The 57,671-nt window shown below is 59.7% G+C and carries 46 protein-coding genes and 1 pseudogene (1 of these 47 running past the window's edge); 21 read left to right on the forward strand and 26 right to left on the reverse strand.

Annotated elements, in window-relative coordinates; translation table 11 throughout:
* The 12 genes and pseudogenes from wecB to IEW63_RS06085 form a co-directional block, all read right to left on the reverse strand.
* Positions 1-966 (reverse strand): non-hydrolyzing UDP-N-acetylglucosamine 2-epimerase (wecB, locus tag IEW63_RS06030; protein ID WP_188635711.1); only part of this gene is annotated, 966 nt, incomplete at its 3' end.
* A 2-nt stretch (positions 967-968) separates the two neighbouring features.
* Positions 969-2,087, reverse strand: coding sequence for a glycosyltransferase family 4 protein (locus IEW63_RS06035; protein ID WP_188635712.1), 1,119 nt, complete (start codon positions 2,085-2,087; stop codon positions 969-971).
* Positions 2,077-3,303, reverse strand: coding sequence for a hypothetical protein (locus tag IEW63_RS06040; protein WP_188635713.1), 1,227 nt, complete (start codon positions 3,301-3,303; stop codon positions 2,077-2,079). The genes IEW63_RS06035 and IEW63_RS06040 overlap by 11 nt, the downstream gene beginning before the upstream one ends.
* Positions 3,304-3,351: 48 nt before the next feature.
* The gene (locus IEW63_RS06045) at positions 3,352-4,935 is read right to left on the reverse strand and encodes an asparagine synthase-related protein (RefSeq protein ID WP_188635714.1); all 1,584 of its coding nucleotides are present in this window, start codon (positions 4,933-4,935) and stop codon (positions 3,352-3,354) included.
* Positions 4,935-6,368 carry a lipopolysaccharide biosynthesis protein gene (locus IEW63_RS06050; protein ID WP_188635715.1) on the reverse strand — a complete coding sequence of 478 codons (1,434 nt, stop codon included), beginning with the start codon at positions 6,366-6,368 and terminating at the stop codon, positions 4,935-4,937. The genes IEW63_RS06045 and IEW63_RS06050 overlap by 1 nt, the downstream gene beginning before the upstream one ends.
* 45 nt (positions 6,369-6,413) lie before the next feature.
* The gene (locus IEW63_RS06055) at positions 6,414-7,526 is read right to left on the reverse strand and encodes a DegT/DnrJ/EryC1/StrS family aminotransferase (protein ID WP_188635716.1); all 1,113 of its coding nucleotides are present in this window, start codon (positions 7,524-7,526) and stop codon (positions 6,414-6,416) included.
* Positions 7,523-8,113, reverse strand: a complete 591-nt coding sequence (gene wbpD / locus IEW63_RS06060) for a UDP-2-acetamido-3-amino-2,3-dideoxy-D-glucuronate N-acetyltransferase (protein ID WP_188635717.1) — start codon at positions 8,111-8,113, stop codon at positions 7,523-7,525. Before wbpD ends, IEW63_RS06055 begins: the two co-directional genes overlap by 4 nt.
* Complete coding sequence (locus IEW63_RS06065; protein WP_188635718.1) at positions 8,106-9,056, reverse strand: Gfo/Idh/MocA family protein; 951 nt, start codon at positions 9,054-9,056, stop codon at positions 8,106-8,108. Before IEW63_RS06065 ends, wbpD begins: the two co-directional genes overlap by 8 nt.
* Before the next feature lie 28 nt (positions 9,057-9,084).
* A pseudogene (gene wbpA / locus IEW63_RS06070) lies at positions 9,085-10,402 on the reverse strand (UDP-N-acetyl-D-glucosamine 6-dehydrogenase).
* A gap of 50 nt (positions 10,403-10,452) precedes the next feature.
* The gene (gene glmS, locus IEW63_RS06075; protein WP_188635719.1) at positions 10,453-12,282 is read right to left on the reverse strand and encodes a glutamine--fructose-6-phosphate transaminase (isomerizing); all 1,830 of its coding nucleotides are present in this window, start codon (positions 12,280-12,282) and stop codon (positions 10,453-10,455) included.
* A 149-nt stretch (positions 12,283-12,431) separates the two neighbouring features.
* Positions 12,432-12,938, reverse strand: a complete 507-nt coding sequence (rfaH, locus tag IEW63_RS06080; protein ID WP_188635720.1) for a transcription/translation regulatory transformer protein RfaH — start codon at positions 12,936-12,938, stop codon at positions 12,432-12,434.
* Positions 12,939-13,096: 158 nt separating this feature from the next.
* Entirely contained in the window at positions 13,097-14,497 is a 1,401-nt protein-coding gene (locus IEW63_RS06085; protein WP_188635721.1) for an MBL fold metallo-hydrolase RNA specificity domain-containing protein, read from the reverse strand.
* A 206-nt stretch (positions 14,498-14,703) separates the two neighbouring features.
* Between IEW63_RS06085 and IEW63_RS06090 the strand changes: the two genes are divergently transcribed.
* The 9 genes from IEW63_RS06090 to IEW63_RS06130 all read left to right on the forward strand — a co-directional run bounded on the left by IEW63_RS06090 (position 14,704) and on the right by IEW63_RS06130 (position 23,591).
* Positions 14,704-15,141 carry a low molecular weight protein-tyrosine-phosphatase gene (locus tag IEW63_RS06090; protein WP_188635722.1) on the forward strand — a complete coding sequence of 146 codons (438 nt, stop codon included), beginning with the start codon at positions 14,704-14,706 and terminating at the stop codon, positions 15,139-15,141.
* 29 nt (positions 15,142-15,170) lie between these two features.
* Positions 15,171-17,375: a polysaccharide biosynthesis tyrosine autokinase gene (locus IEW63_RS06095; RefSeq protein WP_188635723.1), complete on the forward strand. Its 2,205-nt coding sequence runs from the start codon at positions 15,171-15,173 to the stop codon at positions 17,373-17,375.
* Positions 17,376-17,500: 125 nt separating this feature from the next.
* Positions 17,501-17,782: a hypothetical protein gene (locus IEW63_RS06100; protein ID WP_188635724.1), complete on the forward strand. Its 282-nt coding sequence runs from the start codon at positions 17,501-17,503 to the stop codon at positions 17,780-17,782.
* Between the two features lie 88 nt (positions 17,783-17,870).
* Positions 17,871-18,977 carry a polysaccharide biosynthesis/export family protein gene (locus IEW63_RS06105; RefSeq protein ID WP_188635725.1) on the forward strand — a complete coding sequence of 369 codons (1,107 nt, stop codon included), beginning with the start codon at positions 17,871-17,873 and terminating at the stop codon, positions 18,975-18,977.
* A 10-nt stretch (positions 18,978-18,987) separates the two neighbouring features.
* On the forward strand, positions 18,988-19,644 hold the full coding sequence (locus IEW63_RS06110; RefSeq protein ID WP_188635726.1) for a YjbF family lipoprotein: 657 nt from the start codon (positions 18,988-18,990) through the stop codon (positions 19,642-19,644).
* Positions 19,641-20,423, forward strand: a complete 783-nt coding sequence (locus tag IEW63_RS06115) for a capsule biosynthesis GfcC family protein (protein ID WP_188635727.1) — start codon at positions 19,641-19,643, stop codon at positions 20,421-20,423. The genes IEW63_RS06110 and IEW63_RS06115 overlap by 4 nt, the downstream gene beginning before the upstream one ends.
* Positions 20,424-20,484: 61 nt before the next feature.
* Positions 20,485-22,548, forward strand: a complete 2,064-nt coding sequence (locus tag IEW63_RS06120) for a YjbH domain-containing protein (protein ID WP_188636058.1) — start codon at positions 20,485-20,487, stop codon at positions 22,546-22,548.
* A gap of 104 nt (positions 22,549-22,652) precedes the next feature.
* On the forward strand, positions 22,653-23,045 hold the full coding sequence (locus IEW63_RS06125; RefSeq protein WP_188635728.1) for a VanZ family protein: 393 nt from the start codon (positions 22,653-22,655) through the stop codon (positions 23,043-23,045).
* A 129-nt stretch (positions 23,046-23,174) separates the two neighbouring features.
* Complete coding sequence (locus tag IEW63_RS06130; protein ID WP_188635729.1) at positions 23,175-23,591, forward strand: PA2817 family protein; 417 nt, start codon at positions 23,175-23,177, stop codon at positions 23,589-23,591.
* A 62-nt stretch (positions 23,592-23,653) separates the two neighbouring features.
* On the opposite strand, the gene acnA is transcribed toward IEW63_RS06130, so the two are convergent.
* Positions 23,654-26,383 carry an aconitate hydratase AcnA gene (gene acnA, locus IEW63_RS06135; RefSeq protein ID WP_188635730.1) on the reverse strand — a complete coding sequence of 910 codons (2,730 nt, stop codon included), beginning with the start codon at positions 26,381-26,383 and terminating at the stop codon, positions 23,654-23,656.
* A 122-nt stretch (positions 26,384-26,505) separates the two neighbouring features.
* Here acnA and IEW63_RS06140 point away from each other — a divergent pair, with 122 nt between their 5' ends.
* Together IEW63_RS06140 and glmS (IEW63_RS06145) are read left to right on the forward strand one after the other, a co-directional pair.
* Positions 26,506-28,065, forward strand: coding sequence for a methyl-accepting chemotaxis protein (locus tag IEW63_RS06140; RefSeq protein ID WP_188635731.1), 1,560 nt, complete (start codon positions 26,506-26,508; stop codon positions 28,063-28,065).
* Positions 28,066-28,142: 77 nt separating this feature from the next.
* Complete coding sequence (gene glmS / locus IEW63_RS06145; RefSeq protein ID WP_188635732.1) at positions 28,143-29,972, forward strand: glutamine--fructose-6-phosphate transaminase (isomerizing); 1,830 nt, start codon at positions 28,143-28,145, stop codon at positions 29,970-29,972.
* Between the two features lie 214 nt (positions 29,973-30,186).
* Here glmS (IEW63_RS06145) and dsdA read toward each other — a convergent pair whose 3' ends face one another.
* The 3 genes from dsdA to IEW63_RS06160 all read right to left on the reverse strand — a co-directional run bounded on the left by dsdA (position 30,187) and on the right by IEW63_RS06160 (position 34,839).
* Positions 30,187-31,539 carry a D-serine ammonia-lyase gene (dsdA, locus tag IEW63_RS06150; RefSeq protein ID WP_188635733.1) on the reverse strand — a complete coding sequence of 451 codons (1,353 nt, stop codon included), beginning with the start codon at positions 31,537-31,539 and terminating at the stop codon, positions 30,187-30,189.
* Between the two features lie 110 nt (positions 31,540-31,649).
* A complete protein-coding gene (locus IEW63_RS06155; RefSeq protein WP_188635734.1) occupies positions 31,650-33,020 on the reverse strand; it encodes a DUF1329 domain-containing protein in 1,371 nt (456 codons plus the stop codon).
* Between the two features lie 25 nt (positions 33,021-33,045).
* A complete protein-coding gene (locus IEW63_RS06160; RefSeq protein WP_496357473.1) occupies positions 33,046-34,839 on the reverse strand; it encodes a DUF1302 family protein in 1,794 nt (597 codons plus the stop codon).
* Positions 34,840-35,123: 284 nt separating this feature from the next.
* On the opposite strand from IEW63_RS06160, the gene IEW63_RS06165 reads away from it, so the two are divergent.
* The 6 genes from IEW63_RS06165 to IEW63_RS06190 all read left to right on the forward strand — a co-directional run bounded on the left by IEW63_RS06165 (position 35,124) and on the right by IEW63_RS06190 (position 43,259).
* Positions 35,124-36,176, forward strand: a complete 1,053-nt coding sequence (locus tag IEW63_RS06165; RefSeq protein WP_188635736.1) for a helix-turn-helix domain-containing protein — start codon at positions 35,124-35,126, stop codon at positions 36,174-36,176.
* An 89-nt stretch (positions 36,177-36,265) separates the two neighbouring features.
* Positions 36,266-37,603 (forward strand): substrate-binding domain-containing protein, encoded by a 1,338-nt coding sequence (locus tag IEW63_RS06170; RefSeq protein ID WP_229710366.1) that lies wholly within the window; start codon positions 36,266-36,268, stop codon positions 37,601-37,603.
* A gap of 69 nt (positions 37,604-37,672) precedes the next feature.
* Positions 37,673-38,707 carry a dihydroorotase gene (gene pyrC / locus IEW63_RS06175; RefSeq protein WP_188635737.1) on the forward strand — a complete coding sequence of 345 codons (1,035 nt, stop codon included), beginning with the start codon at positions 37,673-37,675 and terminating at the stop codon, positions 38,705-38,707.
* Between the two features lie 94 nt (positions 38,708-38,801).
* On the forward strand, positions 38,802-39,407 hold the full coding sequence (rnt, locus tag IEW63_RS06180) for a ribonuclease T (protein WP_373288216.1): 606 nt from the start codon (positions 38,802-38,804) through the stop codon (positions 39,405-39,407).
* A gap of 285 nt (positions 39,408-39,692) precedes the next feature.
* A complete protein-coding gene (locus IEW63_RS06185; protein WP_188635739.1) occupies positions 39,693-40,667 on the forward strand; it encodes a TAXI family TRAP transporter solute-binding subunit in 975 nt (324 codons plus the stop codon).
* Between the two features lie 6 nt (positions 40,668-40,673).
* Positions 40,674-43,259, forward strand: coding sequence for a TRAP transporter permease (locus tag IEW63_RS06190; protein WP_188635740.1), 2,586 nt, complete (start codon positions 40,674-40,676; stop codon positions 43,257-43,259).
* A 195-nt stretch (positions 43,260-43,454) separates the two neighbouring features.
* On the opposite strand, the gene IEW63_RS06195 is transcribed toward IEW63_RS06190, so the two are convergent.
* Positions 43,455-44,777, reverse strand: coding sequence for a DEAD/DEAH box helicase (locus IEW63_RS06195; RefSeq protein ID WP_188635741.1), 1,323 nt, complete (start codon positions 44,775-44,777; stop codon positions 43,455-43,457).
* A gap of 359 nt (positions 44,778-45,136) precedes the next feature.
* Between IEW63_RS06195 and dusA the strand changes: the two genes are divergently transcribed.
* Complete coding sequence (gene dusA, locus IEW63_RS06200) at positions 45,137-46,159, forward strand: tRNA dihydrouridine(20/20a) synthase DusA (protein WP_188636060.1); 1,023 nt, start codon at positions 45,137-45,139, stop codon at positions 46,157-46,159.
* Positions 46,160-46,369: 210 nt separating this feature from the next.
* A complete protein-coding gene (gene tal / locus IEW63_RS06205) occupies positions 46,370-47,323 on the forward strand; it encodes a transaldolase (protein WP_188635742.1) in 954 nt (317 codons plus the stop codon).
* On the opposite strand, the gene rssC is transcribed toward tal, so the two are convergent.
* The 3 genes from rssC to IEW63_RS06220 all read right to left on the reverse strand — a co-directional run bounded on the left by rssC (position 47,309) and on the right by IEW63_RS06220 (position 49,817).
* Entirely contained in the window at positions 47,309-47,809 is a 501-nt protein-coding gene (gene rssC / locus IEW63_RS06210; protein WP_188636061.1) for an anti-sigma factor antagonist RssC, read from the reverse strand. The genes tal and rssC overlap by 15 nt on opposite strands.
* Positions 47,809-49,005 (reverse strand): PP2C family protein-serine/threonine phosphatase, encoded by a 1,197-nt coding sequence (locus tag IEW63_RS06215; protein ID WP_188635743.1) that lies wholly within the window; start codon positions 49,003-49,005, stop codon positions 47,809-47,811. Before IEW63_RS06215 ends, rssC begins: the two co-directional genes overlap by 1 nt.
* Positions 49,006-49,091: 86 nt before the next feature.
* On the reverse strand, positions 49,092-49,817 hold the full coding sequence (locus IEW63_RS06220) for an MlaA family lipoprotein (protein WP_188635744.1): 726 nt from the start codon (positions 49,815-49,817) through the stop codon (positions 49,092-49,094).
* Between the two features lie 160 nt (positions 49,818-49,977).
* Here IEW63_RS06220 and IEW63_RS06225 point away from each other — a divergent pair, with 160 nt between their 5' ends.
* Positions 49,978-50,256 (forward strand): DUF4404 family protein, encoded by a 279-nt coding sequence (locus IEW63_RS06225; protein WP_188635745.1) that lies wholly within the window; start codon positions 49,978-49,980, stop codon positions 50,254-50,256.
* 147 nt (positions 50,257-50,403) lie between these two features.
* Here the strand turns inward: IEW63_RS06225 and queF are convergent, their stop codons facing one another.
* From queF to IEW63_RS06240, 3 genes are all read right to left on the reverse strand, one after another.
* The gene (queF, locus tag IEW63_RS06230) at positions 50,404-51,237 is read right to left on the reverse strand and encodes an NADPH-dependent 7-cyano-7-deazaguanine reductase QueF (RefSeq protein ID WP_188635746.1); all 834 of its coding nucleotides are present in this window, start codon (positions 51,235-51,237) and stop codon (positions 50,404-50,406) included.
* 64 nt (positions 51,238-51,301) lie between these two features.
* Complete coding sequence (locus tag IEW63_RS06235) at positions 51,302-52,078, reverse strand: ABC transporter permease (protein WP_188635747.1); 777 nt, start codon at positions 52,076-52,078, stop codon at positions 51,302-51,304.
* Positions 52,075-53,013, reverse strand: coding sequence for an ABC transporter ATP-binding protein (locus IEW63_RS06240; RefSeq protein ID WP_188635748.1), 939 nt, complete (start codon positions 53,011-53,013; stop codon positions 52,075-52,077). The genes IEW63_RS06235 and IEW63_RS06240 overlap by 4 nt, the downstream gene beginning before the upstream one ends.
* 185 nt (positions 53,014-53,198) lie before the next feature.
* Between IEW63_RS06240 and IEW63_RS06245 the strand changes: the two genes are divergently transcribed.
* The gene (locus IEW63_RS06245; protein ID WP_188635749.1) at positions 53,199-54,512 is read left to right on the forward strand and encodes a spinster family MFS transporter; all 1,314 of its coding nucleotides are present in this window, start codon (positions 53,199-53,201) and stop codon (positions 54,510-54,512) included.
* A 54-nt stretch (positions 54,513-54,566) separates the two neighbouring features.
* On the opposite strand, the gene IEW63_RS06250 is transcribed toward IEW63_RS06245, so the two are convergent.
* The 3 genes from IEW63_RS06250 to IEW63_RS06260 form a co-directional block, all read right to left on the reverse strand.
* Positions 54,567-55,493 carry a ZIP family metal transporter gene (locus IEW63_RS06250; RefSeq protein WP_188635750.1) on the reverse strand — a complete coding sequence of 309 codons (927 nt, stop codon included), beginning with the start codon at positions 55,491-55,493 and terminating at the stop codon, positions 54,567-54,569.
* A gap of 131 nt (positions 55,494-55,624) precedes the next feature.
* Positions 55,625-56,995: a DUF1329 domain-containing protein gene (locus IEW63_RS06255; protein ID WP_188635751.1), complete on the reverse strand. Its 1,371-nt coding sequence runs from the start codon at positions 56,993-56,995 to the stop codon at positions 55,625-55,627.
* Positions 56,996-57,019: 24 nt separating this feature from the next.
* Positions 57,020-57,671 carry the 3' portion of a DUF1302 domain-containing protein gene (locus IEW63_RS06260; protein WP_188635752.1) on the reverse strand. It continues 1,151 nt past the right edge of the window, so 652 of the gene's 1,803 nt are visible here — the last part of the coding sequence; its start codon lies off the right edge, out of view; the stop codon is at positions 57,020-57,022.

Here is a 57,671-nt window from a genome sequence, read left to right on the forward strand (position 1 = left end):
CTCTTTTATTTTATCCCCATCTGCCCCGATTAAAACGTTTGCGTTAACCTCTATCAACTCCACCCACTCGGTCTCATCACGCATAGTTACGCATGCTTTGTTAAAGAAATATGCCTCCTTCTGAACTCCACCGCTATCTGTCAGCACTAAATCGCAACTTTTAAGTAACCACAACATTTCAAAATAGCCAACCGGTTCAATCAGCGACACTTGGAGGTCCAAGCCCTGAGACTTTAATGCCGCTTTAGTCCTAGGATGAAGCGGCAAAATTACTTCTGCCACTTCTCTATGTAGGTTATTCAGTGCCTCGACGATGCTTCGCAACCTCGAAGGCGAATCGGTGTTCTCTGCCCTATGCAAGGTGGCCAATATAAACCCAGCCCTCTCCCTACCCATGCTTTGAGGAGGCACCGCATACTCAGAAAACATGATAGCTGAGTCTTGCATCACATCCCCAACCTTGTGGACATCAACTGGTTTACGATCAAAGCCTTCCATATTTAGATTTGACACCGCGGCATCTGTCGGGCACAGCAACACATCACTAAGCTGATCAGTTAAAATACGATTTACTTCTTCAGGCATCGCCATATTAAAACTACGAAGCCCAGCTTCCACATGAGCCACCGGAATATTGCACTTTGCAGCTACCAGCGCTCCAGCCAAGGTAGAGTTTGTGTCGCCATAGACCATTACTCGATCAGGATCCTCGCGCAAAATAATTTCTTCAATCGACTCCATCATGCGTCCAGTCATAGCACCATGAGGCCCGCCATTTATATTGAGCTGATAATTTGGCACTGGAATGCCCAGCTGATCGAAAAACACATCAGACATATTCTTGTCAAAATGTTGCCCAGTGTGAACAACGACCTCTTGAAATGAATCTATTTTCTTAATTTCGCGCGAGACAACACCGGCCTTTACAAACTGAGGCCTCGCTCCAATAATTGTGAGAAGCTTCATTCTTAACTCCAAGTCTTCCTATAAAAATCAATCAGTTTTTCTTCCTCAAGTCCCCAATTGTATTTACTGAGAACCGCCTTCCTGCCCTTTTCGCCCATCGCTCTGGCTTCGGTTGGGTTCGAGATAAAAAAGCTAACTGCCTTAGCTATTTCCTCAGGGCTATACGGGTCGACACAGAAACCACACCTTTCTTTCTCAACGATATCAACCCATAAAGGAATATTGGAAGCTATTACCGGCAACCCAGCCCCCATGTACTCAAACATTTTTACGGGCAAGGCCTCTAAATAATTCTGAATAGGATGAAGCGCGACTAATCCAGCAACCGACCTTCTATACACGTCACACACACCGTCTCGATCAAGATACCCCACATATTCGACTTGCTCCCACTCTGGCATCTGAGAAATCTTCAGTTGAAGATCTTTGGATGTACAGCTCCCGGCCAAAATAAGCTTGGTGTCGTCTGGGCAATAATTGAGGGCCTGCATAGCCTCCAATATTCCGCGCTTAATACCAATACCACCAACATAGCAAAAAGACCGTGACACCTCCGCTCTTGCTTTGGTCGAAACAACCTCATCTAAAACCGGGTAATTATTAACCGAGACAGTGTTCCGATTGATACTGCTAAATTTATGGGCAATCGCCGGGGTTGCAGCGACGATACCGTCCAACCTAGAACAAGCATATACTTCAAAGCGTTGCGCAAAGAACGAAAGTAACTTTAGGACCCACTTATTAGCGTAATGCTTATTCAGCAACTGAAGAGGAAAATCCTCATGCGCGTCAAATATCACAATCTTCCCTTCTCGCTTCAGCTTAAGTCCTATAGGTAATAACTCTGGATCGTGTAAATGATAAATGTCGGCGTTAACCTCTAACGCTTTTTTATAAACCTGCCACGGGGAGAGCAGTAGGCGGCTTATGCGACCATGCTGGTTTGGCACCGATGTAATTAGCACACCGTCCTTAAGCTCATCTCCTTTCCCATCTGCCACAACTAACGTTACATTATATTTTGACTTAGCAAGAGACCGACACTCCTTTAACAAAATACGAGCATCGTAACGAGAATGGACACTAGTCAAATGCGCTACGGATGTTTTATTACCTTGCATTTCTCGTCATCCTCTTTCCAGAAACACATAGCCCCCAAGCCAACGCAGTGACCGGCCATAAATGTGATTTTGCAGTTAATAAAAGCAGCCCAACAGAGATCGAGACCAGAAAATAGAATGTTTGATACGAATTAAAATATTTATACTTTACAGACTGCCTAACCGCGTCTGCCGCAGGTATAAGTGCTAATAGCAAAAACAGAACGAAACCAACCAAGCCAAAACTATCCCACACGCTTATGATATTATGTGGGCCGCTACCCGCCCCGCCACTCTCAAAGTGCCCTCCAAATTGGCCTAGGATCGGAGATCGCTCAATCCTCGCCCAAGCTTCTTCCTTAAGATCCTGGCGTGCTGTCCACGAATTATCCGATCCTAAATTTAGTATATTGGCCTGCCTTGACTGCAACATATGGCCAGAAAAATTTGCGATCAAAACTGATAACGCGGCAACAGCCAATCCCACCACAGCCAACTTTTTTGGCTCGCTCTTTGAACGCACCATATAAAGCATCGTCATACTAAATATGACAGCCGCAAACTCGCTCCTTGCGGAAAGCACAAATAAAACAAAAACACTTCCTATAGTCACGAGCACTTGCTGAGTTATTGAAGTACTAATAGCTAATAGGGCGAAGCATAGGATTAACGCACTGCGTGCAAATCCTTGGTAACTGGCTACTCCTTCTTCAGCATCATAAAAGCTGGCAGCATAAAAAAGGAGACTTCCCGTACTAATAACATATGCTATAAGCATGAACACTATCACAACACCAGACACCCATAAACAGCGCCTGAACCAAATTATTTCTAAATCTAAAGTCGAACCCAAGGCCATTAGAGCAACCCAAAGCATTGCTATGTTCAAATATTGCATCAACGCTTCTTGCATATAATACTCTGGGTAAAACCATCTTGTGATCAAAGCTACAGCGGTTGCCCATACCAAAAAAAACAATATGCAACAACTATAAGACGGCATCACGCAAATGGCGCGTTTAACGACTCCTTTATAAAATGGAATATAAGCAATCAAAGCAAGCAAACATACTGGCGAAAAAAAGCCGCCAAGAAATCCAGGGATGTGCCCAGCCGCCACACCTTGGTGGTAAAGGTAAAACCCAGGAAATAGCAGTAATAATATAATAGCAGATAGGACTTCAACTGGAACTGGGCGCCTATGCCCTACATTAACACATGAGGCTGGATTCAACATCTTTATAGCCACGCTCATCTAATTGATATTTAGTTTTGTGTTAAATGTTTATTTATCCATTTCATTCTCGGCCATTTTTAAAAAATCATAAGCGCCTAGCCCCATCACTGTATAGCCTCTCTCCATGAGGACTTTATGCTCCCCCGTGTTATATTGCCCATAAAACGCCATAGGATGACTATATCGTGCAAATCTGGACCTTAGGTAAACGTAAGCTTTTTTAAACAGAAGGCTACTAGATAGATACTGTTTCGCGTACAGAGCTAAATTTTCGCCAGCATTACCGAGCTGTTCACCCGAAATGCTGCCCTCCTTGTTATAACAAGCTTTAACATATGACTTATAGAACGCCCTATTTTCTCTGAGCTTTAATGGTATATTTTTCCAAAACATAGAGAAATCCATATCCCATAAGGGCAACCACCAATCGAAATCGAAATACTCATAAACCCTCACAGAATTACATATATACTTTGCTTGGCGCTCCGACCACCCGAACTCACTGAACATGCTAGCAAACCGATGGCAATCAAGTACTGCATCCGCCGGAAGATGCCTTGTTATATAGCTTGGTTGACCGCTATTGTTCTGGGTCGCTAGGGAGGCAGGTGCAATCTTATAATGGACACGCATCAAACTTTCAGCATATTCCTCAGAGGTTAATCGTTCTTGCTCAAATACGCTTTGAGGAAGAAGGCCGGTAACGCAGCAGTGTCCTGGAGCAAAAACACAGTCCGCTTGAACGATGCTTCGTCGCTTCAATTCACGTACGGCAGGCCAATCTTGGATATGTGCGTAGCTGGCCCAACCTGAGCCCCAGCGTTGATAATCCCAAAACTCTTGAAGCTGCCAAACTTCCTCCCACATTTGGTTGTTATATTCTATAAAATGCCAGTCGATCCCTAATGCAGAGGCTACTTTCTCAGCGTATTTTGCTTCGTTATTGCCATGCACCCCGTACGAGAAACTAAGTATGTTTTCATAGCCTAGCCTTCTCAACGTACTCGCAATTAAACGGGAATCATACCCCCCACTTAGCGGAACCACAATCTGACGACCAGCTGCGTATTCTATCAATCCTTTTACCGCTCTGACGGTAGCAGCATCTAATCCTTGCTCGAGTTCATCTTCATTATATGAATTTGGTTCAACGTGTAAAAAACGAAAGAATCTCTTGGTTAATACTTTTAAGTCGTTACCATCGCTGGTTACTTCAAGGCACTCGCCAGCTTGCAACTGCTTAACCTTTCGAAATAAAGTGCTGGCCCCGGTTACATAACCGATAGCTTGAAACTCCTCCTTAGCAAGAGCGTCCATCTCTCTATCATTTACTTTTCGCCTCACCCAGTCCGCATCGTCCGACAAATAAAAGACATTTCCTTCTTCCCCATAAAATATGGGTATACTCCTAATGTGATCTACTGCAGCCAGCAATTTACCTGACCGGCTTTTAACTAAAGCAAAAAAACCATTCTGAGTCTTCAATGCGCTTGCTAAATCTTCGAGAGACCACGCATCTTCAAACTTTGCATTTACCCTCAATATTGTTCCGCATTGCCACCGCCGCTCATTCAGGGAGCTCACCGTGCTAGACCACTTTGGCGAGCGAAAATATGTCGCTATTTTATCCATTAATATACCTTTCGAAATAATCGCCAGTAATGGGTTAATATAAAACAAGCGCTGAGGGTCAGAGACGCACCCCATACAACTTCGTTATTTTTAAAGGGCAGCGCCAGCCATAAAGGTGACGTGGTTAAAAAAGAGATAATAGCCGCGCGCGCCGCTGGGGTAGTGACCATACGGTAGGTGTGCCCGGTGTTATGTGCGATCCATAATAAGAATCCCGTCCAACATAGCGCACTGGCTAATGAGAAATAGATAACCGCAGCTAGCAGGTTGTCACACCATGCGCCGGCTGCGATCGCGGCCATTCGAGAAATCAACATAACAACTTGAAACAGCATCCCGTGCTGTTGCTTTTCCATCACGGCGAAAAGCGTACTTAACGGCGAGGTGATAAAAACGAGGTATAACCACGGTGTCATCCAACGTGCGACATGCCCTGCCTCGCGCCATTGTTCGCCAAAAATAACAGAGAACACTTCAGGAGCCGTTATCATTAACGCTACAGCAGGAGGCATAGCAATCTGTGCAAGTTTATAATGAATAGAGTGTACCAAAGCACCCAGTTTGCCTTCCCGATGCGCTTCTGCAGCGCTGGAGAAAAAAACGTTTGCCACAGCTTGCCCTAGAATTGAGATCGGCGTGGCAATGACTCGGTGTGCGAGAGCATAGATCCCCGCTGCCCCTGCGCCAAATAATGCTGCAAAGAATAGCGGGGGTAATTGGCTACCCGTGGTGTTAAAGAATCCTTCCCAAGTAGAGAACAAAGGAAATTTTCGGTATCGCACTGCGGCTAACCTGACTTCTTTCCAGCGCCATCGCTTGAACTCCGGGCGGCGTAGAGCCGACCTGGCTAACTTCGCGCTACCGAAGCCTTGCCCTATGGCGTGGCCGGCCAGCAATGAAACTCCTCCTGCCTTGTATCCCAACACTTGTACTAACAGCATAACCACTGATTGAAAAATCTTAGCCCGAGCAATATCAGGATATTGTTTCTCCCTTATTGCCCAATAGTTAAAAACTTTAAACATTCCCTGCAAAAGAATGCCTAAAGGTAACAACCATAATAGGCTAGCTAGCTGTGGCACACCCATTATGTCCGCCATAAGGTCGCTTGCTAACCATACGGCGACCGCCGAAACAGCAGTAGTTCCCAGCACACATATTATAGTAAGTACCAATACACTTACGGCCTCCTGTGCACTTTCAGGCAGCGGAATAGCCAACTCATAGCGCATACCTGAAATTACGGCCGCAATAGATAATAACGCAGCATATATCGCCAGCATCCCAAAATCTTCTGGACTATAAATACGTGTTAGGAGTGGAGAAATGACTACCATTAGCAATTGGGCGATGGTTGTCCCCCCCACCAGCACGCTCACGCCCCGCACAAACTTAGATTTCGGCTTCGCCTTGTTCTTAAGGCCAAGTTTCATTTTTTTTCCTATGCTAGCCATTACGGAACTATAATTTATTGAACCTTAAACCTTAAACCTTAAACCTGCCACTGACAGCCCATCAAAGACACTCACGACTTTACTAACGTCCTCCTGCGTTAGATATGGATGCATAGGTAGGCTTAGAACTTCGTTGCAAACTCTGTCACCTACAGACAATGTGCTATTCTCGTCTCCCACTGCGGGCTGTCGGTTGAGTGGTATGGGATAGTGAACCGCCGTGGGGATTCCTGCATCTTTCATCCTCAACTGCCAAGCGTCACGCCCTGCCACTTTAACAGTATATTGAGCATATACAGAGCTATTATAGCTCTCTATACAAGGAAGCTCGCCGACCTCTCTATTTCTGAAAAACTTATTGTATAGCGAAGCCACTTTTTGTCGTAAATGTATTTCGTCTTCAAAAATATCCAACTTTAACAATAATATAGCCGCTTGAATTGTATCAAGCCTGCTGTTTACACCTACTCGAATATGATGATAGCGCCGATCCTGACCGTGACGTGCAATCTGACGAATAATTTTAGCCAACTCATCATCATTAGTAAAAACTGCCCCGCCGTCACCGTAACAGCCCAGCGGCTTACTCGGAAAGAAGCTCGTACACGCAATGGTCGTTAAGTTACACGACCGCCTGCCTTTATAAGTGGCACCAAAGCTCTGCGCTGCATCCTCAATGACGGGTATCTTATATTTATCAGCAATCGCATTTATCGCATCGTAATCAGCACATTGCCCATATAACGACACCGGAATAATTGCCTTGGTACGGGGTGTAATAGCTTGTTCAAGTAGCGCCGGATCCAGATTGTAGGTCCGCGGGTCAATGTCGACATAGACCGGCTTCGCTCCGAGAAGCGCGACAGTCTCTGCGGTCGCTATATATGTGAAGCCGGGGGTGATGACTTCGTCCCCAGGCCCTATACCAAGAGCCATTTGCGCGATCTGTAGCGCATCCGTACCATTAGCGCAGGTGATGCAATATTTGGCGCCAACGTAGTCCGCCAGCTTTTCTTCCAGCTCTGCCACCTCAGGGCCTAGGATATATTGGCCATGGGCCAAGACACGCTGTATACCAGCATCGATCTTGTCCTTGATACGGGCTTGCTGGGCTTTCAGGTCGATAAACTCAATCATTGCTGCGCTTCCACTTTAGTCAGAAGATCCCCATCCAATACGTAGCTGGCCCCGGTATGGGAACAGATCGCCCGCCCTGCACCCCGCACGGGCAGCTCAAGCTGCTCACCGTATTCACTCATCCAGCCGATCTGCCGTGCGGGCACGCCGACCATCAGTGCATAAGCAGGTACGTCTTTGTTAACTACTGCTCCTGCCCCCACGAAGGCGTACTCACCTATGGTGACTCCGCACACTATCGTGCAGTTAGCGCCCAGGGTTGCACCTCTCTTCACCAACGTGTCGCGGTACTGATCCTTGCGCTCAATCAGAGAGCGAGGGTTATAAACGTTGGTGAATACCATGCTCGGTCCGCAGAACACACCGTCCTCCAGCGTCACGTTGTCGTAGACAGACACGTTGTTCTGAACTTTGCATTGGTCGCCGATGATCACTTTGTTGCCCACGAAAACGTTCTGCCCCAACGAAACGCCCTTTCCGATACGTGCGCCAGCGCATACGTGTACGAAATGCCAGACGCGAGAGCCCTCACCTATCTGCGCTCCTTCATCAACAATCGCGCTGGAATGTTGGTAGAAATCAGCCATGCAGCACCTTCTGAAGCAGAGGATGTGGATTTTCGGGGTTGCGCACGATCTCGGCTTTGCGCATGACATCCACGGTTTCGATGGCCGCACGGTTATCTTCTACGCCGTAGCCCTGGCCCGCGAGGATGCGCTCATAGCTCTGAGTGTGCAGATCAGTGAACCCACCGGAAAACTCAAGCTCTTCGCCTTCGATATCGATGCTGCGGTAGGTGAGCTTTTCTCCCTGGACGGCATTTTCAGGGAGGTGGTTAGCGTCGATGGACAGAAACCAGCGGACATTAGCCCGCTCATATTTCAGGAAGCCTGACGAGGTTTTCTCATCGCGGTAGTGCACTTCGTTGTGCGTAATCTTGCCGAAGATGAAGTGCAACATGTCGTAAAAATGCACACCGATATTGGTCGCAACGCCGCCGGACTTCTCATCAAAACCCTTCCATGATTTCAGGTACCACTTTCCGCGAGAGGTCAGGTACGTCAGGTCTACGTCAAAGACTTTATCTGCCGGAGCGGCCTGCACTTTTTCCCGCAGGGCGATAATGGAAGGATGTAGGCGGAGCTGAAGTATCGAGTTGACTTTTGCCCCGTACTCATTCTCGTAGCGGGTGAGAGCATCCAGATCTGCGGTATTTAGCACCAAAGGTTTTTCGCAGATCACGTCGATGCCGTTTTGCAAAGCGAACTTCATGTGCGGCAAATGGAGGTAGTTCGGAGAACAGATTGCAACGTAATCGAGCTTATGGCCGCTTTGCTTCAGATCTTCGACGAAACCGGAGAACTCCTCGAATTCAGTGAAGAACTCTGCTTCCGGGAAGTGACTGTCCATAATGCCGACGGAGTCATTAACATCCACGGCGACTACAAGATTGTTTCCAGTTTCCTTGATAGCTTTCAGATGGCGCGGCGCGATGTAACCGGCGGCACCAATCAACGCGAAATTCTTCATTTTTGTCCTTAACGTCTACTGTGTGGCTTCAAGCCTTGATGATATTTTCTGCCGGTGCGCGATATTTGCCCCCTGCTGTCCACCAATACCCGTGCGTGCTGTTTGATCAGTTCGTAATCAAACTTGTCATGGTCGGTGGCCAGCACCACTGCATCGAAGCTGGCAATGTTTTCTGCTGTCATCGGCTCACTGCTAAGCTCGAAATGGTGCTCGCGCATTTTGGGGAATACCGGCACGTGCGGGTCGCTGTAAGCGACGACGGCACCTTTGGCCTCAATGAGCTCCATCAACTCTACGGAAGGCGATTCCCGCATATCATCGACGTTTTTCTTGTAAGCGATGCCCAGTACCAAAACGCGGCTACCCTTAAGAGACTTGCCGCTGTCATTGAGACCATCCATCAGCTTGCTGAGTACGTAAGCTGGCATGGCGCGGTTCACTTCGCCGGACAGCTCGATAAAGCGAGTGTGCAAGCCATACTCGCGTGCCTTCCAGGTGAGGTAGAAGGGGTCTATCGGTATGCAATGGCCGCCCAAGCCCGGGCCAGGGTAGTAGGGAGTGAAACCAAACGGCTTGGTGGCGGCGGCATCTACCACTTCGAAAATGTCAATTCCCATGCGGTCCGCCACGACTTTCATCTCGTTGACCAACCCGATATTCACGGCGCGGTGGATGTTCTCCAACAGCTTTGTCATCTCTGCAGCCTTGGTAGAGCTTACCGGCACGACCTGGTCGATGGCTTGCTCGTACAGCGCCTCACCGACTTCCAAACAGGCAGGAGTATGGCCGCCGATCACCTTTGGAATGGTGCGGGTCTCGAAGTCGGGGTTGCCTGGGTCTTCCCGCTCGGGCGAGTACACGAGGAAGATATCCTTGCCCACTACCAGACCACCCTCCTCCACTCGCGGCAGCAGCTCTTCTTCGGTAGTGCCCGGATAGGTAGTACTTTCCAGAGAGACCACCTGCCCCGCCCGCAGATACGGTTTGAGCGCGTCCGTGGTGTTGATCACGAAGCTCATGTCCGGCTCGCGATATTTGTTCAGCGGTGTCGGAACGCAGAGAATCACCGAATCACACTCGCTGATGCGGCTGAAATTGGTCGTTGCTTCGAACCCGCTTTCTCGTGCGGCCGCTATCTTTTCGGCAGGAATATGCTCGATATAGCTTTTCCCCGCATTCAGCTTGCTTACCTTGCTCTCGTCAATATCAATCCCCAGAACGCGAAAGCCGATGGCGTTGTAGCGAAGCATCAACGGAAGTCCTACGTATCCCAGGCCTACGACGCCAATCAGCGCTTCCTTTTGCTTGAGCTTCTGGACGGTTGTTTGTTGCGTATTTGCAGTCATATCGAGACCTGATTTTCAGTTGGGTGGTTGTTGGATGGTGCGTAAAAGCTTTATTCGACGGTGACGGATTTAGCCAGGTTTCTGGGCTTGTCTACGTCGGTGCCTTTTACCAATGCCACGTGATAGCTGAGCAGTTGTAACGGGATGGTGTAGACAATCGGCGAGACGCTTTCATATACCCACGGCATGCTCAGGTGCGTAATACCGTCACCGTTATCCAGCTCTGCCCTCTCACAGACGAAGTTGATCAGCTGGCCACCGCGGGCGCTGACTTCCTGCAGGTTGGACTTGAGCTTTTCCAGCAGGCTGTCGCTGGGGGCGACACTTACTACGGGCATGTTTTCGTCCACCAGGGCCAGCGGGCCGTGCTTGAGCTCACCGGCTGCGTAGGCTTCTGCGTGGATGTAGGAGATTTCCTTGAGTTTGAGCGCCCCTTCCATGGCGATGGGGTAATGGGGGCCGCGGCCCAGGAACAGGGCGTGCTGCTTGTTGGTGAAGGTGGCGGCGAGCGCTTCGATGTGCTGGTCCAGGTGCAGGACCTTTTCCACCAGGCGCGGCAGGCCACGCAGGGCGCGGACGTTGGCGCTGATCATTTCAGGGGCGCGGTGGTTGGCCTGGGCCAGCGCGGTGGTCAACCACAGCAGTGCAACCAGCTGGGTGGTGAAGGCCTTGGTGGAGGCTACGCCGATCTCCGGGCCGGCTTTGGTCAGCAGGCGCCAGTCCGCTTCGCGTACCAGCGAGCTGCCGGCCACGTTGCAGATGGCCAGGCTGGCCAGGTAGCCCTGCTGCTTGGCATGGCGCAGCGCGGCGAGTGTGTCGGCGGTTTCGCCGGACTGGGAGATGGTTATAAGCAGGGTGTTGGGCGGTACGGCTACTGTGCGGTAGCGGTATTCACTGGCTACCTCCACCTGACATGGCAGGCCGGCCTGCTCTTCAATCCAGTACCGGGCAACCAGACCGGCATGGTAGCTGGTGCCGCAGGCAACGATATGGATGTTCCTGATATCCGCCAGGTGGGTTTCCGCTTCCGGGCCCAGGGCGGCGGTCAGAACGTGATCTTCGGCCAGGGTGCCGTCCAGTGTGTTGGCGATGGCGGCGGGCTGTTCGTAGATCTCCTTGAGCATGTAATGGCGGTATTCGCCCTTGTCCATGCTGTGGGCGGCGTGTTCGTAGCGCAGCACGGGGTACTCGACCGATTCGTTGCGCTGGTTCCATATTTCGCGGCTTTCGACGGTCAGGCGGGCGTGGTCGCCTTCTTCCAGATAGATGAACTGATCGGTGACCTGCAACAGGGCCAGTGGGTCGGAGGCGATGAACTGCTCTTCGCTGGCTTCGCCGATGACGAGGGGGCTGCCCATGCGGGCGCAGTAGAGTGTGTTGGGCTCGCCCTGGTGGATCACGCCCAGGGCATAGGCGCCGTGCAGTTCTCTCAGGGTGGAACGGAAGGCGCAGAGCAGGTTGGGCTTTTCCTTGTAGTGGTGGGCCAGCAGGTGGGCGACCACTTCGGTGTCGGTTTCCGAGGTGAAGGTGTAGCCGAGGTCGGTGAGCTTCTTGCGCAGTGCGCTGTGGTTTTCGATGATGCCGTTGTGGACGATGGCCAGGCGTTCGGAGAGATGGGGGTGTGCGTTGCGTTCGGCGGGTTTGCCGTGGGTGGCCCAGCGGGTGTGGGCGATGCCCAGGTGGCCGTGGACGGGCTCCTTTTCCAGGGCGTTTTCCAGTTCGATGACCTTGCCCACGGCGCGGGTACGTTTGATGCCGTTGCCGGAGGCCAGTACGGCGACGCCGGCGGAGTCGTAGCCGCGGTATTCAAGGCGGCGGAGGCCTTCGATGAGGATGGGGGTGATGTTGCGTTTGGAGATGGCGCCTACTATTCCGCACATGGAGGTGTTCCTGCTTGTTTTGTTTTGCGTTCAGGCACGCTACCGCCCCAGGATTTACTGTCTGCTTCCTGAGGACTAGCAATAACGAGTTTATGACGCCAACTTTGTGACGCCTTGGCGGCTATAAGACCGCGGGTTGTCGGAAATGTTCAGCCAGACGCGGAGAGCGCCCTAAGTGGGACGCTTAGTTGCTGTTGGCGGTTAAGCAAATCAAGTAGCACTATTGCCCTTTCTTCACCATCTGCCTTACAGAAAACCGCATTCAGATCCTTGAAGGGGCCTTCGATTAACGTTACCGGCGATCCTGTCTTGAATAATGGCTTGTTGCCTGCCTTGGAAAGCCGGGCCTGCAGGTCGTCGATGATGGCATCGGGTACCGGCAGTGGCTCATTGGCGAAGGTGATGAGGCGCAGCACCCCGCGGGTTGAGCGTATGCTGTGCCAGCTGTCGCTCAGCCGGCACAGGTTGATGAAAAGATACCCCGGGAATAATGGCTGTTGTGTGACAACGCGTTTGCCCTGGCGGATCTTTTCTACGGTGTGCAGGGGGCAATAACAGGAGAAGAACTGGTTGCGCAGGTTCTCTTCGGCCCGGATTTCCTGCCGGGGTTTGCATTGAACCAGATACCATTTCGCAGTTCTTGATGTGTCCAACACGATGAATCCGCATCCTTTTAACTCGCGGCCCTCGCGGGCAACGATATTACTTGGCTATCAGTTAATTCCGATAAGTCCGCTGTATGAGATACGCTCTCATAAACCATACAGCCGAGCTTGAGACTTACCAATAGTCCATTTGTTCTATCGTTGGGCTTTCAGGGAATAAGAATTTCACAAGGGCGCGAACCAGGTTGCATTTTCTGGCGTAATGCCAGTGCCAGGGCTTGCTTTGCCCCCTCCTCTCCGTGTATCAGGCGCACCTCTTCCGGCGGGTGCCGCATGCGTGTGATGAAGTTCACCAAGCCTGCCTGGTCCGCGTGGGCGGAGTAGCCGCCCAGGGTGGTCACGCCGGCGCGGATATCCAGGCGTTGGCCTTCAATATCCACATACCCGCCGGCCGGCCCATATTGCTGGATGGCCCGGCCGGTGGTGCCACGCGCCTGGTAGCCGGTAAAGAGCACGTTGTGGCGCGGGTCCTCCAGCATGGCTTTGAGGTAGTTGACCACCCTGCCCGCCGTGCACATGCCGTTGCCGGTAATGACGATGGCCGGCTGGCGGGTGCTGGCCAGGCGGTTGACCATGGCCAGATGCTGGGCATGGGTGTTGACGGTAAGCAACTGATCAAACCCGAGGGGCCTGCGGCCGCTGGCGACGCGCTTGAGCGCTTCCTTCGCCCAGTAGGGTTTGAGCTGCCGATACAACGCAGTGAAGCGGGTGGCCAGGGGTGCATCCAGAATTACCGGCATCTGCTGCCAGTCGCCCTTGCCCCCGTTGATGATCTCTTCCAGCTCGTAGAGCAGCTCCTGGGTGCGGCCGATACTGAACGCCGGGATCAATACCGTGCCGCCATCCGACAGCGCCTGCTCCAGCGCCGTCTGGAAGCGCCGGCGGCGGGTGCGGCGGTCCTCATGCAGGCGGTCGCCGTAGGTGCTTTCCAGCACCACGACATCCGCCGAATAGGGAATGTCCGGGGGCGGCAGGATGGGTGCGTGGGGTGCGCCCAGGTCACCGGAAAAGATGATGCGGCGGCGCCGGCCCTCTTCGGGATACAGCACATCACACTCCACCCACGCGGAGCCGAGGATATGCCCGGCGCGCTGAAAGCGGATCTTCAGTTGTACCTCCGGCGTGTCGACTACCTTCACCCACTCCCGGTAGGTCTTGCCCTGCAGCATGGGCTCCACCAGCTGGATGAAGCGTTCGGCCTGCTGCTGGTCGCGCTGGATGCCGAGCAGGAAGGCATCTTCCAGCACCGTGGGCAACAGCAGGGCCGACGGCTCGGTGCAATACACCGGGCCCTTGAACCCGGCACCGATCAACCACGGCAGCCGGCCGACGTGATCGATATGCACATGGGTGAGAATGAGCGCCCTGATGGAGCCCAGCGGGAACTCGATGCTCAGGTCCCCGGCGCCCCTGCCCCGGCTGGAGGATTCATCACCCTGAAACAGTCCGCAGTCTATAAGAACGCTCGCTTCCGGCGTCAGGTGCAGCTGGTGGCATGAGCCGGTTACGCCATTGACGGCGCCGTGATGTTCGATGTAGGGATAGTTCATTTCGGCGCCTTGGACGAAAGTTTCCGGTGGGTCTGTTTTGATTGTGCTATGTATTCAAGCGAGGCGCAGTGAACGAGTACGCAATATGAGCGTCAAAGGGGCACACTTACGGGTGGCCAGTTGCACCCACCGTGCCCATACTGCAGCTGGCAGTGGGCAAGAGTGTCGGCCCCGGCCGACTGGCATGACAAAACGCATGGGATGGCATGTTCAAATCTATTCTGGTTGTTTGTGTAGGTAATATCTGTCGCTCACCGACGGGCGAGGCTTTACTGAAAGGCAAGTTGGAAGGACGCGGAATCGAAGTCAGTTCGGCCGGGCTCGGTGCATTGGTGGGCAAGCCCGTTGATGCCACAGCCGCAGAGGTAATGGCCGCCGCCGGTTATCACCTGCCTGATCATCAGGCCCGCCAATTGACCCCCGATATGCTCCGTGCAGCCGATCTGGTGCTGGCGATGGAACAAAAGCATCTGGAATCGATCCATTCAATGGCCCCGGAGGCCCGCGGCAAGACGTTCTTGTTTGGCAAGTGGTCGAACAACCGGGAAGTACCTGACCCGTATCGCCAGCAACTGCCTGCCTTCGAACATGTATTTCGACTTCTCGATGAGGCCGCCACTGCCTGGCTGCCTTATCTCAAGTAAAAACAATCGTGTGAACAGAGAGCAACTTAATGCAGAGTACGCCTGGCGCAGCGCCACCCAGCAATAGTGACGAAATCGATCTTCTGGCGCTGTTGGGTGCCTTGATTGATAACAAGGGCATCATCATTGCCTGTACCTTCCTGTTTGCCGTTGCCGGCGTTGCCTATGCCCTGCTGAGCACGCCCATATATCGCGCCAACGCGATGATCCAGATCGAGGAGAAGTCCTCCGGCGTGGGCAGCCTGCTGGGAGACAGCGAGCTGTTCCCCACCACCTCCGCTGCGGTGACCGAGATCGAACTGCTCAAGTCGCGCCAGGTGATTGGCCAGGCAGTGGACAACCTCAAGCTGACCATTGTTGCTCAGCCGAAGCTGTTTCCGGTTATCGGTGCGTTCATGCACCGCCGCTATCAGCCGGAGCCGGAGAAGCCCGTGGCTGATGCCTTCATGGGCTTTTCCAGTTACGCCTGGGGGGGCGAGAAGCTGGAGATATTCCAGCTGGAAGTCCCCTCCGGCTATCAGGGCGAACCCCTTGTGCTCCGGGCCGAGGAGAGCGGCGGTTTTACTCTGCTGAATGAAGATGGCGTCACGCTCATAACCGGTCGGGTGGGCGAGCCGATAGACAGCCATGGCTTCAAGATTCAGGTGCAGGAGCTGGTCGCCCGGCCCGGCACCGAGTTCAACGTGGTCAAGCGCGGCCGGTTGAGCACCATTCTCGGTTTGCAGCGCAGCATTGGCGCGAGTGAGAAGGGCAAGGACTCGGGCATCGTGACCGTCACCCTTGAACACCCCAAGCCGCCCTTTGCCATGGCTGTGCTGGACGAGGTAAGCCGCCTGTACGTTCGCCAGAACGTGGAGCGCCGCTCGGCCGAGGCCCAGCAGAGCCTGGAGTTTCTCACTGACCAACTGCCGAAGGTACGCCGGGATCTGGAGCAGGCCGAGAATGCGCTCAACGCTTATCAGGCCAGCGCGGGCTCGGTTGATATCACCATCGAGACCCAGTCGGTGCTCAACCAGGTGGTGGAGCTGGAGGCAGCCATTTCCGAGCTGACGCTCAAGCGCGAGGAGCTGCAACGCCGCTTTACCCGGGATCACCCAAGCTATCAGGCGCTGATGAGCCAGCTTGGCCAGCTCGAGAGCCGCCGCAATCGCCTGCTGGATGAGGTGGGTGGCCTGCCGGAGACCCAGCAGGAGCTGCTGCGCCTCACCCGCGATGTTCAGGTCAGCACCGAGATCTACACCCAGATGCTGAACAAGTCCCAGGAGCTGGACGTGATGCGTGCGGGCACTGTGGGCAACGTACGCATCATCGATGAGGCGGCGGTGGATACCAGCGCACCGGTCAAACCCAAGAAGCCGTTGATCGTCGTACTGGCTACCCTGCTGGGCGCCATGCTGGGTGTCGCCATCGCCCTGCTCCGCCATGCGCTGAACCGTGGCGTGGAGAACCCCGAACTGATCGAGCAGATCGGCCTGCCGGTGTATGCTTCCATTCCCTTCAGCAAGGACCAGGAGGTGCTGGAGCGCAAGGGCAAGACCCAGGGCTCGCACCTGCTGGCGGCGACCAACCCGGCGGACCTGTCCATCGAGGCGCTGCGCAGCCTGCGCACCAGCCTGCACTTCGCGATGATGGAAGCGAAGAACAACATCCTGATGATTTCCGGCCCCAGCCCGGCGGTGGGCAAGTCCTTTGTGTCCGCCAACCTGGCGGCCATCATTGCCCAGGCCGGACAGAAGGTGGTGCTGGTGGATGGCGATATGCGCAAGGGCTACCTGCACAAGCTGGTTGACCGCCCCGCCGAGCCGGGGCTGTCCGGTTTGCTGGTGCACACTCACACCCTGGCGGACGTGGTTCACAAAACGGAAGTCGAGCGGCTGCACTTCATCGGCCGCGGTCAGGTGCCGCCGAACCCGTCAGAACTGCTGATGCACGGCAACTTCCAGGCGCTGCTGGACCAGTTGAGCAAGATGTACGACCTTGTAATTGTCGACACACCGCCTATTCTGGCTGTGACCGATGCCGCACTGGTGGGACGCCTTGCCGGCACCAGCCTGATCGTGACCCGCTTCGGCCTGAACCCGATCAAGGAGATAGAGCTCACCCTGCAGCGCTTCCGTCATAACGGGATCGAGATCAAGGGTGCGATCTTCAATGCGGTGGAAAAAAAGGCTGCAGCCTACGGCTATGGCAACTATGGTTACTATCAGTACGAGTACAAGCCGGACGTGAAGTAACCGCCCGGCAACACGACTGCAACAGGGAACCTTTAGACTGTTGCGTGTTCCCATAGACAATCGACCGGTTATAATCCGAGACTACTTACTGTTCTGACTTCATTCAGATCAAGAGGAGACGAGACATGAAGAAACAAACAATCGCCCTGCTGGCAAGTGGTCTGCTGCTCGCCTCCGGCATGACCTTCGCCCAGCAGGATGTGGGTGAGCCCGCCCCTGCCGGCACCCCTGAAACCGCAGCCGGTACCGGCGGTACCGGAGCCGGCGCTGGCGCAGCCGGTGGCCTGAGCGCAGGCGGTGTAGCTCTCGGCGTGGCCGTTGTTGGTCTGGCCGTAGCGGCGGCTTCCGACAGTGATGGCGGCGGCACCAGCACCTCTACTACCACCGCAACGACAACTGGTAACTGATCCCGGTCAGCGGCTGGTCAGAAGCCACCTGAAACCCGCAACTTCAGGTGGCTTTTTTTATGTTCAATCCTGCAAAGAAGAATAATCCATGATCCGATTCCCGCTTCTGGCGCTGGGCGCATCTACCCTCCTCCTTCAGGCATGCATGTTCTCTCCGGGCATGCATATGGATACCGACCGTTTGATCAGCCAGGATTCCGCTGAAAACAGCATGGTGGAGCTGGTCCAGATTACGCCCAAGCTGCTGGCGCAGGATCAGGCGGTGAAGAACGGTGTCGAGATACCCGAGGAGCTGCTGGCCTACACGCCGGAAAATTACCGCATTGGTGCCAACGATGCGCTCTTCATTACCGTGTGGGATCACCCTGAACTGACCATTCCCGGCGGGCAGCAGCAACCCTCAAGCGCCAACGCCCGGGTGGTGCGCGACGACGGCACGCTGTTCTACCCCTTTATCGGTAACGTGCATGTTGCCGGCAAGACCCTTGAAGAACTCCGCGAGATCATTGCCAACCGTCTGGCCCGCTATATCGAGCAGCCCCAGGTGGATGTGAACGTGATCGAGTACAACAGCCAGAAGATCTATTTCAGCGGTGCGTTCGTGAACTCCGGCTTTCAGCCGGTGAATGCCCAGCGCCTGACCCTGCTGGAAGCGGTGGGCCAGGCACAGATCGACCCGGAAACGGCGGACCTGTCCAACCTGCAGCTGATCCGTGATGGCGTGACCTACCGCCTGGATTACGATCGTCTGACCAGCACGCCCAGCCGTATCGGTGACATCTACCTCAAGCCCGGCGACAAGCTGCATATGGGCCTCAACGATGCGCGCAAGATACTGGTCATGGGCGAAGTCCCCCAGCCGGGCGCCATGCCCTACCGCACCAGCCGCATGACACTGAGCGAGGTGCTGGGCACCGTGGGTGGGCCGTCTCCGATCAGCGCCAGCGGTCGTGAGGTATATGTGATCCGCGGCATGGACAACCTAGAGAACGAGAAGGCCACCGTGTTCCAGCTGAACGCGAAGTCTCCCTCGGCCTTTATCCTGGCGAACCGGTTCGAGATGGAGCCACAGGATGTGGTGTTTGTGGGCGCTGCGGGCGTCACCCGCTGGAACCGCTTCATAAGCCAGCTGCTGCCCACCGCTACCATTCTGTACACCGGTGCACGTACTGGGGATGAAGTAGGCGGCAACTGAGGAGCACCCAGTGAAGACCTTTATACAAAGGGTCACACTGGGCGTGGCCATCATTGGCCTGGCCGGGTGTAACTCCTTATCGCGCGATGCGGTTGAAACCATGCGCCTCGCCATCAGCGGGCCGGAGTCTGTCATCAGCGTCGACCGCGTCAATGCGGTTGACGCGCCGGTGCTGCTGGCGGAGCTGGACGGCGCCGAAGCATTGCTGGTGGCCCCGGGGGCCGCAACCGGCCGGGCTGAATGGCACGGTCTGACCGAGATGCTGCTGACCCATCACGGGAGGCTGGTGCAGTCCGCCGGTCTGCCGGTGGATGTGATTGCTCCGCTGGTGGTTAACGACCCCTTTCTCACCGGGCTGAACAGGGTTACCACAGGCACCGAAGTAACCCGCCTGGTGGATTACCCGGCGCAATACCGGACTGGCCTGCGCCAGCATGCGCGCTATCGCGTGGGTCGGATGGAATCCATTACCTATATGGGCGCCAGGCACCAGCTGCTGCGGATCGACGAGATGATCAACATGCCGGAGCTGGGGTTTCGCGCTACAAACCGCTATTGGGTAGAGCCGGACACCGGCCTGGTGCGCCACAGCGTGCAGCATCTTGCCCCTGATATGCCGCCACTGGTGCTTACCCTGGCCAAAACCGAAGGGGGAGCGCGCCCATGATGCCTCTGCGTTCCCTTGGCCTTTCTCTCGTGGGTGCGTTGCTGCTCGGCTTTGGCCAGAGTGCCGCATCCCATACGGTCAGCGTAGCCGGTGCGGTGCTCAAGCCCGGCACCTTCCGATGGCATGCCGATGCGCGGCTGCATGATGCGACCGTGGCCGGTCAGGTGCGTGCGGATGCCTGGTTCCTCGGCGCGGCGCTGCTGCGCAAGAGCGAATTGGAGCCGCAGCAGCGTCTGAAGGCAGGAGTGCTGTTCGATATTCGGGTGAACCGCATCCATGCCCGTGCCACCAATAACGCCCCGCTGCTGGAGCTGATCAAACGGCTGGACACCCAGGTCGCAGCCATGCCGGTCACCGGTCGGGTGCCGGCGCAGCTGGATCCTTTCCAGCTGCTGATCAAGCAGAATAACGCGCTGCTGGAGCCCGGCGACAGGCTGATCTACCCCCAACGCCCCTCCCAGGTGCGAGTGATGGGCGCCGTAGCGGCCGATTGCACCCTGGCCTTTGATGCGGCGCTGGCATTGAAGGATTACCTGGCCCAGTGCCCGGCGCACCCGGCGGCGGATCGCAATCTTGTGCAGGTCATTCAGCCGGACGGTCGGGTTGAGGAAGTGGGCATCGCTCATTGGAATGAACAGAAGGTGAACGTGGCCGTGGGCGCCGTCATCTATCGTCCCCTGAGCCCGGCGCAGATTTCGCCGGACGCAGCGGATCTGAACCGGGATATGGCAGCGCTGCTGGCCACCCAGTACCAGCTGGGAGGCCGCTTCAGTGAGTAAGGGAACCCTGCGCCACGCCGCACTCTTTGCCCCGGCCCTGCTGGCCCTTGCCATTTCGCCGATGCATGCCCAGGCCGACCGCTACCGCACCACCCAGAGTGACTTCGGTGGCGTGGGTCTGCTGCAGACGCCCACGGCGCGCTTTGCCGACGAGGGTGCATTCCACTTCAACGCCAACCGGGTGTCGCCCTACAGCCGTTACAGCATTTCCGTCACGCCGTTGCCGTGGCTGGAAGGCACGCTGCGTTATACCGCGATGACCAACCGTACCTACGGCGGTGAAAACAGTGACTTCGGCGGCGACCAGAGCAACAAGGACAAGGCCGTGGATGCCCGCTTCCGGCTGTGGCAGGAGTCGTATTGGGTACCTCAGATTGCCCTGGGCTTTACTGACCTGGCGGGTACGGGGCTGTTTTCCAGCGAGTATCTGGTCGCCAGCAAGCGCTTCTGGGATCTGGACGTAAGCCTGGGGGTGGGTTGGGGTTACCTTGGCCAGCGCGCGGACTTCAGCAACCCCTTCGGTGGATTGCGGGACAGCGACCGTGCCGGCCGCGAAGAGGGTGACCGCGGCGGTAATTTCAGTACCAATACCTATTTCAGCGGCCCGGCGGCCTTCTTTGGCGGGGTGGAGTACCAGACGCCCTGGGACCGGCTGCGCCTTAAGGTCGAGTTTGACGGCAACGATTACCGTAACGAGCCGGGCGATCCGGACTTCGAGCCGGCTGACTCCCGCATCAACCTGGGTGCGGTGTTCAAGGTAAGCGATGGGATTGATATCAGTGCCGGCTGGGAGCGTGGCAATACCGCCATGATCGGCATCACCTTCCATACCAATCTGATGAACGCCACCGGGCCGACCAAGTTCCTGGACCCGGAGCCGGAGAAGCGCCGCGCCCTGCCCGCCGGTGTTGCCGGTCAGCAGGTGGACTGGACCGATGTCAGCAAGCGCCTGAAGGACAACGCCGGCTTCGAGGTGCAGGATATCGCCGTGCGTGACCGGGAAGTGATCGTGACCGGCGAACAGCGGACCTATCGCAACGAGACGGAGGGCGTGACCCGGGCCTCGCGGGTTCTGGACAACAGCCTGGGTGAAGGCAGCTACGACTGGTACACCCTGGTCAACAAGCCCTTTGGTCTCCCGGTCAGCGAGACCAGCATCAAGGCGCAGACGCTGCGCGATTACGAAGACAACCGCACCGATGCCAGCGGCCTGCGCCGGGATATCGTCAACGCCACGCCCAGTATCGTCGACAAGGACACCCTGCACACGGCGGAGCTGGACAAGTTCGACTGGGGGCTGGGGCTGGGCTACAAGCAGAACATCGGTGGGCCGGACGAGTTCCTGCTGTATCAGGTACTGGCGCGGGTGAGTGCGGAGTATCGCTTCAATCGCAACAGCTGGGTACGCGGCAACATAGGCGTGAACCTGATCAACAACTGGGACAAGTTCGAGCTGCGCGGAGAGAGTCAGCTGCCGCAGGTACGCACACACATCCGCGAGTACCTGGTGACCTCGGACGTGGTGCTGGAGAACCTGCAGTACACCTGGACCAGACAGCTCAACCGCGACACCTACGCGATGGCTTATGCCGGCCTGCTGGAAAGCATGTTCGGCGGGGTGGGCGGTGAGATCCTCTACCGGCCGTTCGACGCCAGCTGGGCGGTCGGGGTGGATGCCAACTGGGTGAAGCAGCGCGGCTTCCGTCAGAACTTCGACTTCCGCGATTACTCCACCTGGACCGGTCATGTGACCACCTACACCGATACGGGCCTGTGGGATGTGCTGGCCAAGACGAGCGTCGGCCGTTACCTGGCCGGCGACTATGGCGCCACCCTGGACCTGTCCCGCCGCTTTGCCAACGGCATTACCGTCGGCGCGTGGGCGACGCGCACCAACGTGTCAGCGGAAGAGTTCGGCGAGGGCAGCTTCGACAAGGGGATCTACTTCACCTTCCCGTTCGACGCCTTCTTCTCCCGCTCCACCACCTCCACCGGCACACTTGCCTGGAGACCGGTGACACGGGACGGCGGCGCCAAGCTGGCCAAGTACTACCAGCTGTATGACATGACTCAGGCCAGGGATATCGGTTGGTTCAATGATGGGTTCGGGCGGATGGTAGAGTGATACTCCCCACCCGCCGCGGATGCTCCGCCGTTACGATGACTCTATCGACGGCGGGCGCCGCGTGAACGGAGCCGTTTTCCTCTGATGTATTTCTGTGGCACTTGATGACCCCTGACCATTTTCAGCGTTTCCGTTGGTTTTACCTGATCCTGTTCTATACCGTGCTCGGGCTCGGCATTTACCTCGGCATCCGCCCCGAGGCCCCGCCGACCCCGATCAGGTTCAGCTCGGTGGATACCGTCTACCACGCAGGCGGCCTGCTGGTATGTACCATCCTCAGCTACCCCGCCCATCCCCGCTGGCGCTGGTGGTGGCGAGGGTTGTTCCTGTTCGGCGTCGGCGTAGTGATCGAATGCATCCAGGGCTACTCCAGCCGAACGCCGGATATGGCGGATATCTACGCCAACACCGGCGGAGTGCTGGCCGGGCTGGCCGTGCTGTGGGCCGGGCGAAAAATACGCTGGTCACGCGGAACACACCCACCACAGAGCCGCTGACGCCCTCTTAATGTAGGACCGGCGCCGGGACACCGGACCGCCCCGCCGCGATTGGCGCGCAAAGCGCGCCCCGGGTCCCACCCCATCCGCATCTGCTACAATCCCGCCCCTCAGCCCCAGGAGTCCGCCATGAATACCAAGCTGCCCTACCACCGCTACCACCTCGCCCTGCTGACCAGCCTGTACGACACGCTGCGCGCGCAATCCGTGTTGATGGCGCAGGTGCCGGAGGAGAGCAACCTCCTGTTTCTGGAGCGGTTCGAGGAACTGATAGCCCAGCTCGAAGCCGGCGACCAGGACGCCCTCTACTCCGGCCAGGAAGTGATCTGCCAGGTCATCACCCGCTACCCACAGGTAGCCCACCTCATCCCGAGGGACCTGCTGTGGTATTTCGGAGGGGACTGCCTGCACTACATGCCGGACGAGGAGATCGCCCAGTACCAGCTGCTGGACGAACACCAGGCCGAAGCGGAGGCGCGGGGTGAGGAGTTTGACTGGGAGCAGGCAAGGCAGTTGTTGATGCAGCAGGCGGTGCGGGGGAGTTGAGGGCGGGCGGGCTCCGCCCGCCAATCGCCCCGGGGTCGGGGCTCCTACAAAATCAGGGGGCGTTACTCAATCATCTCCCTCAACACGTAATGCAATATGCCTCCTGCCTTGAAGTAATCCACTTCGTTCTTCGTATCTATCCGGCACACCACCTCGAACTCTACCTGCTCGCCGTTGCTGCGCTGGGCCGTTACCTTGAGCTTCTGCCCCGGTTGAATATCGTCGCTTATGCCGGCAATGCTCAGCACTTCATGCCCATCGAGCTGCAGGCTCGCTGCGCTCTGGTCGTTGGTGAATTGCAGCGGCAGTACCCCCATGCCGACCAGGTTGGAGCGGTGGATGCGCTCAAAACTCTTGGCAATGACGGCCTTGACCCCGAGCAGGTTGGTGCCCTTGGCGGCCCAGTCGCGGCTGGAGCCGGTGCCGTATTCCTTGCCGGCGAGCACCACCAGCGGCGTGCCTTCGCTCTGGTAGCGCATGGCGGCGTCGTAGATCGACATCCGCTCCCCGCAGGGCACGTGGATGGTTACCCCGCCCTCTTCGCCGCCCATCATCCGGTTGCGGATGCGGATGTTGGCGAAGGTGCCGCGCATCATCACTTCGTGGTTGCCGCGGCGTGAGCCGTAGGAGTTGAAGTCCTCGGGGCTGACGCCCTGCTCCTGCAGATACTGCCCTGCCGGTGAGCTGGCCTTGATGTTGCCTGCTGGCGAGATATGGTCGGTAGTGATGGAGTCGCCGAAGACCGCCAGCACCCGCGCCTGTTCGATGGGTCTGAGGGGCTGGATGGGCTTGTCGATGTCCTCGAAGTACGGCGGATTCTGCACATAGGTGGACTGGCTGTCCCAGGCGTAGGTATCCCCTCCGCTGGTGGCGACCGCCTGCCAGTGTTCGTCGCCGGTGAAGACGTCGGCGTAGCGGCTGCGGAACATGTCGTCCTCGACCAGCGCCACGGCCTCGGCAATCTCGGCATTACTGGGCCAGACGTCGCGCAGATACACCGGCTTGTTATCCGCATCCAGACCGAGCGGCTCTTCCGCCAGATTGAGCAGGCTGTCCCCGGCCAGTGCGTAGGCAACAACAAGCGGCGGGGATGCCAGCCAGTTGGCCTTGACCTGCTGATGGATGCGCCCTTCGAAGTTGCGGTTGCCGGACAGTACCGCGGAGACCACCAGATCGTTCTCGCTGATGGCCTGGCTGACGGGCTCGGGCAGCGGCCCGGAGTTGCCGATACAGGTGGTGCAGCCGTATCCGACCAGATGAAAGCCCAGCTGGTCGAGATATTCGGTGAGACCGGCCTTTTCCAGGTAGTCCGTCACCACCTTGGAGCCAGGCGCCAGGGAGGATTTGACCCATGGCCTGCGCTGCAGGCCCCGCTCGATCGCCTTCTTCGCCAGCAACCCTGCGGCCATCATCACGCTGGGGTTGGAGGTGTTGGTGCAGGAAGTGATCGCGGCGATAACCACCGCGCCGTGCTTGATGGTGTGTTCCTCTCCGTCGATGTTGACGGTCACCTCACCGGTGCTCGCCCCCACGGCAGTGCCGCCTCCCCCTTCGGATTCCAGTCGCCCGACCTCGGTACTGGCGGGGGTGAGTTGCAGGGCGAGCAGCTCCTTGAAAGCGTCGGGCACACCCCCCAGGGGCACGCGGTCCTGGGGGCGGCGCGGGCCGGCCAGGCTGGGCTCGACTTCGCTCATGTCCAGGTGCAGGGTGTCGGAGAACACCGGCTCATGGCCCGGCTCACGCCACAGGCCCTGGGCCTTGCTGTAGGCCTCCACCCGCTCGATCACCTCTGCCGGGCGGCCGGTCAGGCGCAGGTAGTTCAGGGTGACTTCGTCCACAGGGAAGAAGCCGCAGGTGGCGCCGTATTCCGGTGCCATGTTGGCAATGGTGGCCCGGTCGGCCAGGGGCAGATCCGCCAGGCCGTCGCCGTAGAATTCAACGAATTTGCCGACCACACCGCGCTGACGCAGCATCTGGGTAACGGTCAGCACCAGGTCGGTGGCGGTCATGCCTTCGCGCAGCTTGCCGGTGAGCTTGAAGCCGACCACTTCGGGAATGAGCATGGAAACCGGCTGGCCGAGCATGGCCGCTTCCGCCTCGATGCCGCCGACGCCCCAGCCCAGCACACCCAGGCCGTTGACCATGGTGGTGTGGGAGTCGGTGCCGACCAGGGTGTCGGGGTAGGCCCAGTGTTCACCGTCGATCTGCTCCGCCCAGACGCTCTGCGCCAGGTATTCCAGGTTGACCTGGTGACAGATACCGGTACCCGGCGGCACCACACGGAAGTTGTTGAACGCGCTCTGCCCCCAGCGCAGGAAGGCGTAACGCTCGCCGTTGCGCTTGATCTCCATGGCGACGTTGTCATGGAAGGCGTTGTCCTCGCCGAAGTGGTCGACCATGACCGAGTGGTCGATGACCAGGTCCACCGGCGACAGCGGGTTGATGCGCTGCGGATCACCACCGGCGCGGGCCACGGCGTCGCGCATGGCGGCCAGGTCCACCACCGCGGGCACGCCGGTGAAGTCCTGCATCAGCACCCGCGCGGGTCGGAACTGGATTTCACGGGTGGAACGGCGCTCCACAAGCCAGTCGGCCATGGCCTGAATGTCGTCCCGGGTCACGGTAACGCCATCCTCATAGCGCAGCAGGTTCTCCAGCAGCACCTTGAGCGAGACCGGCAACCGGTCGATCTCCCCCAGCAACTCTGCGGCTTTGGGCAGGGAATGGTATCGGTAGCTGATATCGCCGACCTGAAGTGTGGTCAGCGTCTGCAGGCTGTTCCGGGATGACATTGCTCTCCTCCTGCGGGCATTTCGCAAAAATGTAATGTTCGGCTAACGGGATACTGATTCAGGCCGATACACCTGAGCATAGTTCAAACAATGCGTGTTTGAGCTCCGGAGTCGGAGTAACCATGAGAAAGAATCTGCCCATTACGGGCAAGGAGCTGGTGTTCGACGAGCGCCAGCGGTTGATCACCACTACCGATCAGAAAGGCGTTATTACCTACTGCAACGATGACTTCGTTGAGGTTTCGGGCTACTCCCGGGAGGAGCTGATCGGCCAGGCCCATAACCTGATCCGTCATCCAGATGTTCCGTCAGCTGTGTTTGCCCACATGTGGGACTACCTCAAGCGCGGCAATATCTGGATGGGGGTGGTCAAGAACCGGTGCAAGAACGGCGATCATTACTGGGTGAACGCGTTTGTCATGCCGATTCGTGAAGGCGGCAGTGTGGTCGGCTACGAGTCGGTAAGAATCAAGGCCAGCACGGAAGAGATCGCCCGCACCTCCGATTTCTACCGGCGACTGAATGATGGGGGCAGATCGATACCCAGCCGCCTGACAGGCCAGATCGCTGCGCTTGTACCTGCTTTGCTGTGCAGCATGATCGGTGCGTTGGCTGTGCATCATTTCGGGCTGCCGGGGCTGGTTCCGGCTCTTCTCGTCTCAGCGCCGATCGGGCTGTTGCTGCAGCGCCGCCGGGAGCGCCAGCTGACCTCACTGCTTGCCCACAACGACGACGTCATCGACGATCCGCTGTTGGCTCAGATGTATACGGACCAGACCGGCCCGCTCGGCCGGTTGCAGATGACCCTTTACAGCCACGAGGCCCGGCTGCGCACCTGCGTCAGCAGGGTGGCCGACTTTACCGAGCAACTCCGTACCCAGGCGATGCAGGGCAACGAGCGGGCAAATCAGTCCCGAAAGCAGCTGGAAGGCCAGCGCGCAGAGATCAATCTGGTCGCCGCAGCGGTCAGCCAGATGGCGGCCAGCAGCCAGGAAGTGGCCGGCAGCATCAGCCGGACGGCCGATGCGACGCAGACTGCCAATCAGCAAGCAGAGAAAGGTACGCAGATTGCCCGCCAGGCCCGTACCACCATTGAGCAGCTGAGCGCTTCAGTGAGCGCGGCCGCTGGCGATGCGGCGCAGCTGGCCAGCGATGCCGAAGAAATCAGCACTGTTGTGGATGTCATCCGCAGTGTGGCCGAACAGACCAACCTGTTGGCGCTGAACGCGGCCATTGAAGCCGCTCGCGCCGGGGAGCAGGGGCGCGGCTTTGCTGTTGTGGCAGACGAGGTACGGGCTCTGGCAAAACGCACAGCCGAATCCACCGAGCATATCCATCGGCTTATCGAGCAGCTCCAGCAGACGTCGGGACGCACCATTGCCAATATGCAGCAGGAAGTAGAGCTGGCTGACAGGGGCGTCTCCCATGTGATCGAGCTGGATGACGCGCTGGGAAGCATTCGGCAGGCCATCGCTCAGGTCAACTCGATGGGTGAGCAGATTGCCAGCGCGGCGGAGGAGCAGAGCGCGGTCGCTGATGAGATCAGCCGCAACATCAACAGCATTGCGGCGCTTTCGGAGCAAAGCGCCAGCCAGGCGCGTCTGAGCGCCCGCAGCAGCGACGAGCTGGCTGACACGACAGAGAAACAGAATGCGATGGTGGCCCGTTTCAACCGCGTCTGACCGCAAGATTTTTCTCGGGCTGGCTCCGGGGCGGTGATAAAATCCGCCCTCTCGTTCCGATAAAGGAGTATCCCGATATGTGCGGCATTGTCGGCGCTATCGCCCAACGCAATATCACTCCCATCCTGCTTGAAGGCCTGCGTCGTCTGGAGTATCGCGGTTATGACTCCGCCGGGGTGGCCGTCATGCCTTCCGACCACCACATCCTTCGGGTACGGGCCACAGGCAAGGTGGCGGAACTGGAAAGCGCGCTGACAGATAATCCCGCCAATGGCCATCTGGGCATTGCCCATACCCGCTGGGCTACCCATGGCAAACCCGCCGAACATAACGCTCATCCCCATGTCTCGGACCGTCTGGCCATTGTGCATAACGGCATCATCGAGAATCACTCGGCTCTGCGCAGCCGGTTGGTCGAGCAGGGTTTCGTATTCAGCTCGGAAACCGATACCGAGGTGATCGCTCACCTGGTGGCCTGGCATTACCGGCTGACCGGGGATCTGCTGGCGGCCTTCCGTGCGGCATTGAATGAGCTGCATGGCGCCTATGCGCTGGCGCTGGTGCATGAGGATGAACCCGATACGCTTTACTGTGCCCGCATGGGCAGTCCGCTGGTGATCGGTGAGGGCAGCGGTGAGAATTATCTCGCGTCCGACCCGCTGGCTCTGCTGCAGGTGACCGACCGTTTCCGTTATCTGGAGGAAGGTGATCACGCGCGGTTGACGCTCGACGGCTGCGAGATCTGGGATGCCCGGGGTGAGGCGGTGCAGCGGCCCGCCCTGCGTTATGAACATGCGGCGCTGAGCCTGGACAAGGGCGAGTATCGCCATTACATGCTCAAGGAAATCTTCGAGCAACCGGGCGCCATCAACGACACGCTCGCCGGCACGCTGGGGACGGATCATGTACTGACGGCGATTCTGGGACCTGATGCCGAAGCCCGCCTGGGGAATATCGAGCACATTCACATCGTGGCCTGCGGCACCAGCTACCATGCCGGTCTGGTGGCGCGCTACTGGATCGAGGGACAGGTCGGCATTCCCTGCCAGGTCGAGGTAGCGAGCGAATACCGCTATCGCACCGTGGCGGTGCCGGCCAACACCCTGCTGATAACCATTTCCCAGTCCGGCGAAACCGCAGACACCCTGGCGGCGCTGCGCTTTGCAGCCAAGGGTGGTTATCTGGCGACGCTTGCAATCTGCAACGTGGCCGGCAGCTCTCTGGTGCGGGAGGCGGACTGGCGCTTGCTGACCCATGCCGGCCCGGAGATCGGCGTTGCCTCCACCAAGGCCTTCACCACGCAGCTGGTTGCCCTGCTCTGGCTGACCACCGCGCTGCTGCAGAGCCGCAGCGGCAACCAGGCGCAGGTCGCTGCCAACGTGGCGGCGCTCCGGCAGTTGCCGGAGCTGATCAGCCGTGCTCTTGAGCTTGAGCCGCAGATTACCCGGCTGGCGGAGCGCTTCGCCAACAAGCACCACACCCTCTTCCTGGGGCGCGGCCCGCACTACCCCATCGCCATGGAAGGTGCGCTCAAGCTCAAGGAAATCTCGTATATCCACGCCGAAGCCTACGCCGCTGGCGAGCTCAAGCACGGGCCTCTGGCGCTGGTGGATGAGAACATGCCGGTCGTCAGCGTGGCGCCGAGCGACAGCCTGCTGGAGAAGCTCAGGTCCAACCTCGAAGAGGTCCGGGCGCGGGGTGGCGAGCTGATCACCTTTGCCTGTGAGAGCATCGACCAGGAAGGCGCCTCCCCCCAGGACACCCTCAGCCTGCCCGAGGTGGCTGATGTCATCTCCCCTGTTCTCTACACCATCCCCCTGCAGATGCTGAGCTACCACGTGGCGCTGGTCAAGGGCACCGACGTGGATAAACCGCGCAACCTGGCCAAATCCGTGACGGTGGAATAAAGCCCCACCTATCGGGCCCGAGCGCCGCCGCCCCAATGGTACCGGCACCCCCGGGCGCGCGTTGCGCGCCAATCGCGGCGAGGTCGCCGCTCCTACGGGGGGGCAGTGGGTGTCACCAGGCTCGTATTCACGCCTCGATTGTAGGAGCCCCGACCTCGGGGCGATTGGGCTGCGCAGCAGCCCCGGGTGGCGCCCCGACGTCCCGAGATGTGGGTTATTCCGCCAGCAACCCCCGGCCTTTTTCCAGATAACCGTTCATTTCCTCTTCCGGCACCATGCTTCCTCCGGTGACCCAGGCCAGGTGTGTTGCATTGGCAAGTTTTTCGCCCGTCAGGTCCATGCGCTTGTGGTATTCGCTCTGCTCCGGAGCCACTACCCTGGCGATGCCGGGTACGCCGGCCAGCGCGGAGGGTTCCAGGCGCAGGGCTTCTTCCCGCTCTACCAGCGCCAGCAGGGCGTAGAGTTCTTCGTCGGTTATCGTGTAGTAACCATCGATCAAGCGCTGCATCGCCTTGCCGACAAAACCGGATGGCCGGCCCACGGCCAGGCCGTCTGCGGCGGTGATGTTGTCGATGCCGAAGTCCTGCACCGAAACCTGATCATGCAGGCCGGTATATACCCCGAGCATCATGCACGGCGAATGCGTGGGTTCGGCGAAGATGCAGTGCACCGCATCGCCGAATATGAGCTTGAGGCCGAAGGCGACACCGCCGGGGCCGCCGCCGACACCGCAGGGCAGATAGACGAACAGCGGATGCTCCGCATCGACGGTGATGCCGGCCTCGGCCAGCTGCGGCTTGAGTCTTTCCGCCGCGACGGCGTAGCCGAGAAACAGGTCGGCGGAGTTCTCATCGTCGATGAAGTGACAGCCCGGGTCCGCCTCGGCCTGGCGTCTGCCCTCCTCCACCGCAACGCTGTAGTCCGACTCGTACTCCACGACAATCACACCATGGGAGCGCAGTTTGTCCTTCTTCCATTGCCGCGCATCTGCCGACATATGTACGGTGACTTCGAAGCCGAGGGTGGCACTCATGATGCCGATGGACATGCCGAGGTTGCCGGTCGACCCGACAGCGATGCGGTAACCGCGGAAGACCGCTCTGAACTCGCCACTGTCCAGCCTGGCGTAGTCGTCGTTGATGTTCAGCAGGCCTGCGGCGAGCGCAAGGTCCTCGGCATGTTTGAGCACTTCATGAATGCCGCCACGGGCCTTGATTGATCCTGAAATCGGCAGATGGCTGTCCAGCTTCAGCCACAGCTGGCCTGGCAGGTCCTGCCCGTAGCGTGCCGCCATGGCCGCCTGCGTCGCAGTCGCCACTTGTAACGGGGATTCGATGATGCCGTTCGCTTCCCGCGTCTGCGGAAAGACACTGGCAATGTAGGGGGCGAAGCGCCTGAGCCGCTCGCTGGCGTCACGCACATCCTCTGCAGTGAGTCCCACGTCCGGCAGTGCCTCGGCCACCGACACCACGGCGGGGTTGAACCAGGCGGTTTCCTTGAGTGCTACCAGGTCCTGAACCAGCGGGTGTTCCTTTACCCAGTGCTCTGTTGGAATACCTGATTTCATGCTGCTCTCCTGTCATTGATTGTGCGTCAATGCATACGATAGCAGCCCGGTGAATAAAAAAGGGGCATCCGAAGATGCCCCTCAAACCCAAACGAAGTATGACCCCTGACTCAGCGTACCCCTGCAGCCCTCAGAGCGGCTGGAGTGAACTGGTTGTACGTCGGCGGAGTGCCACCGTACTGCGGTGCGGAAGCCTCCTCGGTGTACATGCCCAGAGCGATGTAGCGGCCTGCCAGCAGGTCGTACAGGGTCTCCAGGGTGTAGCCGGGGATCTTCTGCTTGTAGTTGAACGCCAGGTGGCCTTCACCTACACGCCACAGGGTGCCGCGACCGTCGTAGTGGTCTGCCAGCGAGATCATCCAGGAGTCTTCATCCACAAAGAAGTTACGCTGGGCGTAGATGTGGCGCTGACCTTGCTTGACGTTGCCCTGTACTTCCCACACGCGGTGCAGCTCGAAGCGGGTGTGCTCCGGGTTGACGTGACCGGCCTTGAGCACGTCGGCGTACTTCAGGCCCGGCTCGGACAGCTTGCCGGCGTTGTACGGCAGGTACACTTCCTTCTTGCCGATCAGCTTCCAGTCATAACGGTCAGGTGCACCGTTGTACATGGAGAAGTTGTCGGAGGTACGCATGCCGTCGGAGGCGGTACCCGGACCGTCGTACGCAACCTGCGGTGCGCGGCGTACGCGGCGCTGACCGGCGTTGTATACCCAGGCCATGCGCGGTTCTTTCAGCTGATCCAGGGTGTCATGCACCAGCAGCACGTTACCCGCCAGACGGGCCGGCGCGTTCACCCGCTGTTTGAAGAACAGCAGGGTGTTGGGCATGCTCGCCGGGTCCACGTCGGGCATCAGGTTCGGATAGCCGACTTCCTCTTCCATCTTGATCAGGGTGAATGAGCCGTTGGTCTGCGGCATGGCCTGCATGTACCAGCGATGCACGTTCAGCCGGTAGCGGGTCATGTGGTTCCAGATCACCTCACCGCCGGTCTTCGGAATCGGGAAGATGAAGGACGAGCCCGGCTCGACGTTCTCCACGCCGTCCCCACCATTGACCAGTCTGGCCTTGCCGGCAGTCCGCTTGACCTGGTCATACACGCTCTGCGGGAAGCCGACGGTACGCTTGCTCTGGTAGACAGGCATGCGGAAGGTTTCCGGGTAGCGTTCAAACAGGGCAACCTGGCCGGGGGTCAGATTGTCCCGGTACTGCTGGTAGTTCTGCGCGGTGATGACGAACTCGGGCTGCTCACCCTTGAACGGGTTTTCCAGGAAGTGGTTCGCCAGGGTCTGGCCGGCATCGACCGGCAGGCCACCGGTCCACTCCGGAATGGTCCCCGCTGCGTTGCCGGCCTTTTCTGCGCCGATCGGCGTCAGGGTGGTGCCCAGCTGGTTGATTTCCGATTGCGACAGGCTCTGTGCTGATACCGCGGTTGCGACCATGCTCAGGGCCAATCCACAGGCACCGATTATTATTTTCTGCATATGCATGTTTCTCTCCATAGCCTGCTTAGAAACTCACGCCGAAGCTGATCGCGGCGAAGTCGCGGTCAACCAGGGTGTTGTACTTGCCATCAAAGAAGTTGGTGTAGCTGATGCTGGCGTTGTACTTGTTGGCGTAGTCGGCGTTCAGACCCACGCTGATCGACTTGGCTTTCTCGGTGAAGTTGGGGCTGTAACCCTCAACGTCGTGGGACCAGGCGATGTTCGGGCTCAGGTTGATACCGGCAATCACGTTGCTGTAATCCAGGGCGGCGCGGACGCGGTAGCCCCAGGAGAAGTCGGTGAAGAAGCCGTCGTTCTCACACCAGCTGGCGGCACGCGGAGAGGTGTCAGCAGCCGGAACAGCGGGGTTGGACGAGCATGTGCCATCGGCATAGGGGCTCTGGCCGAACAGCGAGTCACGACCGAACTTGGTGGTGCCGTCTCCGGAGCCGATGGCGCCGATATAGTTCGCACCCACTTCACCCACCAGCGCCAGGCGGCTCGCGCCGAGGATCCGATCGATGAAATGCACGGCGCTCACAGAGGCCTGCCAGAACTCCTTGCGCTCGTAACCTGCAATGTAATCACCCGGAGCCACTGTACCGGTCAGGTCGCGGTGGGTGTTATCCGGCACGCCCGCAGCCAGCAGCAGCGCTGCACGGCTCATGTCACCGGCGTTGATCTGCAGCGGCATGTTCGGGCGGTAGCTGATTTCACCGGCTACGGAGGTGCCGCCGATGTCGGTACCGAAGCTGATGCCGTACAGACGGATGTCTTCCGGATGCTCGAAGAAGTAACCGGCGCCACCGAAGGTCTCGCCGTCATAGCCGGGCGTGAGCGGTCCGCCGAAGGCACCGGAGCCTGCCTCGTTGGAGTAGATGGGCGCGCGGCTGTGGTAGTTGAGGGCGTAGAAACCGAACTCGGTATTGTTCAGGGCCGGTACAAACCAGCGGAAGGCTACACCGTACTGCCCGCTGTCACTGGCTTCCTTGTCCTTGCGCACGCGGGCGATGTAGGTGCCCGGCGGTTGCTCGCCCTGGGGCAGGTCCAGATCGGTGAACACGAGGCGGTCGTTACAGCCGCGGCCGACCACGTCGGAACCGGCGAAGAAGGTACCGCAGTTATCGGCAATGGTGCCATGCCACTTCAGCTGGTAAAACGCTTCGACGGTCAGGTTCTCGGTCAGACCCTGGGAGAGATACAGCATCTCGACCGGCAGCAGACCTTCCTTCAGCTCGGCGCCCGGGCGGCGGAAAGCGGAGGCATCGATCGGGTTGATGGAGTTGATGCCGTTCTGGATGAAGACACCTTCACCCCAGCTGACCACCTGGCGACCCAGGCGGACGTTGCCGGGGTTATTGCCGATGGCATAGTTGTGGTAGACAAAGGCGTCCAGCAGCTGAATGCCCGCGCCCTTCTGCAGCGGGTGGCGGCCGGAGTCGTCGATGTCATAGAAACGCTGGCTGCCGTCCTTCGTCTCGAAGTCGTACCAGTAGTTGCCGCGGATGAACGCGCCGGAATTACCGTAGCGCAGTTCCAGGTCATGGGATCCCTTGAAGATCTTGGAAAAGACGTCCCCTGCTTCGTAGTTGAGTCGCCCATCGTCGGAGGTGCGTGCGGCGGCTTCGCCCCGCTGACTCTCGCCATCAATCTGGGTGAGAGTGTGGATGAAACGCCTGTCCGCGTTGGACGTCGACACGCTGGCGCCGATCGACATCTGGGAGTCGAACTGCCCGTCGATGCCACCGATGTTGAACGATGCTCCGTGTGCCGAGCCAGTAATGCTGGCCAGCCCGATTGCCATCGGCAATGCGGCCAGCGCCCAAGCATGCTTTGTTTTTTGTCATTGTGCTGCTCCATTTGGTTTGGATCCATACCCCCGGCTTTCTAGGGAGCCAGACGGTCGGCATTTAGTCTGTCACGGGGTATCGAAGCGATTTGGCCCAATCGGACTAATCGCTTGGCCGGCTCGGACATTCAGCGACTGAATGTGATGAATTTATCTGCGCAATGGAGTGTTGTATTTTTCGGCACAATTGGCCTATGGTAAGGACTGCGGTAAAAATATCGTTACAAAATAAAAATAAAGAAGGAATCAGCGATATGCCTTCAGCTCATCCTCCGCTTCCCTGCCACCGCCTGAAGGAACGAGCGCTATGGGCGCGCGGCATCATCCAGGCGCTGGAGCCCTACGGCAAGACGGTGCGCGACCTGCCCGCAGATCTTCATGAGTATGGCAGCTCCGACGATTTAAGCCTGCGCCATATCAGCCAGACCGACATGAACAGACTGTGGTATGTGGCCGCCACGCTCAGCGGGGACGAGTGTTTCGGGCTGCGCATGGGCCAGAATTTCACCAGCTCGATCATGCAGCTGCTCACCCTTACCGCGCAGTCCAGCGAGACGGCCGGAGCGACCATCCAGCGCATCATCCGTTTCATTCAGGTGTTCAGTACCCAGGTGCAGGTCTACTCGGTGGAGGAAGAGCATTATCTGACAGCCTATTTCGAGCCCAAGGGCGCGGCCCACCCGCTGCAGATAGAGGCTCTGGTGGCGCGCTGTGTGCATTCATGGCGCTATCTGGTGACCGGCGGGCTGCCGCTGGTGGTGGAGGTGCGCCTCAGCGGTGACAGCGAGCGGCGCATGGACTGCGAACGGCTGCTGGGCACGCGGGTACGCTTGGGCAGCAAGCGGGTTTCCATCCGCCTGAACATGGCGGCGTTACAGGCCCGCCTGCCGACCAGTGACGCCTTTCTGCTCAAGCGCCTGGAAGCCTCCCTTGAGGATATGCTCGAGGATCTGCCCAACGTGGATTTCGCCGAGCAGGTGAAGCAGCGCATCCGTGTGCTGCTGTCGGAGAAGGACATTTCCGAGGAGCTGGTGGCCCAGCCGTTCAATGTCAGCCCGCGACATCTGCGACGCAAGCTCAGCGAGGCCTGCACCACCTATGAGAAGTTGCTGGACGAGGTGCGGATGGAGCTGGCCATCAAGCTGATTCAGGAGAACCGGCTGAACCTGGGCCGCATCGCCTTCGAGCTCGGCTTTCTTGATCCGAGCAGCTTTACCCGGGCGTTCCGCCGCTGGACCAGCATGAGCCCGACGGCTTTCCGCGAGCAGACCTTCGCGGGCCACAGGCAGAGCCCGGTATTGTCATGAATCTGAAACCTTACCTTCATATCTACGGGTCATAATCGCGCCCCGTCAGGAACCCGCCGGCTGGGGCGGCGATTATTGAAGGTAATGGAATGCTCAATCTGTCCGTGGGCGTGGGTGCCCGTTTCCGTGCGCTGGTGTTGATCGCCGGCATCATTCTGGCCGGGCCGCTTCAGGCCGCCCCACTCGAACTGACCATCAACGGCTCCAATACCATCGGCGCACAGCTGGCACCGCGGCTGGTGCAGGAAATGCTCCATCACCTCGGCGCCCAAGACGTGCGCGTGCAGCTCAACGCCGTCCCCGGGGAGCATCTGATCACGGCGATAAGCGCCGATGCGCAGCCGGTGAGTATCCGCCTCAATGCCCATGGCTCCGGGACCGGTTTCAGCGGACTGAACGACCGCACCGGGCATATTGCCGCTGCTTCGCGCCCGATCAAGGAGAGCGAGGCACAGGCGCTGCAGAGCGCAGGCGACATGCGCGGCAAGGAGGCCGAACAGATCATCGGACTGGATGGGCTGGCGGTGATCGTCAACCCTTCAAGCGCCGTGGCCGCGCTGAGCGTGGAGCAACTGGCGGGGATCTTTTCCGGCCAGATCACCCACTGGCACGAAGTGGGCGGCCACAACGCGCCCATCAGCCTGCACGTGCGCGATCAGAACTCCGGTACCTGGGAGACCTTCCGCGAACTGGTGCTTGCACCTCGACAGTTGCCACTGCATGACCGGGCGCGCCGTTACCAGTCGAATGCGGCACTGGCCGACGCGGTGAATGCCGATGCCCATGGCATTGGCTTTGTCGGGCTGGCCAGCGTCGGCAATGCCAGGGCGCTGGCTATCTCCTCCGGACAGTCATTACCGATGCTGCCCACCCGGGAACGGGTGGCGACCGAGGATTACCCGCTGACCCGCCGGCTGTTCATGTACATCCGCCCGGATGAAACCAACAGGCTGGCGCGGGAGCTGGTGTCATTCGTTCAGAGTGAGGCAGGCCAGGCTGTTGTCGATGAAGTCGGCTTTGTCGGCCAGAACCTGACCACGGTATTTGTAGAGCCGCTGGATGGTATGCCCGAGGATTACCGCCGCCTGGCCGAGCAGGCCGTGCGGCTGTCGGTCAACTTCCGCTTCGAGGAAGGCAGTGCCCGGCTGGACAACAAGGCTCTGCAGGACCTGGACCGGGTGGTGCGCTACCTGCGCGAGCACGGCAAGACCGAGGACGATGTTGTGCTGGTGGGTTTCAGCGATCCGCGACGGAGCAATGCCGAGCTGCTCTCGCGGCTGCGGGCAATGACGGTGCGCCGTGCGCTGGTGCAGCATCGCATCTACACCAGGGAGATCATCGGCATCGGCTCCACCCTGCCGGTCGCCACCAACGCCCACGATGACGGGCGCTTCAGGAACCGCCGGGTCGAGCTCTGGGTGTATTGAGTCGGCGTGTAAAGCAGGGCCGTTTCCGGTAGGATGTGGGCCATTACCTTACAGTTCTGGAACGCCCCGATGACCGATCGCATTACCCTGCTCCGGCCGGATGACTGGCATATTCACCTGCGTGACGGCCAGGCACTGAGCCACACCGTGCCGGATGCCGCCCGCACCTTTTCCCGCGCCATTGTCATGCCCAATCTGGTGCCGCCGGTACGCGATGGTCAGCAGGCTGATGAATACAAGGCGCGCATCCTCGCCGCCCGGCCTGCGGGCAGCCGCTTCGACCCTTTGATGGTGCTGTATCTCACCGACCAGACCTCCCCGCAGATCATCCGCCAGGCGCACGCAGCCGGGCAGGCGGTGGCAGCCAAGCTGTATCCGGCCGGTGCCACCACCAACTCGGACTCGGGGGTGACGGCGCTGGAGAAGATCTATCCCGCGCTGGAAGCCATGGCCGAGGTGGGCATGCCGCTGCTGGTGCACGGCGAGGTGACCCATGCCGAGGTGGACATATTCGACCGGGAGAAGGCCTTCATCGACCAGCAGCTGGTCGCGCTGACGGAGCGCTTCGCCGATCTGAAGGTGGTGTTCGAGCACATCACCACGGCCGATGCGGTGGAGTTTGTGATGGGCGCCTCGGATCGCGTCGCTGCGACCATCACCGCGCATCATCTGCTGTATAACCGTAACCACATGCTGGTGGGGGGGATTCGCCCGCACTTCTATTGCCTGCCGATTCTCAAGCGTCAGCGTCACCAGCAGGCGCTGGGCGATGCGGTGGTGTCCGGTTCGAACAAGTTCTTCCTCGGCACCGACTCCGCGCCCCATGCACAGCACGCCAAGGAAGCCGCCTGCGGTTGCGCTGGTTGCTATAGTGCCCATGCGGCCATCGAGCTGTATGCCGAAGCCTTCGAGCAGCTTGGTGTGCTGGATCGTCTGGAAGCCTTTGCCAGCATGAACGGTCCGGATTTCTACGGACTGCCGCGCAACACCGACAGCATCACCCTGGTGCGCGAACCCTGGACCGTGCCGGCGACGCTGCAGTTCGGCGAGCAGCAGCTGGTGCCTCTGCGCGCGGGCGAAACCATCCAATGGCGGGTTCTCTGAGCCCCTTTCGAATTAAGGACGCTGTGTGAGCGAGTTTGACTACAACAACGAAGCACTGGATGGTGCCACCTCCAACGGCGGACGCCAGACACCCATGGCAGAGCGCTTCCGGGGCTTTCTGCCGGTGGTGGTGGACGTCGAGACCGGCGGATTCAACTCCGCCACCGACGCGCTACTGGAGATCGCCGCCACGCCGATCCTGATGGATGACGACGGCCAGGTCTATCCGGACCAGACCCATTTCTTCCGCGTGGAACCGTTCGAAGGGGCAAACATCGAGCCGGCGGCGCTGGAGTTCACCGGCATCAAGCTCGATCACCCGCTGCGCATGGCGGTGTCTGAGGATCATGCGCTGACGGAGATCTTCAAGCATGTGCGCAAGGCGGTGAAATCTGCCGGCTGCAAGCGTGCCGTGCTGGTCGGGCACAACGCCTTCTTCGATCTCGGCTTTCTGAATGCTGCGGTGGAGCGCTGCGAAATCAAGCGCAACCCCTTCCACCCCTTCTCCTGCTTCGACACCGCCACCCTCGGCGGCCTGGCCTACGGCCAGACCGTCCTGGCCAAGGCCTGCGCCGCGGCAGACATCGACTTCGACGGCCGCGAAGCCCACTCCGCCCGCTACGACACCGAAAAAACCGCCGAACTGTTCTGCACCATCGTCAACCGCTGGAAGGACATGGGCGGCTGGCCACCGGTTTGAGTGGGGTCGGCTCACTTTTGTAGAAGCCCCGACCTCGGAGCGATAGATTAAGCGCACCGACCTCAACCAGGCGCGCTGCGCGCGCCAATCGCGGCGAGGTCGCAGCTCCTACAATACCGAGCCCTGTCATTGGGATCGTACGTACCACTGACGGTAGGAGCCCCGACCCCGGGGCGATTGGGCTGCGCAGCAGCCCCCGCCGACGGCCAGCATAGCCTTTTGGCGAGGCGGCATATCCGGTGAAAGGCGCTACACTGTTGCGTAACAAGAACAAGGAGCTCCAGAATGCGAATCAAAGCCCTCCCCTTTCTCTTTTCCGCTGCGGTGGCCTGCGCCGCTCTCACCTCGACTCCCGCGGTTGCTCAACAGAATTTCATCACCATCGGCACCGGCGGCCAGACGGGCGTTTATTACGTGGTCGGCCAGTCTCTGTGCCGGCTGGTCAACCGCGGCACCAGCGATCACAACATCCGCTGTAATGCGCCTTCCAGCGGTGGTTCAGTCGCCAACGTGAATGCCATCCGCGGCGGTGAGATGGACATGGGCGTAGTGCAGTCGGATATCCAGTACAAGGCCTACGAAGGCGTGGAGAACTTTGCCGATGCGGGCCCCTTCACCGACATGCGCGCCATGTTCGCGCTGCACGGCGAGCCGCTGACGATCGTGGCGCGCGCCGATGCCAACATCAAACACGTCAAGGACCTCAAGGGCAAACGCTTCAATATCGGCAACCCCGGCTCCGGTCAGCGGGACACCATGGATGTGGTGATGAACGCGCTGGGCTGGACCATCCGCGACTTTGCGCTGGCATCGCAGCTGTCCGCCTCCGAACAGGCCGCCGCGCTGGGCGACAACAATATCGATGCCATGGTCTACGTGGCCGGCCATCCCAACGGCTCCATACAGGAAGCCACCACCACGGTGGATTCGGTGATCGTCGCCGTGGACGGTGAGGAGATCGACGGCATCATCGAGGAGCACCCCTACTACGCGAAGGCGACCATCCCTGGGGGCATGTACCGCGGCAACGACGAGCCGGTGAATACCTTCGGCGTACGCGCCACCATGGTGACCTCGGCCAAGGTGCCGGAGGAGACGGTGTACCAGACGGTCAAGGCGGTCTTCGACAACTTCGACCGGTTCAAGCGCCTGCATCCGGCCTTCGCCGAGTTGAAGGAGCAGGAAATGATCAGCGAGAGCCTGTCGATCCCGCTGCATGACGGAGCTGTGCGTTACTACAAGGAACGTGGCTGGATGTAAGAGCAGATGACCGACAACGTCAGGCAAGACGAGCTGCACAGCAAACTGGAAGAGATGGTCGCGGCGGCCGATATCGGCAACCGCAGACCCGAGGGGTTTACCGGCAGGCTGCTGCTTGCCGTGGCCGCCGTCTGGTCGCTGTTTCAGCTCTGGATCGCATCGCCATTGCCCTATATGCTGGGCTTCGGCGTATTCAACAGCACCGAGGCGCGCTCGATTCACCTGGCGCTGGCGGTGTTCCTGGGCTTCATGGCTTTTCCGGCGCTGCGCCGCTCACCACGCCATTACGTGCCGGCGCTGGACTGGCTGCTCGCATTGGTCGCGGCTTTCTGCGCCGGCTACATCTATCTGTTCTACGAACAACTGGCGACCAGGCCCGGCAGCCCGACCACCCTTGATGTGGTGGTGGCGATAACCGGTCTGGTGCTGCTGCTGGAAGCCACCCGCCGCGCCCTTGGCCCGCCATTGATGGTGGTGGCGCTGATCTTCATTCTCTATTCGCTGGCCGGACCCTGGATGCCGGGGATGTTGTCGCACCGGGGCGTCAGCTGGGTCGCGCTGGCCAACCATCAATGGCTGAGCACCCAGGGCGTGTTCGGGATCGCACTGGGGGTATCCACCAGCTTCGTATTCCTGTTCGTGCTGTTCGGCTCGCTGCTGGAGAAGGCTGGCGCCGGCAACTATTTCATCAAACTGGCATTTTCGCTTCTCGGGCATTACCGCGGAGGGCCGGCCAAGGCGGCGGTGGTGGCCTCCGGGATGACGGGGCTGATTTCCGGCTCGTCGATCGCCAATACGGTGACCACTGGCACCTTCACCATACCAATGATGAAGCGTGTGGGCTTCAGTCGGGATCAGGCCGGCGCGTTCGAGGTGGCAGCGTCGGTGAACGGACAGATCATGCCACCGGTGATGGGCGCCGCGGCCTTCCTGATGGTCGAGTATGTGGGCATCCCTTACACCGAGGTCATCAAGCATGCATTTCTGCCGGCAGTGATCTCCTACATCGCCCTGTTCTACATTGTGCACCTCACCGCACTGAAGGCGGGCATGACGGGGCTGCAGAGCAGTAACCCTCACCGCCCGATCCTACACCGGCTGTTCGGTTTTCTTACCGGCCTGCTGCTGATCATGGGCCTGTCGGTAGCAGTGTATTACGGACTGGGCTGGATCAAGCCACTGCTGGGCGACGCCGCCGGCTGGGTAATCGCCGCTGGGCTGGCTGTCGTGTATGTCGCACTGCTCCGGGTGGGGGCGAGCTATCCCGACCTGGAACTGGATGACCCCGCCTCGCCGGTGGTGGTCATGCCGGAGACCCGGGCCACGCTGATGACCGGCCTGCATTTCATTCTGCCGGTGGTGGTGCTCGTGTGGTGTCTGATGGTGGAGCGCCTGTCGCCCGGCATGTCGGCATTCTGGGCGACGGTGTTCATGATCGTCATCATGCTCACCCAGCATCCGCTGATTGCGTTGTTCCGCCGCCAGTCAAACCCGGGCCGTGACCTGCGCCGCGGCATTGATGACGTCGGCGCCGGACTGGTAGCCGGGGCGCGCAACATGATCGGGATCGGTATTGCCACGGCCACCGCGGGCATTATCGTAGGTGCGGTATCCCAGACCGGTGTCGGTCTGGTGCTGGCGGATCTGGTCGAACTGCTGTCGATGGGCAACCTGATGCTCATGCTGATACTGACCGCCGTGCTGAGCCTGCTGCTGGGCATGGGGCTGCCGACCACGGCGAACTACATCGTTGTTTCCGCCCTGCTCGCCCCGGTGATTGTCGCGCTGGGTCAGCAGAACGGCCTGATCGTGCCGCTGATTGCAGTGCACATGTTCGTGTTCTACTTCGGCATCATGGCCGATGTGACACCGCCGGTGGGGTTGGCCTCCTTCGCGGCGGCGGCCATCTCGGGGGGTGACCCGATCCGAACGGGCGTCAGGGCGTTTTATTACAGCCTGCGCACGGCGGTGCTGCCCTTCCTGTTCATCTTCAATACGGACCTGCTGTTGATTGACGTCGGATTGTGGCAGGGGGTGGCGATCTTCGTCATTGCGACCATTGCCATGCTGATCTTCGCTGCGGCCACCCAGGGCTGGTTCATCGTACGCAGCCGCTGGTATGAGAGCCTGATCCTTCTGCTGGTGGCCTTTACCCTATTCCGTCCCGGGTTCTGGATGGACCTGGCCTTCGATCCCTATCGCAGCGTCCCGCCAATCGAGCTGGCCCAGGCGATGGACCGTGTGCAGGACAGCGATAACCCGCTGCGTCTGCATATTTCGGGCGAAGATGAGATCGGCAATCCACGGGACTTCTATGTGCTGATGCCAGTTCCCGAAGGGGCCAATGGCCAGGAGCGGCTGGACAACATCGGCCTGGCGTTGATCGAGGAGGACGGTCGCACCCTGATTGACATGGTCACCTACGGCAGCCCGGCTGCAGAGCTGGGGCTGGATTTCGATCAGGAGATCCTTGATGTGATGGTGCCGGTGGAGCGGCGTCGCAAGGAATGGATGTGGATACCGGGGCTGTTGCTGCTGGCGGGGGTGGTGGCATTGCAGATGCGCAGAGCGCGGACCGAGGTGCATGCATGAGTCCCCAAGCAAGCGCGCTCCGGCCATCGGGCATCTGCCGAGCGCGCTCTGCGCGCCAATCGCGGCGAGGCGGTCCGGCGTTCCGGCGCCGCTCCTACAAAAGCGGTGTTCATATTCTCACCTGTAGGAGCCCCGACCTCGGGGCGATCGGGCTGCGGTAGCAGCCCCAGCGAGGCTAGCCCAAGCCCCCTCCCCTCACCCCCGCCGCTTCGGCGGGGCGAAGCCGTCGTCGCTGCCCAGCACCACCTGCCCTTTGGGCACGGCGGGTTTGCGTCTGGCTGCCGGTTTTGGTGTCTTGGGGCGTTTCGGCTTTTTCTTGTCGTCCTTTTTCTTCTTCGCGCCCACCGGTTTGCCTGAAGACTTCACATTCTTCGGCCCGCGGAAGCTGCCGGCCAGCTCCTTTATCACCCGACGTTCGAACTGCCGGCGCAGGTAGCGCTCGATGCTGGACATCAGGCTCCACTCATGCGGCGCGACCAGAGAAATCGCTACGCCCTCTGCCCCGGCGCGGCCGGTCCGGCCTACACGGTGCAGGTAGTCGTCGCCACTGCGCGGCATGTCGAAGTTGATGACCAGGTCCAGTTCGCTGATATCCAGCCCGCGCGCGGCCACGTCGGTGGCGACGAGAACACCATTGCCGCCCTGCTTGAACCGCTCGATCGCCAGCTTGCGCTCCTTCTGGTCCTTCTCGCCATGGAGCACATACACCCGCAGCCCCTCAACCGCACGCAGCACGCCATTCAGGCGGTCGGCCATGACTCGCGTGTTGGTGAAAACGATCGCCTTGCCCGGGCATTCGTTGAGCAGCAACCATTTGGTGATCCGCTCCCGGTGGTTGTTGTCATCCACGGGGATAACCTGCTGACGAATGGCAGGCGTATCGGACTTAACGCTGTCCAGTTCCAGCCAGCGCGGCTCGCGCAGCACCTGTTCCACTATGCGCCGGATCCCGGCATTGCCGGTAGTGGCGGAAAACAGCATGGTCTGACGCTGCTCCGGACAAGCCTGGGCGATGGTCAGCACATCTTCGCTGAAGCCCATGTCGAGCATGCGGTCGGCTTCGTCGATGACCAGCGTCCGTACCTCGCTCGCATCAAGCCCACCCGCCGCCAGCTGCTCCAGGCAACGGCCCGGTGTGGCGACCACGATGTCCGGATTCTTGCGCAGCTTTGCCGCCTGCACCTTGAAGTCCTCACCACCGATGACCAGCTCACTCTTGAGAAAGGTGAAGCGCGCCAGCGCCTGGATATCCTGGTGGATCTGCTGCGCCAGCTCGCGGGTGGGTGACAGGATCAACGCCCGGGGTGCCAGCGGCTTGCTGTCGTCATCCAGCAACCGCTGGAGAATGGGCAGCACATAGGCGGCGGTCTTGCCGCTGCCGGTCTGCGCGATGATGTACAGGTCCTCGCCCGCAATCGCGTGGGGAATCGCTGCGGCCTGTACCGGGGTTGGCTCCTGAAATGACAGTTCTGCCAAAGCCTTGAGCAGACGCTCGTGCAGGGATAATTCTGTGAACACGGGTTTTCCTTCTGGAAGCGGAAAGTACTGACTATGGACGGTAAATGCCGCAATTGTATCACCGCCAGAGGGCAGGCCTGCATGCGGTGCGGCGCGACGAAGCGCAAAAGGTCAAACTTTTCCAAATGTAACGCTGTCGAAAAGTTACGTAAGGGCCGCATTACCTGCGGTTCTGTTTCGACCATAGAGAGGTGACACATGAATAACATCGTTTACATCGTGGGTGCAGTGGTTATCGTTCTGGCCATCCTGTCGTTCCTCGGCTTCCGTTGATCCGCGAATAGACACCCCAGGGGAAGGGGCGCGGCAATCATGCCCCGTCCCTGTTAAAATGCCGCGCCTGAACATTCAGCAAAGGCATCCCCTTGATAGAGCACCCTGCACCTCCACGGCTGTCCCGTCCCGGCCCGTCCCGCCGCTTCAGCGTGGCGCCGATGATGGAATGGACTGACCGTCACTACCGCTACTTCGCCCGTCTGATTACCCGGCACACCCTGTTGTATACCGAGATGGTGACGACCGGCGCCCTGCTGCATGGGGATCGGGAGCGTTTTCTGGGTTACAGCGAGCAGGAGCAGCCGCTGGCCCTGCAGCTCGGCGGCAGCCATGCCGGCGAGCTTGCTGAATGCGCCCGGCTGGCTGAAGCGGCCGGCTATCGTGAAGTGAATCTGAACGTGGGTTGCCCGAGCGACCGGGTGCAGAACAACCTTATCGGCGCCTGCCTGATGGGTCATCCGGAGCTGGTGGTGGATGGGGTGAAGGCGATGCTGGATGCCTGCAGCATTCCGGTAACGGTGAAACACCGCATCGGCATCAACGGCAGGGATAGTTACGAGCAACTGGCGGATTTTGTCGGTCGGGTCCACGAGGCGGGTTGCGAGACCTTCATCGTTCATGCGCGGATTGCGATTCTCGAAGGACTGTCGCCGAAGGAGAACCGTGAGGTGCCTCCCCTGCGCTATGAAGTGGTGCATCGGCTGAAGGCGGACTTTCCGCAGCTGGAGATTGTGCTCAATGGCGGGCTGACCGATCTGGATGTGATGCAGGAACAGCTGCAGGGCCTGGACGGGGTGATGGTGGGGCGCGAGGCCTATCACAACCCGTATATGCTGGCCGAGGTGGACCGGCGCTTCTTTGGCGATGACGCGCCGGTGCGCAGCCGGATTGAGGTGCTGGAGGCGCTGCGACCTTATATTGCAGCGCATCTGGCTCAGGGCGACGCGCTGCACCATGTGACCCGGCATATTCTTGGATTGTTTCAGGGGTTGCCGGGAGCCCGGCATTTCCGGCGGCGATTGAGTACGGAGATTCACCGCACGGAGCAGCCGTTGGCGTTCTTCGATGATGTGGTGGTGGATATGGCTGGGCGGGTGGCTGGCTAGCCGGAGCCTGCACCCAGGCGCGCGTTGCGCGCCAATCGCCCCGGGGGCGGGGCTCCTACGGGTCAGAGCTATGTGCTGCCTGCGGCGCTTGAACCGGTACGGACTTCTGTAGGCGCGGCGACACGACACGCTGGGAATGCCAGCATTGCTGGTTGTAACATCGTTGCGGTAAGGTCGAAGCTCGTTCACTGATAATAATTCCGGGCCATCATGACCAGCAAACTCGACAGTCTTCGCCAGCACACCCTGATCGTCGCTGATACCGGCGACATCGATGCCATTCGGTCCCTCGAGCCGGTGGATGCCACCACCAACCCTTCCCTGCTGCTCAAGGCGGCGCAGCAGTCCGAGTATGCCCACCTGCTGGACCAGGCGCTGAAGCAGGCGGCGGGCAGCTATGACATGATCACCGACGCCTGCGACCACTTTGCCGTGGCGGTGGGCCGCGAGATCACCCAGCTGGTGCCGGGTCGGGTGTCCACCGAGGTGGATGCACGGCTGTCCTTTGACCGCCGGGCGACCATCGACAAGGCGCGCAAGCTGATCGAGCTGTACGAGCAGGCGGGGGTAACCCGGGACCGGGTGCTGATCAAGATTGCCTCGACCTGGGAAGGCATCCAGGCGGCGGATCAGCTGGAGCGCGACGGCATTCAGTGCAACCTGACGCTGCTGTTTTCCTTCGCCCAGGCCCAGGCCTGTGCCGATGCCGGCGTGTTCCTGATCTCCCCCTTCGTCGGCCGCATCTACGACTGGTACAAACAACGGGACGGCCGCGATTATCAGGGCGCGGAAGACCCGGGTGTGCAGTCGGTGGCGCGCATCTACCGCTATTACAAGCAGCACATGTACGCGACCGTGGTGATGGGCGCGAGCTTCCGTAACGTCGGGCAGATCGAGGCGCTGTGCGGTTGCGATCGCCTGACCATCAGTCCGGCCCTGTTGCAGGAACTGGCCCGGACACCCGGTGAGCTGTCCCCTGCTGCGCACCTGTCGCAGGCCAGCGAAGATGAGCGTGACGTGCTGGATGAGCCACGCTTTCGCTGGGCCCACAATGAAGACGCCATGGCAACCGAGAAGCTGGCGGAGGGGATTCGTGCCTTCGCCGCAGACCAGCGCAAACTGGAGCAGTTGCTGGCCCAGCGGGCGGGCTCAGCAGTCGTCTGATTCGTCGGCCTGCTCGAGACAGGTCACCAGATCAATGAAGGCGTTGCGGTTGTGGTCATTGAGGTCCATCAGCAGGCGATGGGCCTCGAGCACCCGTGACCGGACCTGCTCTTCGGAGAGGGTCTGGGGTGGCAGCTCCTGAAGCTCGGCGTCGGTGGGGGTGCTTTCCGGCACGATGTTGAAGATCTGCTCAAAACCCATGCTCTGCAGCAGGCGAAGCATGTCCTCGCGTGGGGATACCAGCGTCGGGAGCAACCCGACCCGCTCGGTGGACAGGATCGACAGCTTGGCCAGCAGGCCCAGGGAGGTGCTGTCGATGTTCTCGGTCTCGGTCAGGTCGATGACGATCGAGCGGAAGTGCAGCGCGCAGACAATCTTCTCGATGTAGGCGTCCAGCGCTGCGCTGAGCGTCAGCCGCACATCACCGAGAAACTTGAGGACAAAGGTTCCGTCGGACTCGGCAAACTGAATCCTGCCCGTGGTCATCATTGCTGTTTCCTGCTCAACATCAATACCGAGATATCGTCCGGCATCACTCGCGGCTCCTCCAGTCCCAGCAATTGCATGAAGCGGGGAAGATCGCCGCAGGCCTGCTCGACCAGAGAGGGCAGGCGATCTTCCTTCTCCTTCAAGGTAGTCCCTTCCACGCAATCAAGCACACCGTCAGAACACAGGGTCAGGGTGAAGGTGTCGGGCAGCGGTATTTCGTGGTTCTCGTACTCGGCGTCATCGAACAGCCCCACGGGTTTGCCCTTGCCCTGCAGGTAATCTGCCTTGCCGTCGACCAGCAGCACCGGCAGTGGCAGGTGGCCGCCGACGCTGTAGGTCAGTGTCTGCTGCTGTTCGTCGATGACGCCGCCGAGCATGGTCACGTGCTTGCCCAGCTTGCAGCTGATCAGGCTGCGGTTGATGTGGTCCAGCACATCGGAGGGCTGAAAGGCGATCGGGCCGTGCTCGTGCGTCTTGCGCTGCTCATAGAGCAGGCGCGTGGTCATGAACTTGAGCAGGACGGTGGCGAACGCCGACGAAGCCCCGTGGCCGGATACGTCGGCCAGGTAGAAGGCCAGTTGGGTCTCGGAGATGCGGAAATAATCGACGAAGTCGCCGGAGAGGTACAACGAGGGAAGAATGCGGTGCTCGAACAGGAAGTCATTGCTTGGCCAGGGGGACGGCGGCAGCATGTTGAGCTGCACCTGTCGCCCCGCTGCCTGGTCATCGCGCAGTTCTCGCAGGCGGTTTTCCAGCTCGAGATTGGCCCTCTCCAGGCGTTCGCGGATGCGCTCGTTCTCGTTGCGCAGGCGGGCCCGGTCGAGCGTGCGTCGCACCGCGTGCTCGAGCACTTCGAGGTCATCCTGCGGGCGGATGAGGTAATCACTGGCCCCCTGGCGCAGCGCCTCGACCACATCGCTCATCACGCCGTCGGCGGAGATCACGATGGCTGGAGTGCCGGGGCCGACCTCACCAAGCCGGGAGAGCAGATCAATGCCGCTCATGCTGGCATCCTCGATCTGCAGGTCGCACAGCACCAGCTCGGGCTGCTCGCTGGCCATGAGGGTCAATCCGTCCCGCGCAGTGCCAGCCTGCAACACCTCGAAACCACACTGCTCGAGATGAATCGCAATGCTGTGACGAACCTTGTCGTCGTCATCGATAACCAGCAGGGAAGTGCCAGGACGCTGCATAGATTTCCTACGTCAAACCGCAAGCCGGGAGAAGCTCATCGGCGGACCTTACTCTTATCCGTCACGGCAGGCAACCTGCCGAAAAGCTAGAACTCGTCCTCCACCTGCCCGTCCCTGACCTTGAACTCGCGGTTCTGCAGCCAGGCGTTGCGGATGAAGCGATATTTGTCACCACGGATCAGTCGTTCCTGCGGCAGCAGGCCAGCCCGGGTGTCCACCACATCCACGCCGATGGCGGTGTTTCTGCTGGGGACGTGGTCCATATGGGGGCGGTAGCTGAGCTCCGCCAGGCTTTCTGCAGCGAAGCCGCCGGTGTCACGTACTGTGCTGGGGCCGAGGAACGGCAGCATGACGTACGGACCGCTGGGCATACCCCAGGCGCCGAGGGTCTGGCCGAAGTCTTCATCGTTGCGCTGCAGGCCCATGCGCGTGGCCACGTCGAAGATGCCCACCACACCCAGGGTGGTGTTGAGCATGAAGCGTGACAGGTCGATGCCGGCGTCGTGCAGCTTGCCCTGCAGGACGTTGTTGACCAGGTTCTTCGGCTCGCCGAGGTTGTTGAAGACGTTGCTGATGCCGTCATTCAGCGGCTGCGGCATGATTCGGTCGTAGCCCCTGGCAACGGGACGCAGGGCGTAGGTGTCGAGCGTGTCGTTGAACCGAAATACGACGCGGTTGACCGGCTCCCAGGGGTCCGGGTTGTGGAAGTCTTCCTCGTAGTAGTCACCATCGACCGCCAGCGCGGGCGAGGCCACCGACAGGGCCAGCAGTCCGGCAAGCAGGCTGCGGGCGGTTGCGTGCGTCAGTTTCATTCTCGGCTACTCTCCACAAAGGACTCCTGGGCAGACACCGCAGGCTGGCCGGCCAGTATAAAGCAATTTGCCCGCGCCGCAGCAAGCCCATGCAGCCGCACTCACCGGCCGTGCTGCTGTCTATAGTGTAGCTATCATGCGTATCACCAAGGAGCAGTTCATGTCGGAGCAACAATTACGAGACCAGCTTGAAGCCCTGCGCCAGACGCTGGACGACCGGGAAATTCAGCTGTCCATCGAAGAGCGCAGCGCGCTGGAGTCGCTGGCCAACAACCTGGAAGCGCGGCTGCTCGTGCGCGAAGCGAACGACGAAAGCGTAGCGGACCCGAGCCTGGTGGATGGCGTGCATCTGATGATTGAGGAGTTGGAGGTAAGGTATCCCAGTACGGCGACCATGGTGCGCAACATCATGCAGACGCTGTCGAATATGGGTATCTGAAGGGGCGCGCTTTGCGCGCCAATCGCGGCGAGGTCGCCGCTCCTACAAAACACAATGCATACCATTCCGAGCTGTAGCGTGTAGGAGCCCCGACCTCGGGGCGATCGGGCTGCGAAAGCAGCCCCGGCGGACGATGCGGCGTCCCGGTTACTGCCTGGCCAGGCGCAGATTATCCGGCATGCCGGGCTGGGTGGAGCGCCAGGGATTGATGTCCAGGCCTCCGCGGCGCAGATATCGGGCGTAGACGCTCAGCTCGCAGCCCTCCCCCAGCACCCGATGCAGGTCCAGGAAAATCCGCTCCACGCACTGCTCATGAAAATCCGCATGCTGCCTGAAGGACACCAGATAGCGCAGCACGCTGGCGCGGTCCAGCGCGGGGCCGGCGTAGCTGATCATCACGCTGGCCCAGTCCGGCTGACCGGTGACCGGGCAGTTGGACTTGAGCAGGTTGCTGTTCAGCGTCTCGCGCACCAGCCCTCCGCGGGCCGCCAGTTTCAGCAGGCCGGGGTCGTATTCGTAGGTGTCGATGTCCACATCCATGCCGTCCAGCGACTCTCCCGGCAGGCGGGCTATGCCCAGCAGCTGCAGGCGGTGCATGTCCATCAGCCTTACCATCACCGGCGCCTGGGCGGTTACGCTGAGGTCCGACTCCATGGTGCGCAGCAGCTCGGCACGGTCGCTGAACACCGTCTGGTTCAGGGAATTGAGATACAGCTTGAAGGACTTGGACTCGACGATGCGGGCGCCCGGCGTGAGCGGAAACACGAACTCCACCGCAGCGACATCCGGCTTGCCGCTGGGCGTCAGCCAGGACACTTCATAGCTGTTCCACACATCGGCGCCATTGAAAGGCAGCCGCTCCGGGTCCAGGCCGAGGCCCTCCCAGATGGGCTGGCGCGGGATCGGATAAAGAAGCGAGGGGGTATAGATACCGCTGTATTCGCTGGTCTTTCCGAGGGGCGATTGGTCTGCCGGATGCATCTGCGGGGTCTCCTTGGTCTGAGCCCCGCAAGCATACCGTTACAGCCGCGTCAGGCCAACAGGATTACTGACGCAGCCCGGTGCCCCGCACCAGCAGGCGGTAGCTGTACGCATACAATCCGACCACGAATACCGACATCAGCAACACGGCTACACCGATATTGATGTCGGACACCCCCAGGATGCCGAACCTGAAAGCGTTGACCATGTGCAGGATGGGGTTGAGCATGGACACGCCCTGCCAGAATTCCGGCAGCATGTGAATCGAGTAGAAGACCCCACCCAGATAGGTCAGCGGGGTCAGAACGAAGGTCGGCACGATGGAGATGTCATCGAAATTGCGCGCATACACCGCGTTGATGAAACCGCCCAGCGAAAACACCAGCGAAGTGAGGAACACCACCCCGATGGTCAGGCCGATGTGCTGCACATGGAGCCGGGTGAAGAACAGCGAGGTAATGGTCACGATCAGCCCAACGCCCAGGCCCCGGGCCACGCCACCGAGGGTATAGCCCAGCAGAATGACGTGGGGCGAAACCGGTGCGACCATCAGTTCTTCGATGGAGCGCTGGAACTTGGTACTGAAGAAGCTCGAGACCACGTTGGAATAACTGTTGGTGATCACCGCCATCATGATCAGCCCCGGCACGATGTAATCGATGTACTCGAAACCGCCCATGTCGCCGATGCGGTTGCCGATCAGGTTGCCGAAGATGACAAAGTACAGCGCCATGGTGATGCTCGGCGGCAGCAGTGTCTGGGGCCAGATACGGGTGAATCGACGGATTTCCTTGACCAGGATGGTGCTGAAGGCAATCCAGCTGTGGCGCCGATAACTCATGCGGTTGCTGCTCCCTTGTCCCCGTTGTGTTCCACCAGGCGCAGGAAGAGCTCCTCCAGTCGGTTGCTCTTGTTGCGCATGCTCAGTACCTCCACGCCCTGCCCGGCCAGCTCGGCGAACAACCGGGTAAGCCCCTGTTCCCGGTCCACATGGACTTCGAGGGTATGCTCATCGACCAGCTCGCAGGTATAGCTGGCCAGCTGCGGCGCGCGTTGCAGGGCATCGCGGCAGTCGAGCAGGAAGGTTTCGACCTGCAGCTTCTGCAGGAGCGAGCGCATGCTGGTGTCGTGGATGATCCTGCCGCCATCGATGATGGCGATATTGCGACACAGCTGCTCGGCCTCTTCCAGGTAGTGGGTAGTGAGAATGATGGTCACCCCCTGGGCGTTGATTTCCTGGAGGAATTGCCACATGGATCGGCGGATTTCGATATCCACGCCGGCGGTGGGTTCATCGAGGATCAGCAGCTTCGGCTCGTGGATCAGCGCCCGGGCAATCATCAGCCGCCGCTTCATGCCGCCCGACAGCATGCGGGTCGCCACGTCGCGCTTGTCCCACAGACTGAGGCGGCGCAGGAAGCGCTCGGCGCGCTCGCGCGCCTGCTTCGCCGGAATGCCATAGTAGCCCGCCTGGTTGATGAGAATGTCATGCACCTTCTCGAACTGGCTGAAGTTGAACTCCTGCGGCACCACGCCGATGCAGCGCTTTGCCGCCATCAGGTCGGTATCCAGGTCGTGCCCGAAAACGCTCACCTGGCCTGCGGTCTTGTTTACCAGTGAGGACAGGATGCCGATGGTGGTGGACTTGCCCGCGCCATTGGGCCCCAGCAGAGCGAAGAAGTCGCCCTGGGCCACTTCCAGATCGACACCCTTCAATGCCCGCATCCCGTTGGGGTAGGTCTTTTCCAGCCCCCGAATCTTGATCGCTGTCGTCATGCCCTGTCCGTTATGCCCGTGAATCAACACCAACTCTCTGATATGGGGTCGAAAATTGCCAATTCAACCCGCTGGATGCTTACAAAACTGCTACAAATGTGACTCCCCAGTCGATTGTAGGCACCGGTGGCCAAACGTATGCTTCAGCGTGACAAGAATAACCACACTCATACGGAGACTTGCCAATGCCGCAACCGCCAGATTCATCGGCATCTGCCAGGGACGACCTAGCCAGCCGCATCACCCCGCGCTATCGCCGCTGGGCCCTGTTCCTGCTGGTGCTGGCCTACACATCCAGCCATGTCGACCGCAACATCGTCGGCATCCTGATCGAGCCGCTGAAGCAAGACCTGCTGCTGTCCGACACCCAGCTCGGATTCCTTTCAGGCATTGCGTTCGCGCTCTTCTACGCGACCCTCGGCATTCCGATCGCCGTCTGGGCGGACCGTTCCAACCGTCGCAACATCATCGCCTGGGCCATCGCCATCTGGAGTCTGATGACGGCCGTCTGCGGCCTGGCGCAGAACTTCTGGCAGCTGGCCGCCGCGCGGGTCGGGGTGGGCATCGGCGAGGCCGGCTCCAGCCCGCCGTCGCACTCCATGCTCTCAGACCTGTATCCTAAGGAGCAACGTTCCAGTGCCATGGCACTGTACTCGCTGGGGGTCTACTTCGGCATCATGATCGGCTTCCTGGTCGGCGGCTTTGTGGCAGATGCCTGGGGCTGGCGTGCGGCCTTCTTCATCGTCGGTCTGCCGGGCCTGGCCATCGCGGCGCTGGTACGCTTCACCATGATCGAGCCGCCCCGCGGCTTCGCTGATGGGGTTGCGCCCCCGCCCCGCGGCAAGATCAACATCAAGGCCGGCATGGCCGTGCTGTGGCGCGTGCGCACTACCCGTCACGTGGTGATCGGTGTGACGCTGACCGCACTGGTGGGCTACGGCACCATCGTCTGGAACCCGGCCTTCCTGATGCGCAGCCACGGCCTCAACGCCGCACAGGTCGGCATCCTGTTGGGGCCGCTGCTGGGTATCGTCGGTGGCCTTGGCGCCTGGATGGGCGGAATACTGGCTGATCGCCTGGCGGCCAGAAACCAGAGCTGGAACGCCTGGATCGTCGGCCTGGCGAAGATTCTGGCCATCCCTTTCATCATCGCCTTCTATACCCTCGACAATACCTATCTGGCATTGGCGGCCTACATACCGGCCGTGTTCCTCGGCGCGTTCTATCTGGGACCGAGCTTTGCCATGATCCAGAGTCTGACGCCCCTGCGCAGCCGGGCGCTGGCGTCGGCGGTAATGCTGCTGGTGCTGAACCTGTTCGGCCTGGGCTTCGGTCCGCAGCTGATCGGTCTGGCCAGCGACCTGATGGGCACCCTGCATGGCGTGGAAAGCCTGCGTTATGCGCTGATCGGCGCTGCGCTGATCAACATCTGGGCCTGCTGGCACTACTACCTCGCCGGCCGCAACATCAAGTACGACACCGCCCACATGGAGCCCTGAGGCTCCCTCCTCCGCGGTGCGGCTGCCCCATGGCGCCGCACCGCCCGCTTTCGGTCAACCCAGGGCCGTATCCAGAAACATCATCACACCGAAACCTATCATCAGCCCCATGGTGGCAGGCGTCTGGTGACCATTGCGGTGGGTCTCGGGAATGACCTCATGGGAAACGACAAAGATCATCGCCCCGGCTGCCAGGCCCATGCTCACCGGATAGGCAATGGCGAAGGCGCTGGACATGCCGATACCGATCAGCGCCCCCAGCGGCTCCATGAAGCCTGACAGCGCGGCGACCAGTACCGCCTTGCCCGGCGCCAGACCGATGCTGCGCAGCGCGACGGCGACGGCCAGCCCTTCGGGGATGTCCTGAATGGAAATGGCGGTTGCCAGCGGCAATCCGACACTCAGATCCCCACCGGCAAACCCGACGCCGATGGCCATGCCTTCGGGAATGTTGTGCAGGGTGATGGCCAGCACGAAAAGCCAGACCCGGCTCATGCGCTCGAACACCGGGCCCTGTGCCCCGGTTATCTCGTGTTCGTGGGGTATGAAGTGGTCCAGCCCGAGCATCAGCAGTACGCCCAGGCCCAACCCGGTGACCACCACAGCGGCGGCAGCCAGGCGATTATCGAAGATCGCCTCGCCGGCCTCCACCCCCGGCAGGATCAGCGAAAAGGCACTGGCGGCCAGCATCATCCCGGCGGCAAAGCCCAGCAGGCTGTCCTGCCGGCGACCGGAAATATTGCCCAGCACAAACGCAAGGCAGGCACCCAGTGTGGTGGCTGCGAAGCCGGCAGCCCCACCCATCAGCGCGTAACGCAGGTTGGTGATATTGCCATCATTGATGGCACTCAGCGTACCGAGAAGGATGGCTGCCAGAATCAGCAGTAGGGTGCCGGCCAGGCCGGCGAAGATGAAGGGGCTGCGTTGCGCCTGATTGATCCAGGCAGTACGTAGTTCAAGTGCGATTGACGGTTGTTTCATTTCCTGACGCTTCCGTTGAATCATGCCATGAGCTTACCAGAGCATACCCGTTCGAACCCGGCTCAGGCCCCATAAAAAAAGGGAGCCTGCTTTCGCAGGCTCCCTTTTCACTTTCCCGAATGGGTCAGCTGTTAACGAACACCAGCCGAACGCAGGGCGGACGGAGTGAATTCGTTATACGAGGGGGTGCCGCCGAACTTCGGTGCGGAGGACTCCTCGTTGTACATGCCCAGAGCGATGTAACGGCCTGCCAGCAGGTCGTACAGGGTCTCGGCGGCATAACCGGGCAGCTGCTCGGAGTAGTTCTGGGCCAGATGGCCCTCGCCCACGCGCCACAGAGTGCCACGGCCATCGTAGTGATCGTTCAGCACGATGGTCCAGGAGTCCTCATCCACGAAGAAGTTACGTTGTGCGTAGATGTGACGCTGGCCTGCCTTGACGTTGCCCTGTACTTCCCACACGCGGTGCAGCTCGAAGCGGGTGTGCTCCGGGTTGATGTGACCGGCCTGGAGAATGTCGCTGTACTTCAGTTTCGGGTCGGTCAGCTTGCCGGCGTTGTAGGGAACGTAGATTTCCTTCTTGCCGACCAGTTTCCAGTCGTAACGGTCAGGAGCACCACTGAACATGTTGAAGTTGTCAGTGGTACGCATGCCGTCAGACGCAGTACCCGGACCGTCGTAGGCTACCTGCGGGGCGCGGCGAACGCGACGCTGACCGGCGTTGTATACCCACGCCATGCGCGGCTCTTTCAGCTGATCCAGGGTGTCGTGTACCAGCAGCACGTTCCCGGCCAGACGCGCCGGCGCGTTCACCCGCTGCTTGAAGTACACCAGCACGTTCGCGGCGGATTCCGGATCCACGTCAGGCATGAAGGCCGGACGGGCAACATCTTCCTGGAACTTGATCAGAGTGTAGGAGCCGTTGGTCTGCGGCATGGCCTGAACATAGGAACGCTGCACGTTCTTGCGGAAGGCAGTCAGGTGGTTCCAGACAACCTCGGCGCCCGACTTGGGAATCGGGAAGATGAAGTTGGAGCCGAAGGCGACATTGTCGACGCCATCACCACCGTTAACCAGCTTGGCCTGGCCAGCGGTACGCTTGACCTGGTCATACACTTCCTGCGGGAAGCCGACGCTGCGCTTGGTCTGATAGACCGGCATGCGGAAGGTTTCCGGGTAGCGTTCGAACATCGCGATCTGACCCGGGGTCAGGTTGTCACGGTACTGCTGGTAGTTCTGGGCAGTAATGGTGAACTCGGGCTGTTCGTTGGCGTAGGGGTTTTCCCAGAAGCCGCGTTCGATCTGGCGGCCGGCATCCTTGGGCAGGCCACCGGTCCACTCGGGGATGGTACCGGCTGCGTTGCCGGCCTTCTCTGCGCCGATCGGCGTCAGAGTAGTGCCCAGCTGATCAATTTCGGACTGGGTCAGGCTCTGTGCTGCCACTGCGCTGGCGACCAGGCTCATGGCCAGGCCGCAGGCACCAATGATTACGTTCTTATACATTATATTTTCTCCAAAACCTGCTGCTTAGAAGCTTACGCCGAAGCTGACAGCGGCAAAGTCGCGGTCAACCAGGGTGTTGTACTTGCCATCAAAGAAGTTGGTGTAGCTGATGCTGGCGTTGTACTTGTTGGCGTAGTCGGCATTCAGACCGATGCTGATCGACTTGGCGTTCTCGACGAAGTTCGGGCTGTAGCCCTCAACGTCGTGCGACCAGGCGATATTCGGGCTCAGGTTGATACCGGCAATCACGTTGCTGTAGTCCAGGGCGGCACGGAGGCGGTAGCCCCAGGAGAAGTCGGTGTAGTAACCGTCGTTCTCACACCAGCTGCCGGCGCGCGGCGATTCACCAGGCGCACCCACGTTGGTGGTACATACACCATTGGCATCACGGCTCTGGCCAAACAGGGAGTCACGGCCGAATTTGGTTTCGCCGTTGCCACTGCCAATACCACCGATGTAGTTAGCACCTACTTCACCAACCAATGCCAGACGGCTCGCACCGAAGACACGGTCGATGAAATGGACAGCACTCATGGAGGCCTGCCAGAACTCCTTGCGCTCGTACCCGCGCAGGTAGTCGCCGGCCGCAAGCTCACCCGGGGCATAGCGATGGGTGTTGTCAGCAGCACCCGCACCCAGGAACAGTGCAGCGCGGCTCATGTCGCTGGTATTGATC

The organism is Halopseudomonas pertucinogena (genome assembly GCF_014646575.1).
GTDB classification, from domain to species: Bacteria; Pseudomonadota; Gammaproteobacteria; order Pseudomonadales; family Pseudomonadaceae; genus Halopseudomonas; species Halopseudomonas pertucinogena.

Coding starts and splice junctions, on each gene's coding strand:
- IEW63_RS06250 (WP_188635750.1), bottom strand. CDS start 55,493: ATGAAACAACCGTCAATCGCACTTGAACTACGTACTGCCTGGATCAAT.
- IEW63_RS06235 (WP_188635747.1), bottom strand. CDS start 52,078: ATGAGTTATCGGCGCCACAGCTGGATTGCCTTCAGCACCATCCTGGTC.
- pyrC (WP_188635737.1), top strand. CDS start 37,673: ATGACCGATCGCATTACCCTGCTCCGGCCGGATGACTGGCATATTCAC.
- IEW63_RS06125 (WP_188635728.1), top strand. CDS start 22,653: ATGACCCCTGACCATTTTCAGCGTTTCCGTTGGTTTTACCTGATCCTG.
- IEW63_RS06055 (WP_188635716.1), bottom strand. CDS start 7,526: ATGATTGAGTTTATCGACCTGAAAGCCCAGCAAGCCCGTATCAAGGAC.
- IEW63_RS06130 (WP_188635729.1), top strand. CDS start 23,175: ATGAATACCAAGCTGCCCTACCACCGCTACCACCTCGCCCTGCTGACC.
- rnt (WP_373288216.1), top strand. CDS start 38,802: ATGGCAGAGCGCTTCCGGGGCTTTCTGCCGGTGGTGGTGGACGTCGAG.
- IEW63_RS06115 (WP_188635727.1), top strand. CDS start 19,641: ATGATGCCTCTGCGTTCCCTTGGCCTTTCTCTCGTGGGTGCGTTGCTG.
- IEW63_RS06220 (WP_188635744.1), bottom strand. CDS start 49,817: ATGAAACTGACGCACGCAACCGCCCGCAGCCTGCTTGCCGGACTGCTG.
- acnA (WP_188635730.1), bottom strand. CDS start 26,383: ATGTCATCCCGGAACAGCCTGCAGACGCTGACCACACTTCAGGTCGGC.
- IEW63_RS06095 (WP_188635723.1), top strand. CDS start 15,171: ATGCAGAGTACGCCTGGCGCAGCGCCACCCAGCAATAGTGACGAAATC.
- IEW63_RS06245 (WP_188635749.1), top strand. CDS start 53,199: ATGCCGCAACCGCCAGATTCATCGGCATCTGCCAGGGACGACCTAGCC.
- IEW63_RS06045 (WP_188635714.1), bottom strand. CDS start 4,935: ATGGATAAAATAGCGACATATTTTCGCTCGCCAAAGTGGTCTAGCACG.
- IEW63_RS06090 (WP_188635722.1), top strand. CDS start 14,704: ATGTTCAAATCTATTCTGGTTGTTTGTGTAGGTAATATCTGTCGCTCA.
- IEW63_RS06035 (WP_188635712.1), bottom strand. CDS start 2,087: ATGCAAGGTAATAAAACATCCGTAGCGCATTTGACTAGTGTCCATTCT.
- IEW63_RS06120 (WP_188636058.1), top strand. CDS start 20,485: ATGCATGCCCAGGCCGACCGCTACCGCACCACCCAGAGTGACTTCGGT.
- IEW63_RS06215 (WP_188635743.1), bottom strand. CDS start 49,005: ATGCAGCGTCCTGGCACTTCCCTGCTGGTTATCGATGACGACGACAAG.
- IEW63_RS06040 (WP_188635713.1), bottom strand. CDS start 3,303: ATGTTGAATCCAGCCTCATGTGTTAATGTAGGGCATAGGCGCCCAGTT.
- IEW63_RS06225 (WP_188635745.1), top strand. CDS start 49,978: ATGTCGGAGCAACAATTACGAGACCAGCTTGAAGCCCTGCGCCAGACG.
- IEW63_RS06190 (WP_188635740.1), top strand. CDS start 40,674: ATGACCGACAACGTCAGGCAAGACGAGCTGCACAGCAAACTGGAAGAG.
- IEW63_RS06140 (WP_188635731.1), top strand. CDS start 26,506: ATGAGAAAGAATCTGCCCATTACGGGCAAGGAGCTGGTGTTCGACGAG.
- queF (WP_188635746.1), bottom strand. CDS start 51,237: ATGCATCCGGCAGACCAATCGCCCCTCGGAAAGACCAGCGAATACAGC.
- glmS (WP_188635719.1), bottom strand. CDS start 12,282: ATGTGCGGAATAGTAGGCGCCATCTCCAAACGCAACATCACCCCCATC.
- wbpD (WP_188635717.1), bottom strand. CDS start 8,113: ATGGCTGATTTCTACCAACATTCCAGCGCGATTGTTGATGAAGGAGCG.
- tal (WP_188635742.1), top strand. CDS start 46,370: ATGACCAGCAAACTCGACAGTCTTCGCCAGCACACCCTGATCGTCGCT.
- IEW63_RS06240 (WP_188635748.1), bottom strand. CDS start 53,013: ATGACGACAGCGATCAAGATTCGGGGGCTGGAAAAGACCTACCCCAAC.
- IEW63_RS06065 (WP_188635718.1), bottom strand. CDS start 9,056: ATGAAGAATTTCGCGTTGATTGGTGCCGCCGGTTACATCGCGCCGCGC.
- IEW63_RS06085 (WP_188635721.1), bottom strand. CDS start 14,497: ATGAACTATCCCTACATCGAACATCACGGCGCCGTCAATGGCGTAACC.
- IEW63_RS06100 (WP_188635724.1), top strand. CDS start 17,501: ATGAAGAAACAAACAATCGCCCTGCTGGCAAGTGGTCTGCTGCTCGCC.
- IEW63_RS06050 (WP_188635715.1), bottom strand. CDS start 6,368: ATGAAACTTGGCCTTAAGAACAAGGCGAAGCCGAAATCTAAGTTTGTG.
- IEW63_RS06165 (WP_188635736.1), top strand. CDS start 35,124: ATGCCTTCAGCTCATCCTCCGCTTCCCTGCCACCGCCTGAAGGAACGA.
- dsdA (WP_188635733.1), bottom strand. CDS start 31,539: ATGAAATCAGGTATTCCAACAGAGCACTGGGTAAAGGAACACCCGCTG.
- IEW63_RS06105 (WP_188635725.1), top strand. CDS start 17,871: ATGATCCGATTCCCGCTTCTGGCGCTGGGCGCATCTACCCTCCTCCTT.
- IEW63_RS06255 (WP_188635751.1), bottom strand. CDS start 56,995: ATGTATAAGAACGTAATCATTGGTGCCTGCGGCCTGGCCATGAGCCTG.
- IEW63_RS06155 (WP_188635734.1), bottom strand. CDS start 33,020: ATGCAGAAAATAATAATCGGTGCCTGTGGATTGGCCCTGAGCATGGTC.
- glmS (WP_188635732.1), top strand. CDS start 28,143: ATGTGCGGCATTGTCGGCGCTATCGCCCAACGCAATATCACTCCCATC.
- IEW63_RS06170 (WP_229710366.1), top strand. CDS start 36,266: ATGCTCAATCTGTCCGTGGGCGTGGGTGCCCGTTTCCGTGCGCTGGTG.
- IEW63_RS06185 (WP_188635739.1), top strand. CDS start 39,693: ATGCGAATCAAAGCCCTCCCCTTTCTCTTTTCCGCTGCGGTGGCCTGC.
- rssC (WP_188636061.1), bottom strand. CDS start 47,809: ATGACCACGGGCAGGATTCAGTTTGCCGAGTCCGACGGAACCTTTGTC.